Source organism: Pseudomonas sp. CFBP 13602, assembly GCF_014842725.1.
Taxonomy (GTDB): Bacteria; Pseudomonadota; Gammaproteobacteria; order Pseudomonadales; family Pseudomonadaceae; genus Aquipseudomonas; species Aquipseudomonas baltica.
Map to the genome: position 1 here is coordinate 173,015 of NZ_JACYVT010000009.1, position 43,167 is coordinate 216,181.

Below are 43,167 nucleotides of genomic sequence, written 5' to 3' on the forward strand. Positions count from 1 at the left end.
TTCGACAGGGTCCGTTCGGTGTGCAGGATATAACCCAACTGGCGGCTCAGCTGCACACCGGGTAGCTGGAAGCGCGCCACTTGCTCGTCGAGCATGGTGCGCGGCAGCACACTCCACGCCAGGCCGATCGACACCATCATCTTGATGGTTTCCAGGTAGTTGGTGCTCATGGCGATGTTCGGGCTCAGGCCTTGCGCCTCGAACAGGCGGCTGACGATGTGGTGAGTGAAGGTATTGCCGCCCGGAAACACCGCCGGATGTTCGGCGATATCGCTCAGCTTTACCACCGCCTGCAGGGCCAGTGGATGTTCCGGGGCGGCGACGAAATCCAGCGGGTCATGCCACACCGGGACCGAGCGCACCAGGTGATGGGGCTCTGGCGCCAGGGTGATCACCGCCAGCTCCGCACGTCCGTGCAGGATCTCCTCATAGGCCACTTCCGAATCGAGAAACTGGATGTCCAGGGCGACCTTGGGGTACATCCGCGTGTAGGTGCGCAGCAGCGAGGGCAATCGGTGCAGACCGATGTGGTGGCTGGTGGCGAGGGTCAGGCGGCCCGTCACGTCGCCGCTCAGGTTGGTCAGGGCGCGGCGGGTGTCTTCCAGCACATCGAGAATCTGGTAGGCGCGGGGCAGCAGGGCCCGGCCGGCCTCGGTCAGATTGACTTCGCGGCCCAGGCGATCGAACAAACGCACGCCCAGCTGCGATTCCAGCCCGGCGATGCGTTTGCTGATCGCCGGCTGAGTCAGGTGCAGCCGATCCCCGGCCCTGGAAAAACTGCCCACTTCGGCGATGGCTATAAAGGCATTGAGACTGGCCAGGTCCATGCGCGAATTCCTTTTGGTTATCCAAAGTATGAAAATTATGAATTTGAGTTATTCAAGATAACCTCATAGCATCACCCCTACAAGCCAAGCGGTTATAGGCATAGAAAAGACAGCAAGACTGATGAGGAAACGTCTGATGGCCGGCAAAACGCTCTACGACAAGCTCTGGGATTCGCATTTGGTCAAGCAGCGCGACGATGGCTCGGCGCTGATCTACATCGACCGTCACATCATCCACGAAGTGACTTCGCCCCAGGCGTTCGAAGGCTTGCGCCTGGCCGGCCGCAAACCGTGGCGCATCGACGCCAACATTGCCACGCCCGACCACAACGTGCCGACTACCCCGGAACGCAAGGGCGGCATCGGCGCGATCGCCGACCAGGTGTCGCGTCTGCAGGTGCAGACCCTGGACGACAACTGCGACGAGTACGGCATCACCGAATTCAAGATGAACGACGTACGCCAGGGCATCGTCCATGTCATCGGCCCGGAGCAGGGCGCGACCTTGCCCGGCATGACCGTGGTCTGCGGCGATTCGCACACCTCGACCCACGGTGCCTTCGGTGCCCTGGCCCATGGCATCGGTACCTCGGAGGTCGAGCACGTGCTCGCCACGCAGTGCCTGGTGGCCAAGAAAATGAAGAACATGCAGGTGTTGGTCGAAGGTACCTTGCCGTTTGGCGTGACCGCCAAGGACATCGTGCTGGCCGTGATCGGCAAGATCGGCACCGCCGGCGGCAATGGCCATGCCATCGAGTTTGCCGGCAGCGCCATTCGCGACCTGTCGGTGGAAGGCCGCATGACCATCTGCAACATGTCGATCGAGGCCGGCGCCCGCGTGGGCCTGGTGGCTGCCGATGAAAAGACCGTCGCCTACGTCAAGGGTCGGCCGTTCGCGCCCAGCGGCGCCGATTGGGACAAGGCGGTGGAGTCGTGGAAAGGGCTGGTGTCCGACGCCGATGCCCACTTCGACACCGTGGTGCGCCTGGATGCCGCGCAGATCAGGCCGCAGGTCAGCTGGGGGACCTCGCCGGAAATGGTCCTGGCCGTTGACCAGAACGTGCCGGACCCGGCGCGCGAGTCGGATCTGGTCAAGCGCGGTTCCATCGAGCGCGCGCTGAAATACATGGGCCTGACCGCCAACCAGGCGATCACCGACATTCAGCTCGACCGCGTGTTCATCGGCTCGTGCACCAATTCACGCATCGAAGACTTGCGCGCCGCCGCAGTGATCGCCAAGGGCCGCAAGGTGGCCTCGACCATCAAGCAGGCCATCGTCGTGCCAGGCTCGGGCCTGGTCAAGGCGCAGGCAGAGCGCGAAGGCCTGGACAAGATTTTCCTCGAGGCGGGCTTCGAGTGGCGTGAGCCGGGCTGCTCCATGTGCCTGGCGATGAACCCGGACCGGCTGGAGTCGGGCGAGCACTGCGCATCGACCTCCAACCGCAACTTCGAAGGCCGCCAGGGCGCCGGTGGGCGTACCCATCTGGTCAGCCCGGCCATGGCCGCCGCCGCCGCCGTCGTCGGTCGTTTCGTCGACGTTCGTGAATTGATCCAGGGGGACGCAGCATGAAAGCCTTCACTCGACACACCGGCCTGGTCGCTCCGTTGGATCGTGCCAACGTCGACACCGACCAGATCATTCCCAAGCAGTTCTTGAAGTCGATCAAGCGCACCGGCTTTGGCCCGAACCTGTTCGACGAATGGCGCTACCTGGATGTCGGTCAGCCTTACCAGGACAATTCCAAGCGCCCGTTGAACAAGGATTTCGTCCTCAATCACGAGCGCTACCAAGGTGCCAGCGTGCTGCTGGCGCGGGAGAACTTCGGTTGCGGTTCCAGCCGCGAGCATGCGCCGTGGGCATTGGATGAGTATGGCTTTCGCGCCGTGATTGCGCCGAGCTATGCAGATATCTTCTTCAACAACAGCTTCAAGAACGGCTTGCTGCCGATCATCCTCAGTGATGAGCAAGTCGATGAGTTGTTCCAGGAAGTCGAGGCCGCGCCGGGTTACCAGTTGACCGTGGACCTGGCGACCCAGAGCGTGACCAGCCCGAGCGGCAAGGTCTACAGCTTCGAGATCGACGAGTTTCGCAAGCACTGCCTGTTGAATGGGTTGGACGATATCGGCTTGACCTTGCAGGACGGTGAGGCGATTGCGACGTTCGAGGCCAAGCATCGGGCCAGCCAGCCTTGGTTGTTTCGTGATTGATTGATGTAGGCAGGTTTGGCCTCTTCGCGGGCAGAGCCCGCTCCCACATGGGCGGCGAGTCCTCTACGCGCGAAGAGGCCCGCAAGGCCACCGAAAACCCAGGCACAAGGAAGCCCAGCCCATGACCCAGCACACCCAAGTCGTGCAGAAACAGTTCGGTGAACAGGCTTCGGCCTATCTGAGCAGCACCGTTCACGCCCAGGGCGCGGAATTTGCGCTGCTTCAGGCGGAGCTGGCGGGCCAGTCCCAGGCTCGGCTGTTGGACCTGGGGTGTGGCGCCGGCCACGTCAGTTTTCATTGCGCGCCACTGGTCAAGCAGGTGGTGGCCTATGATCTGTCGCAACGGATGCTCGACGTGGTCGCCAGCGCTGCCAGCGAGCGGGGGCTGGGCAATGTCAGCACCCAACTCGGCCCGGCCGAGCGGCTGCCGTTCGCCGACGCCGCCTTCGACTATGTGTTCAGCCGCTACTCGGCGCATCACTGGAGCGACCTCGGCCTGGCCCTGCGCGAAGTGCGCCGTGTGCTCAAACCCGGTGGCATGGCCTGCTTCATCGACGTGATGTCGCCGGGCAGCCCGCTGCTCGATACCCATCTGCAAAGTGTCGAAGTGCTGCGCGACACCAGCCATGTGCGCGACTACAGTGCCGGCGAATGGCTGAGCCAGGTCAATGAAGCGGGTCTGCAGGTACGCGGGCACACTCGCCAGCGCCTGCGCCTTGAATACGCCTCGTGGGTCGAGCGCATGCGCACGCCCGAGGTCATGCGCGCAGCCATCCGCGCCTTGCAGCAAGCCGTGGGCGCCGAGGTGCGCGAGTATTACCAGATCGACGACAATGGCTCGTTCAGTACCGACGTGCTGGTGTTGTGGGCCCAGCGTTGAGCATTCATTCACGGCCCGCCCGAGGGCATGCCGTATTACCGGAATTAACGAGGAACGCATGAGCAAGCAGATTCTGATTCTCCCAGGCGACGGCATCGGCCCGGAAATCATGGCCGAAGCGGTCAAGGTGCTGGAACTGGCCAACGCCAAGTTCCAGCTGGGCTTCGAACTGGCCCACGACGTGATCGGCGGCGCTGCCATCGACAAGCATGGCGTGCCGCTGGCCGACGAGACCCTGGCACGTGCCCGTGCCGCCGACGCGGTGCTGCTGGGCGCGGTGGGCGGGCCGAAATGGGACAAGATCGAGCGCGATATTCGCCCGGAACGCGGTCTGCTGAAGATTCGCTCGCAGTTGGGCCTGTTCGCCAACCTGCGTCCTGCCATTCTCTACCCGCAACTGGCCGATGCTTCCAGCCTGAAGCCGGAAATCGTTGCCGGGTTGGACATCCTCATCGTCCGTGAGCTGACCGGCGGCATCTACTTCGGCGCGCCGCGTGGTGTGCGCGAGCTGGAAGGCGGCGAGCGCCAGGCCTACGACACCCTGCCGTACAGCGAGAGCGAAATCCGCCGCATCGTGCGCGTCGGCTTTGACATGGCCCAGGTGCGCGGCAAGAAGCTGTGCTCGGTGGACAAGGCCAACGTATTGGCTTCCAGCCAGCTGTGGCGCGAAGTTGCCGAGGAGATCGGCAAGGATTATCCCGATGTCGAGCTGAGCCACATGTACGTCGACAACGCCGCGATGCAGTTGGTGCGCGCGCCGAAACAGTTCGACGTGATGGTCACCGACAACCTGTTCGGCGACATTCTTTCCGATGAGGCGTCGATGCTTACCGGCTCCATCGGCATGTTGCCTTCGGCCTCGCTGGACGCCCACAACAAGGGCATGTACGAGCCTTGCCACGGTTCGGCGCCGGACATCGCCGGGCAAGGCATCGCCAACCCGCTGGCGACCATTCTGTCGGTGTCGATGATGCTGCGTTACAGCTTCAACCAACACGATGCAGCCGCTGCCATCGAGCAGGCGGTCAGCCTGGTGCTGGACCAGGGCTTGCGCACCGGCGATATCTGGTCTGAGGGCACCACACGGGTCGGTACGCAGGAAATGGGCGATGCAGTAGTCGCCGCGCTGCGGAATCTGTAATCTCTTGGGCCCGCTGCGACTTTCCATCGACAGCAGCGGCCCACTTTTCAAGAAGGTGTAGTTGCGATGAAACGTGTAGGTCTGATCGGTTGGCGCGGTATGGTCGGTTCCGTGCTTATGCAGCGGATGCTGGAAGAGCAGGACTTCGATCTGATCGAGCCGGTGTTTTTCACCACTTCCAATGTCGGCGGCCAGGGCCCGGCGGTCGGCAAGGACATTGCCCCGCTCAAGGATGCCTACAGCATTGAAGAGCTGAAGACACTCGACGTGATTCTGACCTGCCAGGGTGGCGACTACACCAGCGAGGTATTCCCCAAGCTGCGCGAGGCCGGCTGGCAGGGTTACTGGATCGACGCGGCTTCCAGCCTGCGCATGCAGGATGACGCGGTGATCGTGCTCGACCCGGTCAACCGCCGGGTGATCGACCAGCAACTGGATGCCGGCACCAAGAACTACATCGGTGGCAACTGCACCGTGAGTCTGATGCTGATGGGCCTGGGCGGGCTGTTCGAGGCCGGGCTGGTGGAGTGGATGAGTGCCATGACCTACCAGGCGGCTTCGGGCGCCGGCGCACAGAACATGCGCGAGCTGATCAGGCAGATGGGCAGCACCCATGCCTCGGTTGCCGATGACCTGGCCAACCCGGCCAGCGCCATTCTGGACATCGATCGCAAGGTCGCCGAAGCCATGCGTGGCGAGGGTTACCCGACCGAGAACTTCGGTGTGCCACTGGCTGGCAGCCTGATCCCCTACATCGACAAGGAACTGCCGAATGGGCAGAGCCGTGAAGAGTGGAAAGCCCAGGCCGAGACGAACAAGATTCTGGGACGGTTCAAGAGCCCGATCCCGGTGGATGGTATCTGTGTGCGTATCGGTGCGATGCGCTGCCACAGCCAGGCGCTGACCATCAAGCTGAACAAGGACGTGCCGATGGCGGACATCGAAGGGCTGATCAGCCAGCACAACCCATGGGTCAAGCTGGTGCAGAACAGCCGCGAAGCGAGCATGCAGGAACTCACGCCTACACAGGTTACCGGCACGCTGAACATCCCGGTCGGGCGCCTGCGCAAGTTGAACATGGGCTCGCAGTACCTGGGCGCGTTTACCGTCGGCGACCAACTGCTGTGGGGCGCCGCCGAACCGCTGCGTCGCATGCTGCGGATCCTGCTGGAGCGTTGATTCCTCAAGCGTGACCGCATCCACCGCCGACGCGGCGTGCGCCGCTTCTACGGGGGGTTAGATCTCTGTAGCAGCGGCGCGAGCCGCGTCCGGGTCCAACGCGTTCGTCCAGGATTACCGCATCCACCGCCGACGCGGCTTGCGCCGCTGCTACGGGGGGTTGGATCTCTGTAGCAGCGGCGCGAGCCGCGTCCGGGTCCAACGCGTTCGTCCAGGATCACCGCATCCACCGCTGACGCGGCTTGCGCCGCTGCTACGGGGGGTTGGATCTCTGTCGCAGCGGCGCGAGCCGCGTCCGGGTCCAACGCGTTCGTCCAGGATTACCGCATCCACCGCCGACGCGGCTTGCGCCGCTGCTACAGGGGGTTGGATCTCTGTAGCAGCGGCGCGAGCCGCGTCCGGATCCAACGCGTTCTTTCAGGAATGCCGCACCCACCGCCGACGCGGCTTGCGCCGCTGCTACGGGGGTTGTGGTGGGGTGGTGTGCTTATTGGGTTGGGAAGGTTTCCAGCGCATGCTGCAGGCTGGCTTTCGACAATTCGCCGAGATGGCTGCCGAGCAGCTTTCCTTCGCTGCTGTAGAACAGCGTGGTCGGCAGCGCGACCGAACCCAGCGCGCGGCCCAGTTCGCCTTGGCTGTCGAATAGCACCTGAGTCAAATCCAGCCCCGTCGTCCCGGCGAAGCTCGCCACGATCTGCGCGGTTTCGCCATGGTTCACGAACAGAAAACGCACCTCAGGGTGAAGTTTCTGCATTTCCAGCAGCACCGGCATTTCTCGTCTGCAGGGCGGGCACCAGCTTGCCCAGAGGTTGACTACCATAGGCTTGCCGCCGTAGCTGCGCAGCGCTACGAGTTGGCCTGTGGCAGTGTGCAAGGTGACCTCGGGTAACTGAGAGTGTCGCGCCTGCTGATACCAGTGGCTGCCGACACTGGCGAGCGTCCAGAACAGCAGACCGCTGGCCAGGCTCCAGCCCAGCGTTCGGCGCATTGACGGGCGCCGCCAGGCACACACCAACGCCACCAGAGCACTCACCAGCAAGCCCGGCCACAGCAGGAAACCGCCATCGCGGATGTCGGGGATCTGCCAGAGATCCTGTTGATACTGCGCCCAGTAACGCAGCACGAAAGCCCCGCGCGCGACCACCAGGCACAGCAGGAACAGGCGAAATATCAGCGCTTCTGGATTGCTGCCAAACCCCTTGCGCGCCAGCTGCCAGCCCACGAGGCTGGCCAAGCCCAGCGCCAGCAATATCAGCAGGTGATGCAGGGAAAGGGCGAAAGGCCCTACGGCAAGGCTCAGCATGACAACAGATCCTGATGTAGTGATCCGACAAGTATGGCTGCCTCAAGGTTAACCGATGGTTAACCAGCTCCAGACCATTGTCACTGTGTGCACTCGATATCTCCCTGTAGGAGCGGTCCGTGGCCGCGAAAGGGCGGCGCGGTATATCAGACAGACCGCAGCGCCAGCTTCGCGGCCGATGACCGCTCCTACAGGGGGGCGCTGTTCAGCGCATTGTAGGAGCGGTCCGTGGCCGCGAAGGGCCAGTGCAGTTCGCACAGATGCACCGCAGTGCGTTTTTCGCGGCCAATGACCGCTCCTACCCTGTATCAGGGGCATAATGTTGTGTTAATCACGGCCCGTCACTGTGCGGCCTTTATTCTTCGAGCGCTGTCATGCACGTATTGCTTTGCGAAGACGACGACCTGATCGCCAGCGGCATCGTCGCCGGGCTCAATGCCCAGGGGCTGAACGTCGACCGGGTGGCCACCGCCTCGGCCGCGCAGGCCATGCTGCAGGCAGCCAGCTTCGATGTGCTGGTGCTGGATCTGGGCCTGCCCGACGAAGACGGCATCAAACTGCTCCACCGCCTGCGCCAGCGTGGGGTGGCTCTGCCGGTGCTGGTATTGACCGCCCGCGACAGCGTCAGCGACCGGGTCGCCGGGTTGCAGGCAGGCGCCGACGACTACCTGCTCAAACCCTTCGACCTGCGCGAACTGTGCGCGCGGCTGCACACCCTGCAGCGCCGCGTGGCTGGCCGCACCTTGAACATGATCGAACATGGCCCGCTGCAGCATGATCCCAGCACCCGGCAGACCTGGCTGGCCGGCCAGGCCATCGACCTGTCCCGCCGCGAACAGGCGCTGCTGTACGCCCTGCTGCAGAACCGCGGCCGCGTTCTCTCCGGCGAACAGCTCAAGGACAGCGTCTACGGCTTCAGTGACGAAGTGGAAAGCAATGCATTGAACGTGCACATTCACCACCTGCGCCGAAAGCTGGGTAACGGCATCGTCGAAACCGTCCGCGGGCTGGGCTACCGCCTGGGCCCGGCCCACACCGAACCAAAAGAGGCCCCATGAGCCTGCGTCTGCGTTTGAGCCTGATCCTCGGCGCGGCCTTCGTGGTCATCTGGGCACTCGCCGCCACCTGGATGTTCCGCGATCTGCGCAGCCAGATGATGTTCTCTCTGGACCAGCGTCTGGTGGCCTCGGCACGCATGGTCGCCGGCATGGTCGACCGTTTGCCGCAACCGCTTGCGACACAGGGCGAAGGCACCCGTTTCAGTGCCGACCAATGGAGCATTCCTGATGGCATCGCCTGCCAGATCAGCTCGTTGCGCGGCGAAATCCTTGCCCGCAGCCACAGCAATGCCGACCAGGTGCTGGACGATCAGCGCACCGGTTTTCACGATCAGGCCATCGATGGCGAGCACTGGCGCAGTTTCACCCTGGCCCGTGACGATGTGCGAATCACCACCGCCGACCGCGAACTGGAACGCGAAGCCTTGAACCGTTCGGTCATGCTGGCTGCCTCCGCGCCGGTGCTCATGGCCCTGCTCGGCAGCATCGCGATGCTCTGGCTGGGTATCGGCAAGGGCCTGGCGCCTCTCAACCGGATGTGCGAGGCGCTGCGCAAGCGCGATGTCGATGCCCTCGACCCGCTGGTGCTGAAGTCGCTGCCCAGCGAACTGCAGCCGTTGCTGGACACCCAGAACCAGCTGTTTCTGCGCATCGGTCGCACCCTCGAGCGCGAACGACAACTGACAGGCGATGCGGCGCATGAGTTGCGCAGCCCGCTGACCGCGATCAAGACCCACTTGCAGGTGGCCCGCATGACCACCGGCCTTGCCCATGAGCAGGCTCTGGCGCACGCCGAGGAAGGCGCCGACCGGCTGCAACGCACGCTCGAGCAGTTGCTGCTGCTGGCGCGAGTCGAGGGCAGTCTGTCGTTCGACGATGGCGCACCGTGCAGTGCCGAACACGTGGCGCGCCTGGCCATCGGCGATGCCAGTCAGACGGATCGTTGGCGGGTCGAGTTGCACATGCCGCCGCAGTTGCCGTCGATTGCGTTGGGCATGCCGTCGACCCTCGCGGTACAGGCGCTGCGCAACTTGATCGACAATGCCCTGCGGCACAGCCCCGACCGGGCGCCGGTCTGGCTGACACTGGCCACCGAGCCTGGCTGGGTCTGCTTCACGGTGCGCGACTTCGGCCCTGGCATCGGTGCCGAAGATTTGCAACACCTTACCCAGCGTTTCTGGCGCAGCCGCGCCAGTGCCGGTTGCGGGCTGGGCCTGGCGATCGTTCAGGCCATCGCCCAGCGTTGCGGGTGTAGCCTGGACTTCGACAGTGGCGAAGACGGCCTGCGCGCCATCTTCAGGATTCCGGTCCGGCCGGTGTGAGCGGCAGTGGCTCAGCGCGCCGAGAGCGCGCTGGCCAGTTGCTGCGGGTCATTGAAGGTCTTGATGTCCACCACTACGCCATCCTTGAGTTCCAACCACTGCACGGTTTCCCGATCACCGTTGTAGCGCGGCGCCACCCGGCCTTCTTCGTCCAGCAGGATGCGGTAGTTGAGTTTCTTCATGCCCGGGATGGCGATCCACTTGGCCACCGAAGGCATGTGCTCGATATCCGCGATGTAGGCCGCATGCCGTGATTCGAGAAAGTCCTTGGGCCGCTTCTCCATGGCAGTCCCCATCAACTGGGCGGCGTCCATGCTGCGTGCGACGATGATCAACTGGGTCTGGTCGCTGAGCGAGTAGGGTTGTTCGAATTGGTCGAGCAGGGTCCACGGACCCAGGCGTTCACCGATCTCCGTGGCCTGGGCAGTAAGAGACAGCAAGCTGAGAAGTAATGCGCAGCAGTATTTCATTGCGGCAAGGTCCTGGGACAGTGGGGTTTACATTAGAGCGGATCGGCCACGTGGGTACAAAGGTTTAGCGGCACCATGGGTGACTTTTTCCGTGCTGGTCGATCGAGCAAGGTGTTGCCTGCTCGCCGCGCCGTGGCACAATTGCGCATGTCCAGACCCCAATGCTCTCGCTGCCATCGCCCCCTTGCACAGTGCCTGTGCGCCCTGATCCCGAACCTGCCCAGCCATACGCGGGTGCTGATCCTGCAGCACCCCAGCGAGGTCGATCACGCCCTCAACACCGCGCGCCTGGCTGCGTTGGGCCTGCAGCAGTGCGAAATCAAAGTCGGCGAAATCTTCGAAGACCTGCCCCAGTGGCTGGCCCAGCCGGGATATCAGCCCTGCCTGCTGTTTCCCGGGGAACACAGCGAAGCATTGAGCGCCTACGAGCCCGCCGCCCAGCGCAGGCTGCTGGTGGTACCGGATGGTACCTGGCGCAAGGCACGCAAACTGCTGCACCTCAATCCGTTACTGGCCGCCTTGCCCAGGGTTCAGTTGGCAACCGCCGAGCCTTCGCGCTATCGCTTGCGCAAGGCACCCGGCCCCGGCGCATTATCGACCCTCGAAGCCATCACCCAGGCGCTGGAAGTGCTCGAATCACCGGCATCCTTTCAGGCTTTGCTCAAGCCCTTCGACGCGCTCATCGAAGGTCAGATCGCTGCCATGGGCGAAGAGGTCTATCGGCGCAACCATCAGCGCCATTGATGGATCGGCCAGCCGGCCTGTTCGGCATGCTCGCGCAGCACCGGGTCGGGGTTGACCGCATGAGGCGACGGTACTTCCAGCAGCATCGGCAGGTCGTTGCGTGAATCCGAATAGAAGCTTGCGCCTTGCAGGGTTTCACCCTCGTCGTGCATCCATTCGCGCAGGCGCTTGATCTTGCCCTCGCGGTAGGTCAGTACGCCCACCGTATTGCCACTGTAGGTGCCGTGCTTGAGCTCGAGCTCGATGGCCAGCACATCGTCGACGCCCAGCCGCGCCGCAATGGGCCCGACCAGGTGAATGCCCGAGGCGGAAATGATCAGGATGCGGTCACCGGCCGCGCGGTGGGCGGCGATGGTGCGGGTGGCGTCGCTGAAAATGATCGGCTCGATGAAATCTTCCACCCACGGCTCGACCAGGTGTTCGACCTCTTCCGGCGTGCGCCCGAGCATGGGCTCCAGGCTGAACGCCATGTAGTCTTCCATGGCCAGCCGACCCTCGTTGTAGGCCTGCATCAGCTCGTGGTCGCGGCGCATGAAGGACTCGGGATCGACCCAGCCGAGGCGACCCATCTGTTCGCTCCAGAGCGAAGCACAGTCGCCGTGGATCAGGGTTTCGTCGAGATCGAAAATCGCTAGAGCCATGTGGAACCTCCCGTGGAAAGACGCTCAGGCTACCTCACAAAGTGCGTCTGGCCCAATCGTCAGGGACACCCTTTGGCCGTCGGGCAGCAGGTCGGCGGCGGTACGGTTGAGCACGTCCACCAGCAACTGCACGCCGTGGGCCTGCACCCGGTAGCGGATTACGTTGCCCAGCAGGCTATGGCTGCGGATCTCGCCGTCCAGGGCACCGTCAATCCCCAGTTCGATGGCTTCCGGGCGAATCGCCACGCGGGTGTGGATCGGCCGCTGCAGCAGGGCGCTGGCTTGGGCGGCATCGAGCAGGTTGTAATTGCCGATGAAACCGGCAGCGAACGCATCGACCGGCGCCGTGTACAGGCTCTGCGCATCCCCGCTCTGGACGATGCGGCCCTTGTTCATCAGGAAGATGCGGTCGCTCATGGTCAACGCCTCTTCCTGGTCGTGGGTGACGAAAATCGTGGTCAGACCCAGTTCCCGCTGGATCTGCCGGATCTGCTCGCGCAGGTGCTTGCGGATACGTGCATCCAGGGCCGACAGGGGCTCGTCGAGCAGCAACAGGCGCGGGCGGGTGACCAGCGAGCGGGCCAGGGCGACCCGTTGGCACTGGCCGCCGGACAACTGATGGGGATAGCGCCCGGCAAACTCACCCAGCTCCACCAGCGCCAGGACCTCGGCCACGCGGCGTGAGCTTTCGGCGCCCTTGACCTTTTGCATGCGCAAACCGAAGGCGACGTTCTGTTCCACGTTCATGTTGGGAAACAGGGCATAGCTCTGGAAGACCATGCCGATATCGCGCTTCTGCGGGCCAAGCGGAGCAAGGTTTTGGCCATCGAGCAGGATCGTGCCGGCATTGATCGGGGTCAGCCCGGCAATGGCGCGCAACAGGGTCGACTTGCCGCAGCCGGAGGGCCCGAGCAGGGTGATGAATTCGCCTCGCTCGACGGTGAAGCTGATATCGCTGAATACCTCGGTAGTGCCGTAGCGCTTATCCAGTCTTTCGACGCTGACGAAGCTCATATCAGTCTTTGTCCTTGTTCAAGCGATTGGCACCCCAGGTGAGCAGCAACACGAAAAGAAAATAGGAGATCACCAGCGCACTGTTGAAGTGGCCGCTGCTGTTGCGCATGTTGTTCAGGTAGACCTGCAGGGTTTCGTAGCGCGTGCCCACCAGCAGGTTGGCGAACACGAACTCGCCGAACAGGAACGAGAACGAGAGCAGCAGGGCGATCATCAGGCCCTTGCGCAGGTTGGGCAGCACCACCAGAACAGCCGCCTGGAACGTGCTGGCGCCCAACAGCTGCGCTGCGTCCATCAGGTCGCGCAGGTTGATCGCCTGCAGGTTGTTGGTGATGGCGCGGTACATGAACGGCAGGGCCACGGTGAAATAGCAGCCGATCAGGATCCAGGGTGTGCCGACCATGGCCAGCGGTCCCGAGCCGTACAGGTTCAACAGGCCTACCGAAGACACCACCGGGGGCACGGCGAAGGGCAGCAGGATGAGAATGTTCATCAGCGCATCCAGCCGCGGAAAGTGGTAGTGCACCACGAACAGCAGCGGCAGGATCACCAGCACCGACAGCACCAGCGCACCGACGCAGACCACCAGCGACTGGCCAAAGGCCTGGAGGAATCGCGGGTCGCCCCACAGCTGCAGGTACCACTTGAAGGTCAGCCCGCTGGGCAGGATCGATGCCGACCAGCTGGTGGCGACCGAGTACAGCAGGGTACCGGCCAACGGCAGCAGCAGAATCAGGAACAGCAGCCAGACCACGGCCCGGTGGTAGAGGCCGGGTGCGTCGAGTTCAGCGCGCGACATGGTAGCTCCTGCGCAACAGCCATTGATGGACAAGGGTGACCAGGGTCATCAGCCCCACCAGGATCATGGCCAGGGCGCTGGCCAGGTTGGGGTCCAGACTGATGTCGCCGGCCACCATGGCGGCGATGCGGATCGGCAGCACGTTGAAATTGCCGGTGGTCAGCGCGTACACCGTGGCGTAGGCACCCAGCGCATTGGCCAGCAGGATGACGAAGGTGCCCAGCAGCGCCGGGGTCAGCACCGGCAGGCCGATGTGGCGCCAGTAGGCCCAGCCGTTGGCCCCGAGCAGGGCGGCGGACTCGCGCCAGTCTTCGCGCAACGCGTCGAAAGCGGGGTAGAGCAGCAGTACGCCCAGCGGGATCTGGAAATAGGTGTAGGTGATGATCAGGCCGGTCTTGGAGTACAGGTTGAAATCGTCGATCAGGCCGCTTTGCTTGAGCATCATGGTAATCGCGCCATTGAAACCCAGCAGGATGATGAAGGCGAACGCCAGCGGTACGCCGGAAAAGTTGCTGGTCATGTTGGCGAAGGCGCTGACGAAATCCCGTAGCCGCGAGTCGACCCGGCGCAGTGAACTGGCGCCGATGACGGCGATGACGATGCCGAACAGGCTCGACCAGAAGCTGATTTCCAGGCTGAACTGGATGGCCTGGCGATAGAACCGCGAGCCGAAGGCCTTGCTGAAGTTGTCCAGGCTCCAACCGGCGTCGGTCTGCACGCTGTGGATCGCCACCCAGGCCAGGGGGGCGATCTGGAAGACGAAAAAGAACAGGGCGAAGGGCACCAGCAGTAGCAGGGCCAGGGTTCTGCCGCGGGTGGTGGTGGTCACTGTTGCATGGCTCCGGGGTGTCAGGGATGTCGGCGTTGGCGGCTTCGCGGCCGCTGACCGCTCCTACAGATGTTGCGGGGTATCGGAGGTGATCGGTGTTGGCCTCTTCGCGGGCAGAGCCCCGCTCCCACAGGGATCGACGCTCCTGCTCATGTGGGAGCGGGCTCTGCCCGCGAAGAGGCCCTACCTGATGCACCGCGATCACTGCATCTCGAAGATCACCTGCTCCTGCCACTGCTGTGGCAGGGCCTTGGAGCTTGCCTCCCAGACGTCCGGATTCTTGATCGGTGTGACATGGCGATACTGCTCGGCCGGCAGCAGCTTGGCCGCGACATCATCCGGCAGCTTGATGTGGTCGGCACGGATCGGCCGGGCGTAGCCGCGCGCCAGGTTGATCTGCCCGGCATCGCTGAGGATGTACTCGCGGGCCAGCTTCGCGGCATTCGGGTGCTTGGCGTACTTGTTGATGATGGTGGTGTAGCCGGAAATCACCGACCCGTCGGAAGGGATCAGCACATCGAAGCGTTTCGGATCGATCTGGTCGCGATAGCTCAGGCCATTGAAGTCCCAGACCACACCCACTTCGATCTCGCCTTTTTCCAGGGTCTGGATGGTCGGGTTGGCCAGGGACAAGCGTTTCTGCTTGGCCAGTTCGGTGAACAGTTGCAGGCCCGGCGCCAGGTTGCTTTCATCGCCCTTGAAGGCGATTGCCGCCGCCAGCACGCCATTGGCTGCCTGGGCCGCGGTGCTTACATCACCGATGGCCACCTTGTACTTGCCGTTCTTCAGGTCTGCCCAGCTTTTCGGGGCATCTTCGGGTTTGACCAGTTGCTTGTTGACGATGAACGCGATGGTGCCGGTGTACGCCAGCATCCAGTGGCCATCGGCATCCTTGGCCCAATCGGGGATCTGCGCCCAGGTGGAAGGCTTGTAGGCCTGGGTCACGCCCTGTTTCGTGGCGATGGGGCCAAATGCTGCACCGACATCGCCGATATCGGCACTGGCGTTGTCTTTCTCGGCAGCGAACTTAGCCACCTCTTGCGCCGAGCTCATGTCGGTGTCCATGTGCTTGAGGCCGTACTTGCTGGCCAGGTCGTCCCAGGTGCCCTTCCAGTTGGCCCAGGCGTCGGGCATGCCGACGCTGTTGACCATGCCTTCGGTCTTGGCCGCGGCTTCAAGGGTTTGCAGATCGGTATCTGCGGCCGAAGCCAGGTTGCACAACGCGATGCTCGAACCTAACAGTGTGGCCAGGAAAAGCTTTTTCATCCGGTGCTCCTATGGGCGCCTATCGAAACGAGGGGACTGTCGACGACTGGATTGATCTGGATTCAGCAATACCCGAGCCAACGTAGGTGACGCTCATGACATTTTGACGTCGAGCACGTCGGCCACAGGCATGCCCAGGGCAGTCGTGCCCTTGGAGGCTAAGCGTAGACGAGATTTGCCGCTTCGATCGGTGCTAAGGAAAGGCAGTTGCAAGCGGACATGTACACAAGGGTATGCACGGACAGGCGGCCGCAGGAAAGCAGGAGAGCAGGGTAGCGGGACCGCGAGCCGGGCCCTGCAACCAAACGGATGCATCAGTGCATCAGTGGTTCACGGTAAAGGCGAGCATCGCCGAGAGTTGGCACATCGGTCGACCGCTTTCGGCATGCCACTGATTGAATGCCGCCTGGACCGCCGCCTGATCGCGTTTGGAACTGGGCACTTTGTCGACGATCTCCTGGGCGCTCAGTGCCGCTACCACGTCCCAACTGGGAATGAAGGTGTCCTTGCCCACCATGCGCAGGAAGCGTGGCGCCGACAACCCGCCCATCTGGTTGCCATGCTTGGCGATGTACTGCCATAGCCCGGTGATGTCCTCTACCGGCCAATCGGCGATGAAGTCACCGAAACTGCCGTGTTCCATGGCCACGTCGAGAATCATCTGGGCGTTGCGCGGCACGCTCTTGAGCTTGCCGAAATGGCGGATGATGCGCGTGTCCTGCATCAGCCGTTCCAGGCGCTCGGCGCCCATCAGCACGATTTTCTCCGGATCGAAGCCGAAGAACACCTCTTCGAAGGCAGGCCATTTCGAGTCGACCAGGCTGTGCTTCAAGCCTGCGCGGAAGACCCTCAGGGCCATGGTGGACAGGTAGCGGTCGGCGCTGATCTTGCGCAGCTGCGCCGCAGACTTGGCCGTCGGCAAACGCGCTTCCAGCGCCTTCTGCGAGCCGAAGCGATTCAGGCAGTACTCGTTCAGCCACTTGTAGTCATGCATGGAACCGGTGTCCTCAACTGCTGGATGAATGCACGGGCAGCTCGCCTTCGCGCAGCCAGACCTCGTCGATGCGGTGGTCCGGTGCCTTGTGCAGAATCATCTGCGCCCGATCGCGGGTCACCAGGATGTTTTCCGTGAGGTTCTTCAGGTTGACCTCTTCCCACAAATAGTCGGCGCGCGCCTGTGCAGCGTCGCCCGATAGAGTGGTCAGGCTCATGAAGCGTTCCATGTACCAGTGACGAATGTCCGCAGTAGGCGCATCCAGGTAGATGGAAAAGTCGTGGGCGTGGTCCAGCTGCAGGATGTTCAGGCCTTCCAGAATGAGAATGTCGGGCTGGTCGATCAGGTGGAAGTGGGTGTCGATGTCCTTGAGCGCCTGTGAATAGACCGGCACCTGCAAACCGCGCACACCTTGCCTGAGGTCATGCAGAAACGCCTTCAAGTCGTCGGTGCGATAGCTTTCCGGGAAGCCCTTGCGGGGCATCAGCTGGCGCTGTTCCAAAATCCGGTTGGGATACAGAAAACCATCGGTGCTGACCACCTCGACCCGCGGTGCTTGCGGCCAGCGCTCGAACCGCTCCTTGAGCAGCGTGGACAGGGTGCTCTTGCCCACGGCGACGCTGCCGGCGATGGCCACCACGAAGGTGTGCCGATGGCCCAGATAGTGCTGGTGGATGTGTTCGCTGATCCAGGCCAGCGGCGACTCGTCGCCGAGGGCCGTGGCGGGGTACTTGGTGTAGGTGTGGATACTCAAGCGTGACCCGCCATCGTGCGATTCAACCTGCGATTCAACCCGAGATTCAACTTAGCCACGCGGTGTGCTCAACAGTTGTGCGGTCTGGCCCAGACGCTTGCCCAGCGCCCGGCAAAGGGTCTTTTCGTGCTCGTCGAGCAGGCGCTTGCCGTCGGCACCGGCGTGGTGGCTGGCGCCATACGGGGTGCCGCCGCCCTGGGTTTCCACCAGTGCCGACTCGCTATAGGGCAGCCCGGTGACGAGCATGCCGTGGTGCAGCAAGGGCAGCAGCATGGACAACAGGGTGGTTTCCTGGCCTCCGTGCAGGCTCGCGGTGGAAGTGAATACCCCGGCCGGCTTGCCGACCAGGTCGCCACTGAGCCACAGGCTGCTGGTACCGTCGAGGAAGTACTTGAGCGGCGCGGCCATGTTGCCGAAGCGCGTCGGGCTGCCCAAGGCCAGGCCGGCGCAGTTCTTCAGGTCGTCGAGGCTGGCGTATACCGCGCCTTGCTCGGGAATTGACGGTGCGACGGCCTCGCACTCGGTGGAGATCGCCGGCACGCAGCGCAGACGTGCCTCCAGCCCGCTGGATTCGACACCGCGGGCGATCTGTCGGGCCATCTCGGCGGTGGCGCCGTTGCGGCTGTAATAGAGCACCAGGATGTAAGGTGTGTTCACGACAGAATCTCCAGTACGTTTTCCGGTGGACGGCCGATCACCGCGCGCTCACCGTTGACCAGAATCGGACGCTCGATGAGTTTCGGGTGGCTGGCCATGGCTTGCACCAGTTGTTCTTCGCCCAGCGTCGCGTCGGCCAGGTCCAGGGTCTTGTATTCCTCTTCGCCGGTGCGCAGCAAGGCCCGGGCGCTGACGCCCAGCTTGCCCAGCAGGGCGTGCAAGGTGGCCGCATCGGGAGGCGTTTCCAGATAGAGCACCACGACGGGCGCAAGCCCGCGGGCGTGCAGCAGCTCCAGCGCCGCGCGTGATTTGGAGCAGCGCGGATTGTGGTAAAGGGTCAGTTGGGTCATGGGAAAAGTCGCCTCCGGCATCCAGTGGCGGGTATTCTAACCACGTGGCGGTATTCGGTCGCCTTTTTCGCATGGCCTCGGGAATAAGGAAGGATAGACCCATGAACTGGCGTATCAAGACCCACCTCGCGCCGCTGGCTGGCCTGTTGCTGGGCGCCCTGCTGCTGGGCGGTTGCGGCGGCGACTACGGGCCCGATCAGCATGGCACGCAGGTCGGCGCCAAGACGCTGGACAAGCAGTGGCTGGTGATCAACTACTGGGCCGTATGGTGCGGGCCGTGCCGCCGTGAGATCCCCGAACTCAATGCGCTGTCGCAGAGCCTGGAAGGGCAGGGCGTGCGCGTGATCGGGGTGAACTTCGACAACCTGCAGGGCGACGAATTAAGCGCCGCCGCGAAGACCCTGGGAATCGACTTCACGGTGCTGGCCCAGGATCCAGCACCGCGCTTCGAGCTGCCCCGCAGCCAGGCCTTGCCCGTCACCTACCTCATCGATGCCCAAGGCAAGGTGCGCGACCAGTTGCTCGGTGAGCAAACCGCCGCCGGCATCAAGGCGCGCCTGACAGCCCTGCAGCGCGGCGAAGGCTGAGAAGCCGCAGGTAGGGGGTTTGCCTGATGTTGCACTCCGGCTGTAAGGGGCTGGCTGACTCATACGCGGCTTCGCACAGCTGATGGATGCTGCCTGCGTGCGTTGAGCCCAGGCATGCGGGTGCTAGTATTCACAGATGCCGCCGCGAGGGGGAAATCAATCACGAAGATCGAGTCCGTCCATGGATGTAATGACCGGATTAAGGATGATTATTTTGAAGGATCGAAGCATAGAAGTTACTTATGAGAAAATGTATGCCTATGAAGAGGAGATAAAGAACAGTATTTCCATCAAGACCCAATTGATATTCACTGCCATCTTCGCGCTCTTGTCCGTATCTGCGTATTTGGCTAGATTTCTGGACTTCACTGAACGTCATGGTATTGCTTATGTGATCGCTTCTTTGATTCTATTGGTGATTGTCATTATTTCGGTTTCTGTTTATTTCAACTGCAGGGCATTCAGTGGGTCTGAGTTCAATCGAATGCCATATGCCGCTGAGGTAAAAAAATACCATGACGACCAACTAAACTATAACAGTGAGGTCAAGAAATATAATTTCCAGGTCAGCCATGCCGAACAACTTGATCTCGTAGACCCCATACATGAAACCGAGTCTTATATTTCCCAAACCTACGTGCGGTGCGCAACTCATAACGCATTGGTCAACGAGCAACGTTCAAGATGGGTCTTCAAATCGGTTGCAGCCTTCCTGATCGCGTGCATACCTCTCGTGTTGGCAAGCGTCCTGTTCGTTGTCTTTGATATGGATACATCGTCTCCGAGAAAAAACCTGTCTATCAGGGACAGCTATGTAGGAGATGAGATCTCGTCGTTAAAGAATCAGCTCCTTGCTGGTCCTGGACGTAATCAGATAGCAGATTTGGAAAAAAGGACTATAATTCTGGAAAATGCTTTGCTTGCAATGAGGTCGAGAACATTGAGTGACTCTGAAAAAGCCACTGCTGAACAGCAGTCAAAGCCTCCAGCTCCAGTCAAACCTGCAGCCCCCCCTCGTCGAATGACATTGGATGAGGCGCCACCAGGAGAAAGAAAATGAAACCCGACAACGAGAAATCCAAGCCGAATGGCTATATCAAGCCGATTCCGCCGAAGAAACCTTCTGTCCCGGTAGTAAGGCGCGTGGTCAATGAAAAGGTGATCAACAGGAGCGAAATTGCTTTAGGTGGCTGAAGCGCTGATCAATGATCATTGATTGGCCTCAGGCTCACTGCACCAGATAGATGATGCCTGGGTGCGCTCATGATCAACTGTAAGGCTTGGCGCCTTTTTTTACGTTGTCCATCTTGCTGAGTCGCTGAGCACCCACGGTGCATAGCGCGCCTCAACGGTGCGCCGCACCTGAAAATTCCTGACCCACTCAACCGCGCTGACCCTCGTTTAACGTGATCCGCTCGATCCGATGGGGTTGGCGCATGTATTGCAAGCACCCTCGCACACAATGCAATCGATGCCGATTGCCCCCACACGACAACGGTGCCGTGCTGCCCGCTCTGATGAGCGAAGGCAGCCGGCGCCGTTTTTGTTTTGTAGCCAGCAGCGAGGAACGCCGATGACCCGCACTTCTGTCCGTAGCGTGTGCCCGTACTGCGGGGTGGGCTGCGGTATCGTAATGACCGTCGAGAACGATCGGGTGGTCAAGGTCAGCGGTGACAAGCAGCATCCGGCCAACGCCGGGCGCCTGTGCACCAAGGGCAGCAGCTGTGCCCAGCCGCTGACTGATCCGGGCCGGATGCAGCATGCCTATGTGCGCCAGGGCCGCAGCCACGAGCCGGTGCAGTCGAGCATGGACATGGCCATCGCAGACGCCGGTAGCCGTTTGCGGCAGATCCTCGATGAACATGGCCCGGATGCACTTGCTTTCTACGTCTCCGGGCAGATGTCACTGGAAGCCCAGTACCTGGTCAACAAACTGGCCAAGGGCTACGTTCGCACCCGGCACATCGAGTCCAACTCGCGGTTGTGCATGGCCAGTGCGGGGAGCGGCTACAAGCTGTCGTTGGGTGCCGATGGCCCGCCCGGCTCCTATGATGATTTCGACCACGCCGACGTGTTCCTGGTGATCGGCGCGAACATGGCCGACTGTCATCCAATTCTGTTCCTGCGCCTGCTGGACCGGCTCAAGGCGGGCGCCAGGCTGATCGTCGTCGACCCGCGACGTACTGCCACTGCCGACAAGGCCGACCTCTTTCTGCAGATCGAGCCGGGCACCGATCTGGCCTTGCTCAACGGCTTGTTGCACCTACTGCATACGAACGACGCTACCGACTCGTCTTTCATCGCAGCGCACACCGAGGGTTGGGACGAAATGCCGGCTTTTCTGGCCGACTACACCCCGGCCCGGGTAGCCGAGATCACCGGCCTCGACGAACAGGCGATCCGGCAGGCCGCGCAGTGGATCGGTGGCGCCGCGAACTGGATGAGTTGCTGGACCATGGGGCTGAACCAGAGTATCCAGGGCACCTGGAACACCAATGCGCTGTGCAACCTGCACTTGGCCACGGGCGCCATCTGCCGTCCGGGCAGTGGGCCGTTTTCCCTGACCGGCCAGCCCAATGCCATGGGCGGACGCGAAATGGGCTACATGGGGCCTGGTCTGCCCGGCCAGCGCTCATTGCTGGTGGACGCGGACCGGGCCCATGTCGAGCAGCTGTGGAACATCCCTTCCGGCAGCCTGCGCAAGGAAGGCAACGCCGGTACCATCGACCTGTTCCGGCAGATGGGCGAGGGCGCGATCAAGGCCTGCTGGATCATCTGCACCAACCCGGTGGCCAGTGTCGCCAACCGCCGGCAAGTGATCGAGGGCTTGCAGGCCGCCGAACTGGTGATCACCCAGGATGCGTTTCTCGATACCGAAACCAACCGCTACGCCGACGTTCTGCTGCCGGCTGCGCTGTGGGCCGAAGCGCAAGGGGTGATGATCAACTCCGAGCGCAACATGACCTTGATGCCCAAGGCCGTGAACGCACCGGGACAGGCCTTGGCCGACTGGCAGATCATCGCCCGGGTGGCCTGCGCCATGGGCTTCGCCGAAGGCTTCGACTACGCCAGCGCCGAGCAGGTCTATGAAGAGCTGCAACGGTTCGACAATCCGCAGAGCGGCTATGACATCCGCGGCGCAAGCTATGCGCAACTGCGCAAGCAGCCAAGGCAATGGCCCTCTGCGCCAGGCCAGGACGCTCCGCGCAGCCCGATTCGCTACCTGACCGACGCCGGGCCGCGCTTTCCCACCGCCAGCGGGCGCGGACGTTTCTTCGCCCGTCCGCATCTGCCGCCCGCCGACCTGCCCGACGGCCAGTTCGCGATGGTGCTCAATACCGGCCGTCTGCAGCACCAGTGGCATACCCTGACCAAGACCGGCAAGGTCCCTACGCTGAACAAGCTCGACCCTGGCCCGTTCATTGAAATCCACCCCGACGATGCCGAGCGCCTGAGCATCGGCGAGGCCGATCAAGTGCAGGTCCGCTCGCGGCGCGGCCAGGCGGTATTGCCGGCACGCATCAGCGACCGAGTACGGCCAGGCAATTGCTTCGCGCCGTTTCACTGGAGCGATGTCTACGGCAGCGACCTGGCCATCAATGCGTTGACCAGCGACGCCAGCGATCCGCTGTCGCAACAGCCCGCGTTCAAATTCGCGGCCGTGGCCCTGCAACGCGTCGGCTCGCCGAAGATCACCCTGCACGACCTCGATCCAGCGCTGGCCGAGGCCGTTGCGCCGCTTGCCGGGCAAGCGGGGACCCTGGTGCTCTGGGCCTCGCAGACCGGCAACGCGCAAGCCATCGCCGAGCGCTGCGTGCAGACCCTGCGCGAGCGCGGCGCGCCGGTGCTGCTGCGCGGCATGGACGAGATCACTACCGCCGACCTGCTGGCGGCGCGCGACGTATTGCTGGTGACCAGCACTTTCGGCGACGGCGACGCACCCGACAACGCGGTGCGCCTGTGGGCGCAGCTGCAGGCCGAGGGCATCGAGCCCTGCTCGGACCTGCGCTACGCGGTGCTGGCGCTGGGCGATTCGAGTTACGGACAGTTCTGTGGCTTCGCCCGCAAGCTGGACGCACGCCTGCAGCAGTTGGGTGGGCAGCGCCTGCTGGCCCGCGTCGAGTGCGAACCTGACGATCAGGAGCTTGCCGAGCAGTGGACCCAGGCCGTTGGCCTGCTGCTGGCGGGCGCCCCGCTTGGCGAAACGACCCCGTTGGCGACCCAGGCCCCACTGCTGTACACCCGCAAGCGGCCATGGCTGGCGCGGGTCCTGCACAATCAGGTGCTCAATGCGCCGGGCACCGAGAAGGAAGTTCGCCATGTGGTGTTCGACCTCAAGGACAGCGGGCTGGTGTACGAGGCGGGCGATGCGCTTGGGGTGTGGCCGAGCAACTGCATGAGCCTGGTCGAGGAACTGCTGGCGTGCCTGGGTCTGGACAGCAGCGAGCGGGTGATGCTCAAGGGGCAGGGCGAACAGCCGCTGGCGGTGGCGCTGCACAAGCATCTGGACATTACCCGCATCACCCCGCAGTGGCTGGCGTTCATTGGCCAGCGCTGCGCCGATCCGCTGCTGGCCACGCTGCTCACGCCCGACCGCGCCGGTGAGCTCCAGCAATGGCTGTGGGGTCGGCAACTGATCGACCTGCTCGACGCCTTTCCCGTCACACTCACCACGCAGGAACTGCTTGGCCTGCTCAAGCCGCTGCAGCCGCGGCTGTATTCCATCAGCTCGAGCGCCCGCACCGACCCGCAGCAGGTGCACATCACCCTCTCGACGGTGCGCTATCACTGCAACGAGCGTGTGCGCAGCGGGGTGTGTTCGGGCTTTCTGGCGGATCGCTCGGCGGCGGCGCTGGTACCGATCTTCGTGCAAAAGGCCACCCAGTTTCGCGTGCCCAGCCAACCCGAGACACCGATGATCATGGTCGGACCGGGTACCGGCATAGCGCCGTTTCGCGCCTTCCTCCACGAGCGGCAGGCGCTCGGCCACAGCGGACGCAATTGGCTGCTGTTCGGCGAGCAGCGCGAGCTCAGCGACTTCTACTACCGCGACGAGCTGCACGCCTGGTTGCGCAGCGGCCATCTGCATCGGCTCGATACAGCGTTCTCCAGGGATCAGGCGGAAAAGATCTACGTCCAGGACCGCTTGCGCCAGCAGGGTGCCCAGGTCTGGCAATGGTTGCAGCAAGGTGGCCATTTCTATGTCTGCGGGGATGCCAGCCGGATGGCCAAGGATGTCGATGCGGTGCTGCGGCAGGTAGTGGCCGAGCACGGCGGCATGAGCGAGGTACAGACCGAGGCTTATATGGCGCAGCTCAGTCGCGACAAGCGCTACGTGCGGGATGTGTACTGAAACGGTGCGTGGTGCACTGGGATGGGTCTTGTTGTCAGTGAGGGCTTCTTCGCGGCGAGCCCTCTGCCCGCGGAAAGGCCCTACCTGACACACACCAAACCACCCTGGCACGCAATCTGCTTTCACCTTGGCCAAGTCCCGGTGATCAACGACGATCACCCCACCGGACAACCTCAATTCGACCATCAGGCAAAGGCGCCTGGAGCATTCGCTCCAGGCGTTTTTTTTTGCCCGATGGTCAAGGCACCGTGACCCGCTTGGAGATACCTATGAATGCGCTCGTGAACCTCAGGCCCCGGCAGAAGCTCATCGTTATCGGCAACGGCATGGTGGGTCATCATTGTGTCGAGCAGCTGATCGAGCGCAGCGCGGTCGATCGCTACGAGATCCATGTCTTCGGCGAAGAACGCCAGCGCGCCTACGATCGAGTGCACTTGTCCGAATACTTCGGCGGCTCGTGTGCCGAAACCCTGGCCTTGGGCGATGCTCAGCTGTATGGCCTGCACGGCGTCACCCTGCACCTGAGCCAGCCGGTGCTCGAGATCGACCGCCAGGCGCGCGAAGTGGTCACCGCCACTGGGCGGCACGGCTACGATGTGCTGGTACTGGCCACCGGCTCGTTCCCCTTCGTGCCACCGATTCCAGGTTGCGAAGGCAACGCACGGCTGGTCTATCGCACCCTGGACGATCTGGACGCCATTCGTGCAGCCGCGTGCGGTGCGCGCCGTGGTGTGGTGGTCGGCGGCGGTCTGCTCGGCCTCGAAGCGGCGAATGCCTTGAAGTCGCTCGGGCTGGAAGCTCACGTGGTCGAATTCGCCTCGCGTCTGATGCCCGTGCAGTTGGACGTCGACGGCGGCGCTGCCTTGCGTGCGCGCATCGAGGCATTGGGGGTGGGCGTGCACACCTCCCGTGCCACGCAGAACGTCGAGGCCGGCGAGACCCATCGCTACCGGATGAACTTCGACGGCGGCGAGTTCCTGGAAACCGACCTGATCGTATTCTCCGCCGGCATTCGTCCCCAGGATGCGCTGGGCCGCGCCTGCGGGCTGGAGATCGCCGCCCGCGGCGGCATCGTCATCGACCCGCACTGCCGCAGCAGCGACCCGGCGGTGTATGCGATCGGCGAATGCGCATCATGGAACGGCAGCGTCTTCGGCCTGGTGGCGCCGGGCTACAGCATGGCCCGCAACGTGGCTTGCGAGCTGGCCGGGGAGGCGCCGGTGGCGTTCAGCGGCGCCGACATGTCGACCAAGCTCAAGCTGTTGGGCGTCGACGTCGGCTCCATCGGCGATGCCCATGCCACCACGCCGGGCGCCAAGAGCTACCGTTTCATCGACGAAGCCAACGCCAGCTACCGGCGCCTGGTGGTGGACGCCAGTGGCAAACACGTTCTGGGCGCTGTGCTGGTCGGTGACAACAGTTACTACGACACCCTGCTGCAATATGCCCAGAACGGCATCGCCTTGCCGGCCGACCCTTCGACGCTGATCCTGCCATTGTCAGACGGTGCGCCCCTGCTGGGCGCCGATGCGTTGCCGGACACCGCCATGATCTGCTCTTGCCACAACGTCAGCAAAGGGGCGATCTGTTCTGCCATCGATGGAGGCTGTGGCGACCTGTCGGCGCTCAAGTCCCAGACCAAGGCCTGCACCGGTTGCGGCGGCTGCGCCGCGCTGCTCAAGCAGGTGTTCGAACATGAGCTGATTGCTTGCGGCGTCAGCGTCGACAAGAGCCTGTGCGAGCATTTCGCCTACACCCGCGCCGAGCTCTATGCCCTGGCCCGTGTCGAGGGCATCGCCAGCTTCGAGGACATGCTTGCCCGCCACGGCCGCGGCGCAGTGGGGTGCGACGTGTGCAAGCCCACCGTCGGCAACATCCTCGCCTCCTGCTGGAACCAGCCGATCATGGACCCCTCGCTGGTGCCGCTGCAGGACACCAACGATACGTTCATGGCCAACATGCAGAAGAATGGTACCTACTCGGTAGTGCCACGCATTCCGGGTGGTGAGATAACCCCGGACAAGCTGATCGCCATCGGTGTGGTGGCGAAGAAATACGACCTCTACACCAAGATCACCGGCGGCCAGCGCATCGACCTGTTCGGTGCCCAGTTGCACGAGTTGCCGGAGATCTGGAGCGAGCTGATCGAAGCCGGCTTCGAGACCGGTCATGCCTACGGCAAGTCGACCCGTACCGTGAAATCCTGTGTGGGCAGCACGTGGTGCCGCTATGGCGTGCAGGACAGCGTGGCCATGGCCTTGCGCATCGAGGATCGCTACAAGGGCCTGCGCTCGCCGCACAAGCTCAAGTTCGCCGTGTCCGGCTGCACCCGCGAATGTGCCGAGGCGCAGAGCAAGGATATCGGCGTGATTGCCACCGAGAAGGGCTGGAACCTCTACGTGTGCGGCAACGGCGGCATGCGTCCGCGGCACGCCGAACTGTTCGCCACCGATCTTGACGATGAACAGCTGATTCGCTACATCGACCGTGTGCTCATGTTCTACATCCGTACCGCCGACAAGCTGCAGCGCACCTCGGTGTGGCGCGAAAGCCTGGAGGGCGGGCTGGAATTCCTCAAGCAGGTCGTGCTGGAGGACAGCCTGGCCCTGGGCGCCGAACTCGAAGCGCAGATGCAGCGGGTGGTCGATCACTATGAATGCGAATGGGCCAATGCCCTGAAGGATCCGGAAAAGCTCAAGCGCTTCCGCACCTTCGTCAACGACAAGCGTGCGGACCCGGGTGTGCAGTTCGTCAAGGAACGTGGCCAGCGTCGCCCGGCGCAGGTGGGCGATGTGGTCACGTTGATCCCGGTGATGGAGGAGGTGTTGTGATGCAGGCGGCCAAGGCGGTGCAAGCGATGGACTGGCAAGCAGTGTGCGATCGAGCGGACTTGATCGCCAATTCCGGTGTAGTGGTATGGCTGCACGGCGACCAGGTGGCAGTGTTCTACCTCCCCGACGCGGGCGAGGGCCGGGTGCTGCACGCCATCGACAACCACGACCCGCGCTCGGGCGCCAATGTGCTGGGGCGTGGCATCGTCGGGTATCTGCAGGGCGAGCTGGTGGTGGCTGCGCCGCTGTACAAGCAGCATTACTGTTTCAGCGACGGGCGCTGCCTGGAGGCGCCGGAGCAGGGCATCAGGGTGTGGCCGGTGCGCTTCAATGGTGATCGGGTGGAGATTGGCAGGGTCTAGGGTGGTCTTGCCGGCCTCTGCCTGCGAATGGGCCCTCACTGCCAAAGCAAACCCCATGGCCCAATGCTACGATTGGCGCCATGAACCTCGACAGCCGCATCAAATTCCGCCACCTGCTGTGCTTTCTCGAAATTGCCCGCCAGGGCAGCTTCGCCAAGGCTGCCGATGGCCTGTCCATCAGCCAGCCGGCGATTTCCAAGACGCTCAAGGAACTCGAAGACCTGCTGCAGACCCGCCTGTTCGACCGCGACAAGAGCGGCGTCGAGCTGACCGCCGCCGGCGTGCGCTTTATGCGTTATGCCGGGCCCTGCGTGCAGGCCTTGCGCGACGGCGTCAGCAGCCTGCGCGGCGAGCCCCATGAAGCCCCTCAGGTGCGCATCGGCGTGCTGTCGACCGTGGAAAGCCAGCTGTTGCCCGAAGTACTCTGCCGCCTGCACGAACGCCACGCCGCCCTGGTGGTCAGCGTGGCGACCGGGCCGGGTGCCTATCTGCTGGCGCAACTGCACGTCGGCGAACTGGACCTGGTGATCGGCCGCATGACCGACAGCCCGCAGATCCAGGGTCTGTCGTTCGAACACCTGTACAGCGAATCCATGACGCTGGTCGTGCGTCCGGCGCATCCGCTGCTGCAGATGCGCCCGCTGAGCGCCGAACAGGTCGGCAGCTACCCCTGGGTGCTGCCGCTGGCCGGTACGACTATTCGCAAGCATGCCGACAGTTTGTTCGTGCAATGCGCCATCACGCCCTCGGCGCAACGTCTGGAAACGCTTTCACCGACCCTCAGTCGACGCTACGTCGCAAGCAGTGACGCCATCTGGGTGGCCCCGCGCGATGCGGTGCAGCGCGATATCGCCACCGGCCAGCTGTGCGAACTGGATCTGGGCGTGCACGAGCCGGGTGGTTCGGTGGGTATCTGCCGCAACGCCGCGCTGCCGCTGGCCTTGCCGGCTCAGTGGCTGTGCGAGGTGGTGCGTGAAGTGGCTGCGCACTACGGCCAGGCACCCAGCCCTGCGTGACACATGTTTCATCCAGCCGCTGCCGCACCACTTTCCTTTTGCTGGCCTGAACTTATCGTCTTTTTGCCTCTCTCATGCCGGTAGCCATTGGTCGTGGCCGCCTGATAAGCTCGCGGCCTCATTCGATTGCCCTTATGGCGCATGAACAAGGAAATAGCATGAAACAGCATCGGTTGGCGGCGGCAGTTGCCTTGGTCACCCTGGTCCTCGCAGGTTGCGATTCCCAGACCAGCGTCGAGCTCAAAACCCCGGCGCAGAAAGCTTCCTACGGTATCGGCCTGAACATGGGCAAGAGCCTGGCTCAGGAAGGCATGGACGATCTCGACTCCAAGGCCGTTGCCCTGGGTATCGAAGACGCCGTCGGCAAGAAAGAGCAGAAGATCAAGGACGACGACCTGGTCGCAGCCTTTGCCGATCTGCAGAAACGCGCCGAAGAACGCATGACCAAGATGAACGCCGAGGCGCAGACCGCCGGCAAGAAGTTCCTCGAGGACAATGCCAAGAAAGACGGCGTGGTCACTACCGCCTCCGGCCTGCAGTACCAGGTCATCAAGAAGGCCGAAGGCGCCCAGCCCAAGCCGACCGATGTGGTTACCGTTCATTACGAAGGCAAGTTGATCGACGGCAAGGTCTTCGACAGCTCCATCGAGCGCGGCGCGCCCATCGATCTGCCGGTCAGCGGCGTGATCCCGGGCTGGGTCGAAGGCCTGCAACTGATGCACGTGGGCGAGAAGGTCAAGTTGTTCATTCCGGCTGATCTGGCCTACGGCGCGCAGAGCCCGAGCCCGACCATTCCAGCCAACTCGGTGCTGGTGTTCGACCTCGAGCTGATCGCCATCAAGGACGCAGCCAAGGCTGCCGCTGACGCTGAAGCTGCAACCGACGACGCCGAAGTCGAAGAAGCAGCACCCGCCAAGTAAGCTGCTTCGTTTCCCGGAACGCCCCGTCTCGACGGGGCGTTTTCGTTTGAACCGGGTCTGTGCCAATGGGTCTTAAAGGAAGCGGCAGTAACTGTTTTCAGAACGCTGCGTCAAGGATTTTCGCGGGTTTTTTGTGTGAGTAAAAAACGCCCGATTTGACCTCAGCCCTTGAAAACCGGGCAGGTCAGGCGCGAAAAGCGGCTCTGTTCACAAGGTTATCCACAAATACTGTGGATAACCTCAAACCATCATTCGGCACCGGAGGGCTCATGAAAGCACCTTGGAATTTCACTCGTTTCCTGCCCATTGCCGAACGTGTCCTGAGTCGAGGCCGCCTGCCGGCCCTGATCTTCGCCGTGGCACGCAAGGGCAAGGGCTACCGGCTGGGCGCTTTGAAAGAGGACGTGCAACTGCTGCAGGCCCTGTGCCTGGCGTACTGGCGCGGCGAGTACCGCAGCATCAGCCCCAAGGCACTGGTGTCCATCGTTGCCGGACTGGTCTATTTCGTCAGCCCCATCGATGCAATCCCCGACTTTTTGATCGGTGTCGGCATGCTCGACGACATTGCCGTATTGGCCTGGGTGATGAAGACCCTGTCCGGGGAACTCGATGCGTTCCGTGCCTGGCGTCAGCGTCAGTCGCCGGAGAAACTGCGAGTGCTCGAACGCCTGCCAGCCTCGGAGAAGGATCTGGAACTGGAAAAGTCCCACCGCTGAAGCCGCCCCGCTGGCTTTGGCGCGCAGTTAACGCCCCGGAGTCGGCAATCCCCTGTTAACATTCCGCCATTACGCTCGCATCGTCCGATGTGCGCGCTCATCGGGCGGGAGGATGCAATGGGGGTTCAAGTGATCAGCCGCGACGGCCAGCCGGAGTATGCGGTCGTGCCATGGGACGAGTATCAGCGGTTGATTGCTGCAGCTGCGGTCAACCCGGTTGGCGCCTCTGCCGACGTCGCAGCCTCGCAGCCTGCTGCCGACCCTGTCAGCGCTGCGCCGCTCGCGCCCCCGCCAGGCTTCGAGCGTCTGCGCGAACTGCGCGAGGCGCAGGGCCTGCCGCTTGAAAGCCTGGCGCGCGCCGTGGGCATCAGTCCCTCCTACCTGTCGATGATCGAAACCGGCGAGCGGGAACCGGATGCCGCCATTCGCCGCAGCCTCGCCTGGGAGTTGGGGGTGCCGGGCTGGAGCACCCGCTCGTGAGCGTGCGCATCAGTCGGCAGCAATGGGACGGCCTGCTCGGCGAGCTGGACCACGCTCGCCGCCAGCGTCACCTGCTCACCTACCGCGCGCTGCTCGAACGCCTGGAATTGCCCACGCCCGCTATGCAGACACTGACGGCGGCACTCGAATACCTGGCCATGATCGACGCCCGCGCCGATCAGCCACTGCGCAGCTCGCTGGTGATCAGCCAGGGCGCCAGCCGCCTGCCGCGTACCGGGTTTTTCGAGTGTGCGGAAAAACTCGGACGTTTCTGTGGACCGTCGGATGGCGTTGCCGCCGCCTCGTGGCATGCCTCGGAAGTGGCGCGGGTGTTCGAATACATCTACCCGCCCACTACGACGGCCTGAGTCGTCAGGCCGACTCGGCGAGCTGCGTGTCGATCACGTGCACACTGGACCCCTGGACCTCTTTGGCCAGGTGCTTGGCCTGCGAAGCCATTTCCGCCAGTTGACTGCCATCCATGAGGCTACAGGCCTCGGCCCGCAAATGAACCACGCCGATGGACAGCGACAGCAGGGCAAATCGTTGCTGCTCGCCGCGACGATCCGTGGCTAGAAAACAGCCTGCTTGCAGATGCTCGGGGCGATAGAAGCGCCGGCACTGGTGCTGGAAGTCTTCCTGTAACTGACTCAGGCGCCGGCACCAGTCGGCCGGACTGATGACCAGGATGAAATCGTCGCCACCGATGTGGCCGACGAAGTCTCGGCTCGGATCCACGCGCTCGCTCAGGCACTGGGCCAGGCACAGCAGCACCTCATCGCCACGTGCGTAGCCATAGATGTCGTTGAAGGGCTTGAAGTTGTCGATGTCCACATAGCAGATGATCGCCTCGCGGCCCTGTTCCAGCACACGGGTCAGGCACTGCTGGATCGGCACGTTGCCAGGCAACAGGGTCAAGGGGTTGGCATGCCTGGCCTGCTGGATTTTCAGCTCGGTGATCAGCTTGAGCACGTCGATGACCCGGCCCAGCCCCAGGTAGCACCCACCCTGGATGACGATGAAGTCTTCCTCGATCCGCTGCCGCGCACGCCCGGTGAGCAAACGGCTGACCTGTTGCAGCGATTGTTTGCAGTCCACTGCCAGAAAATCATTGCTCATCAGCCGGCTGATCGGCTTGCGCGCGAACAGCTCGGTGGCGAATGGCTTGAGCAATGCATCGGACAGCGAGTGCCGATGAACGATGCCGCACGGGCGCCGCTCGCCGTCGACGACGGCGAGGGTGTTCAGGTTGGCCTGCAGCCGGAAGGCTTCCAGGACCTGCTGAGTCGGCGTATCGCGATGCACCGCAGCCTGCTCGATGATCAACGGTGCGAGGTCGCTGCCGTTGTCGCCAAGCGGCGGATTGCCGTCCTCGAGCCGCGGGACCAGCCCACGTGCGTCCCGTGGCGGCTGTTCCTGAGGGCGGCAGAGCAGATAACCCTGGACCAGGTCGACACCCATTTCGATCAATACCAGCAACTCCTCGACCAGCTCGATGCCTTCGGCGATCACCTGGGCCCGGGAAGCCTTGGCGATCTGCAGAATGGAACCGACGAATTCGCGCTTGAGTGCATCCTGGTGGATGCCGTCGATGAAGTGTCGGTCGATCTTCACATAGTCCGGACGCAACTCGGACCACAGGCGCAGGCTTGAATAGCCTGCACCCAGATCGTCCAGGGCAATCGAAAAGCCCATGGCGCGGTAGTGATGCAGGGCGTTGAACAGCAGTTGGAAATCGTCGGTAGGAGTCTGCTCGGTGAGTTCGATGACCACCTGGCTCGGGCTGATGCCGTAGCGCTGCAACAGCTGCAACGTGCGGCCGTCCTCGTGCAGCGGTTCGAGCAGCGACTCGGGCGAGACGTTGAGAAACAGCTTGCCGTCCAGGCGCTGTTCGCTGAAACGGCGGCAGGCGGTTTCCCGACACATCACTTCCAGCTCGTTGAGCCGACCGGCCTGGCGTGCCACCGCGAACAGATTGATGGGCGAATGCAATGGGCTGTTCGAAGGCCCCCGGCTCAATGCCTCGAAGCCCAGTATCTGCCGTTGCGACAGTGACACGATCGGCTGGAACAAGCAGTGCACACCGCCTTGGGCAAGAATGGTGTCCAGGGCGCTGAGCTGTTCTATGACGGTCATCGGTTCCTACCTTGCTGAATGTCGTGCTGGCCGGTCGCGCGAACGGGTCGAAAGCCGCGGGCCAGACGCAAAAAAAGACCCGCTGCAGGCGCAGCGGGTCCCTATTTCACGACAGCTTCATGTCGGTTTGATGACCGTCCTGTCACCTATCCGTCAATGCAGGGCCATGCTCCGGTCAATGCTTGGCCACCGACGTGTTGAGCTTTAGGTAGTCGAGCAGAATGCGCCCGGTTTCCGCGAGGTAGGCGTCATCTTCCGGCTTGGTCTTGTCCGGATCGGCACCCAGGGCATCCTCGTCTTCCTTCTTCAGCTCTTTCAGCGGTTCTTCGCCTTTGGCCTTGCGTCGGGTGTTCTCCAGGGCTAGTTGCTTGGCTTCGATATCGCTGTGCTGCGCGCGGCGGTCGGCTTCGTTCAGGCTGACGGTCTTCTCTTTCATCAACTGCTCGGCCAGGGCCAGGCGATCGCGGATATAGATGAATTCCGGGTCCTTGACGGTGCGGGCGTCGTGGTCGGCGGTCAGCTTGGCCAGGTAGGGCTTGAACGGATCGCTGGCCGGCTTGATGGCCGGGCGGATGGTGTCCCAGGGCATGGCTTCGGGCAGTGCGCTTTCACCGATTTCCTTGGTGTCGATGATCGACGGGTAGGCGATGTCCGGCAGTACACCCTGGTGCTGGGTACTCTGCCCGGAGACGCGGTAGAACTTGGCCAGGGTCAGCTTGAGCTCGCCATGGTTGAGCGGCTGGATGGTCTGCACTGTGCCCTTGCCGAAGGTCTGGCCGCCGACGATCAACGCGCGGTGGTAGTCCTGCATGGCGCCGGCGAAAATCTCCGAGGCCGAAGCCGACAGGCGATTCACCAGCAGCGCCAGCGGGCCCTTGTAGAACGCACCGGGGTTTTCATCTTCAAGTACGTCGACGCGGCCATCGGCGTTGCGCACCAGCACGGTCGGACCTTTCTCGATGAACAGGCTGGTCAGTTCGGTAGCTTCCTGCAGGGAGCCGCCGCCGTTGTTGCGCAGGTCGATGACCACGCCGTCGACTTTCTCTTTCTGCAATTCGGTGAGCAGCTTGCGTACATCGCGGGTGGTCGACTTGTAGTCCGGGTCACCGGCGCGGAACGCCTTGAAGTCCAGGTAGAACGCAGGAATCTCGATCACGCCGAGCTTGTAGTCGCGGCCGTTTTCCTTGAGGTTGAGGATCGACTTTTTCGCCGCCTGTTCTTCAAGCTTGACCGCTTCGCGGGTGATCGAGACGATCTTGCTGGTCTGGTCGTTGGGCGCATTGGTGTGCGGAATCACTTCCAGGCGCACGGTGGAGCCTTTCGGCCCGCGAATCAGCTTGACCACTTCATCCAGGCGCCAGCCGACCACGTCGACCATTTCCTTGTCGCCCTGGGCAACACCGATGATCTTGTCGGCAGGGGCGACCTGCTTGGTCTTGTCGGCCGGGCCCGCGGGGACCAGGCGGACGATCTTGACCTGGTCGTTGTCGCTCTGCAGGACCGCACCGATACCTTCGAGCGACAGGCTCATGTTGATGTCGAAGTTTTCCGCGTTGTCCGGAGACAGGTAGTTGGTGTGCGGATCGTAGGACTGGGCGAAGGTATTGATGTAGGCCTGGAAGATGTCCTCGGCGCGGGTCTGGTCCAAACGCGCGAGCTGGTTCTTGTAGCGCTTGGACAAGGTGTCCTGGATCTGCGCTGCGTCCTTGCCGGCGATCTTCTGGCGCAGCACTTCATCTTTCACGCGCTTGCGCCACAAGTCGTCGAGTTCGGCCTCGTTTTTCAGCCAAGGGGCATCCTTGCGGTCTACCAGCAGGGTTTCCTTGGTGGTGAAGTCGAACTTGTCGACGCCCTTGTTCAGTTCGGCCAGGGCGAAGTCCAGGCGTGCCTTGACCCGGTCCAGATAGCGCTTGTAGATGACGAAACCGGGATCCAGGTTGCCGTTCTTCAGGAAGTCGTCGAACTGGGTCTTCCACTTGTCGAATTCGGCGATGTCGGCCGCAGTGAAATAACTGCGCGAGGGATCGAGCAGCTTGATGTAGCTGTCGTAGATGATGACCGAGCGCGCATCGTTGAGCGGCGGCTTGCTGTAATGATGACGCTTGAGCAGCTCGACGACATTGAGGCTGGCCACCACTTCGTCGCGATCCGGCTGAAGTTTGTCCCAGCTGTTGGCAGCGAAGGTATTGGCGGACATCGACAGGGTGCCGAGGCCGATACACAGCGCCAGGGCACTGCCGGGAATGAAATGCTTCATGCTGATTCGACGTGGGGGCAATTGATCACGCATATTAGGCCGTCTTTGAATTCGCCGGTTCCGTTGAAGCCGGACGCATAATGCGAAAAGCCCGACGCCAAGGCGTCGGGCTCAGTCATGACTCAACTATGGAGGCACCGTGAAGGCATTGCAAGGCGTGGAAGGACATGTGGAGTGGCTCGAACAACCGAGCCCGACGTGTGACGTGGGTCAAGTGAAGATTCGGGTAGCCGCGGCCGGCCTCAATCGGGCCGACCTGATGCAGCGCGCAGGCTTGTACCCGCCGCCGCCGGGTGCCAGCGATATCCTCGGCCTGGAATGTGCGGGCGTCATCAGCGAAGTCGGCGTGGGATCGTCCTGGCAGGTCGGCGACCGTGTCTGCACCTTGCTGGCTGGTGGCGGCATGGCCGAAGAAGTGGTGGTCGATGGCCGCCATGTGCTGCCTGTGCCCGAGGGGCTGAGCCTGCACGAAGCCGCGGGCATCGTCGAGGTCTACGCGACGGTGTGGCTGAACCTGTTCCAGCTGGCCGACCTGCAGCCGGGCGAGAAGGTCCTGCTGCATGCCGGTGCCAGTGGCATTGGCTCGGCGGCGATCCAGCTGTGCAAGGCGTTCGGCAACCCAACCTGGGTCAGCGTTGGTTCCGCCGAGCGCCTGGCCTATTGCGAAGCGCTGGGCGCCCAGGGCGGTGTGGTACGCGGCGACGGGCTTGAAGCGCTGAAGGACCTGGGGCCCTTCAATGTGATCCTCGACCCGGTCGGCGCCAACTACAGCGAGCTGAACCTGGACGTAGTGGCACTGGACGGGCGCTGGGTGATGATCGGCCTGATGGGCGGTCGCGAGGCGCAGTTCGACCTGGCCAAGGTGCTGGCCAAACGGGTGCGCCTGCAGGGTTCCACCTTGCGCAGTCGTGACGATCAGTTCAAGGCCGACCTGCTCAGTGACCTGGGCCAGCAGGTATGGCCATTGTTCACCGAAGGGCGTTTGAAGTCGCAGTTGGCCAAGACGTTTCCGATTGCCGACGCCGAAGCGGCGTTCGAAGCGCTGGCGAGCAATCAGATTTCCGGGAAGGTGGTGCTGGTGATCGACGAAACCCTGAGCTGAGCCCAGGGCTTTCGTCATGCGAACCCCGTGACCGGCTGCGAACGAGCGGTCACGGGGTTCGGCGTAGCGGCAATCAGCGCATGTCTGGCAGGCGCGCTTCGCTCTTCACTTCGCTCAGGGCAACGGCTTCGGCTGGCAGCACGACGCGGGTCTTGGCCAGCAGCTCACCCATGCTCGAGAGCACGCGGTACATCGAGTATTCCTCGGTGTAGCGCACTTCGGCGTAGCGGGTGTTGGCGGTGTACAGCTCGTTCTCGCTGTCGAGTACGTCGAGCAGGGTACGCTGGCCCAGGCCGAACTGGTCCTGGTAGGCCGCTCGCACGCGGGTGGTGGTCTCGGCGTATTCACGGGCGTACGGAATCTGCGTGCTGGCGTTTTTCATCGCGTTCCACGACAGCGCCATGTTCTCGTTCAACTGACGCAGGGCATTGTTGCGGATGTCCATGGCCTGGTTGATGCGATGTGCATCGCCCTGCAGACGAGCCTTGTCGCTGCCGCCACGGTACAGGTTGTAGCTCATGCTCACGCCGGCACGCCAATCGGTGTTGTTGTGGCCGCGCTCGCCCGAGAGGTTGTTGTTGGCACCGGTGGCCAGTTCAGCGTCGATCCGTGGGTAGAACGCCGACTTGGCGCCTGCGTACTGGCTTTCGGCAGCCTGTACGTCGGCCTGGGCCGATTTGAGGTACGGATTGTTTTCCATCATCGACTGCCGGGCGGCGTTCAGGTCGGCCGGCAGTTCGCCACGCATCGAAGGCAGCGGTTCCAGTTCGTCGGGCATGCGGCCCACGGCGCTGAAGAAGGCCGCTTCGGCATCGGCCAGGTTGACCTGAGCGGTGTTGTAGTTGTTCTCGGCGAGGGCGCGACGAGCACGCGACTGGTCGACGTCGGCGGTGCTGCCCACGCCGCGCTCGCTGCGCAGGCCGATCTGGTCGTTGACGCGCAGGTGCGCCTGCAGGTTGTTCTTGGCCAGGGTTACCAGTTCACGGTTGCGCAGTACGTCAAGGTAGACCTGCACGGCACGCAGGGCCAGATCCTGGGCGGTGGCCTGGACATAGTAGGCACGCGACGTGGCGGTCGAGCGGGTCCGGCTGACTTCGCTGGAGGCGCTGGAGCCGTCGAACAGCATCTGGCGCAGGCGCAACTCGGACTGGGTGTAGTTCAGCGTTTCCTTGTTGTGATTGCCGCGTGCGCGGGTGTTCAGGTTGTCCGAACGCTCGCGACCGTAGCCTGCAACGAAATCGACGCTGGGGCGGTAGGCACCCTGGGCAATCTTCGTGTCCTCATCCGCGGCAAGGCGACTGTTGATGTTGGATGCCAACTCAGGGTGGTTATCCACGGTGCTCTGGATCGCCTCGGTGAGCGACATGGCTTGCGCGTGCGAGCACGCCATGGCCAACAAAATCGCGCTGCAGATGGGGGTGAAAACGCGCATTCGGGTGCTTCTCCGTGATGTGTGAAGTCGTGCAGACGCCAGAATGTTGGCGAATAACTCGTTTAAAAGTCCGTTTCGGGTTTGTAACAAGCGCAACCGAGGCGCCGAAAGCAGCGCGTTCAACGGAATTTTCACATGATATAGAGCAAAAAACACTTATGCCATCATTCGTTTCGATGATGGCAAATAGATTTCACTGCTCCTGAGGCGCGCGGTGTGAGCGGGGTTCGGCGATAAAGAAGGCGCAACGCCAGCGTTTTCGGGGGTGGCGGGGCATAGGCGAGAGGAGACGGAAAATTGCAGTCGGTTAGTGACGGAAAATTGTCACAATGAATCCGGGGTGTATCACCGTTGATTCATTCCGGGAGACGAGATTAGTCAGTTGATTTCATTCAGGTTTTGTCGAGTGTCGACCGTTCGTCGACATCATGGCCCAACGGATGCTGACCCTTTACGGCACTTGTCTTCAGACGAGCAATATAGACAGTCACTGCCATCGCGATGCCCACGAGCAGCACACGCAGCCACGGCCAGGGCACCAGCCAGCAGGACACCGCGATGCTGACCCACGTGGAACCAATGGCCAGCACCTTGGCTTTGCGCGGAATGCCTTCGCCGCCCAGGTAGGTCTTGAGCAAAGGGCCGAGTTGCGGATGGCCGAGCAGCCACGCATGGAAGCGCGGCGAGCTTCGCGCGAAGCACGCTGCAGCGAGGAGCAGAAAGGGGGTAGTGGGCATCACCGGCAGGAAAATCCCAATGACACCGAGTGCAACGCTGATGCAGCCGATGCCCAGCAGCAGGTAACGCAGCCAGGCAGGCCGAGCCGGCCGCATGGCGCGAGACTTAGTGATGACGGGGCTTGAGGATGGCCGGTTTCTCGTCCGGAGCGTTGCACAGCAGGTAGAGGGCGGTGAGCGCTTCGGGGATCTGCACGATCATGTCGTCCATGAGATTGGCATCGGCGGCAATGTCGGAAAACTCCGGCTGCTCGTCGAACAGGCCGGAACCGACCATGATCGGCAGAAGCATCTCGCTGACTTCGTCTTCGGCGGTTTCGAACCAGGCGGCCTCGCGCAGGAATACCCCTTCCATGAAGCCGATGCACCAGCCGCGCAGGTCGGAATCATCCGGCTCGTCGCCCAGGTCGAGCTCGCAGGGCAGCTCGAATTCCTCGTCGCTGGCCAGCTGGCGCGCGATATGCGCCTTGAGCTGGATGAGGGTGCCTTCGATCTCTTCGCGCTGGGCATCGTCGCTGTAGTGCGGCGGCTCGGCGAACAAGGCGTCGATCCACTCGCGCTCGGGCACCTCTTCGGAGCAGATGGAGAGGGCGGTCAGGTAGCCATGGGCGGCGACGTAGTCCAGCGCCTCGTCATGCAGCTCATCGGCGTCGAGGAAGGCTTGCAGGCGGGTCAGTTGCTCGGCGAAGGACATTAACAGGTTACCTTGGAAGACTATGCGGATACTGAATTCTAGGCCTTGTTAGGCCCTGTGCGCCACCCAAGGGGTGAAATGGCAGGATGGGCGGGTGCTGCGCCGCGGTGCTGGCACTGGGGTATACTGCCGCGGTCTTTCGCTCAGGCCCCGAGTTCACGGGGCGGTAACCCCCGCTTACGCAAAGGCGGATGCGGCAAAAGCGCTTTTCATCCAGCCTGTGCGGCCCGGGTGGTTTTACGATTTCTGGAGTGACCCATGCTCGAACAGGCTCAACGCGTTCTTAAGGACATCTTCGGCTATGACAGCTTCCGCGGTCGCCAGGGTGCCATTATCGAGCGTGTGGCCCGCGGTGGCGATGCCTTGGTATTGATGCCCACCGGCGGTGGCAAATCGCTGTGTTTTCAAGTCCCGGCCTTGCTGCGCGACGGCCTGGCGGTGGTGGTTTCGCCGCTGATCGCCTTGATGGACGACCAGGTCGCCACCCTCGAGGAACTGGGCGTGGCGGCAGCGGCCCTGAACTCCACGCTCAGTTCCGATGAGCAGCGCGAGTTGGCCGCGCGCATCCGCCGGGGCGAAATCAAGATGCTGTACCTGGCGCCGGAGCGCCTGGTGCAGCCGCGCATGCTGGATTTCCTCCGCGGCCTGGACATCGCCTTGTTCGCCATCGACGAGGCCCACTGCGTTTCCCAATGGGGGCACGACTTCCGTCCCGAATACCTGCAGCTGGGCCAGTTGGCCGAACAGTTTCCCCAGGTGCCGCGAATCGCCCTGACCGCCACTGCCGACAAGCGCACGCGCGAGGAAATCGTCACCCGTCTGCACCTGCAGGACGCCGAGCGATTCCTGTCCAGCTTCGACCGGCCCAACATTTTCTACCGCATCGTGCCCAAGGAAAGCCCGCGCAAACAGCTGCTGGCGTTCCTCACCGAGCGGCGCAGCGATGCCGGAATCGTTTACTGCCTGTCGCGCAAGAAAGTCGACGAAGTCGCCGCGTTCCTGTGCGAAAACAACTTTCCGGCGTTGCCGTACCACGCCGGTCTGCCTGCTGCGACGCGGGCCGCCAACCAGAAGCGCTTCCTCAACGAGGAAGGCCTGATCATGGTGGCCACCATCGCCTTCGGCATGGGCATCGACAAGCCCAACGTGCGTTTCGTCGCGCACCTGGACCTGCCCAAGTCGCTGGAAGCCTACTACCAGGAAACCGGCCGCGCTGGCCGCGATGGTCTGCCGGCAGACGCCTGGATGGCCTACGGGCTGCAGGATGTGCTGATGCTCAAGCAGATGCTGCAGAATTCCGAAGGTGACGAGCGCCACAAGCGCCTTGAACAGCACAAGCTCGACGCCATGCTGGCGCTGTGCGAAGAAACCCGCTGCCGCCGTCAATCGCTGCTGGCCTATTTCGATGAAGAGATGCCCAACCCCTGCGGGCACTGCGACAACTGCGTCGACGGCGTGCAGACCTGGGATGCCACCGAGCCGGCGCGCCAGGCGCTGTCGGCCATCTACCGCACCGGGCAACGCTACGGCGTCGGCCATCTGGTGGACGTGCTGCTGGGCAAGGACACCGAAAAGGTGCGCAGTTTCGGCCACGACAAACTGGCAGTGTTCGGTGTCGGCAAGGGCCGCTCGGAAGGCGAGTGGCGGTCGCTGTATCGCCAGGTGGTCGCGCGCGGTCTGGCCGATATCGACCTGGAGGGCTACGGCGGCCTGCGTTTGAGCGACAGCTGCCGACCGCTGCTGCGCGGCGAGGTGACGCTTGCGCTGCGCAAGGAAATCAAGCCGCAGACCTCTGCCCGCGGCAGCGGCTCGGCAAGCCCCGCCAGCCAGTTGGTGCGCGACGAGGAGCGTGAACAGTGGGAAGCACTGCGCACTCTGCGGCGCAACCTGGCGCAGGAACATGCGGTACCGCCCTACGTCATCTTCCCGGACTCGACCCTGCTCGAAATGCTCCGCAGCCAGCCGACCAGCATGGCCGATATGGGGCGGGTCAGTGGCGTCGGCGCTCGCAAGCTCGAGCGTTACGGTGAAGCGTTCCTGCAGGTACTGGCTGGGTCGGGCGGGGCAGAGGCGCCACGCGAGGTGGCCGATATCCGCCACGAGCTCATCAGCCTCGCCCGCGCAGGCATGACGCCGCTGCAGATCGCTGGCCAGTTACAGTGCAGTGAGAAGAATGTCTACAGCCTGCTGGCCGAAGCCATCGGCCAGCAGCAGCTGTCGCTGGAGCAGGCGCTGGATCTTCCCGAGGAACTGCTCAGTGAAATCCAGGACGCCTTTCTCGACGGCGAAGGGGAATTGCCCGGCGTCGCCGAGATTGCGGGGCAGTTCACCGGCCGTGTGCCCGAAGGCGTCCTGTATTGCATACGTGCGGCGTTGCAGTCCGAATTCGAGGTGTGAACGAGGCTGCCACTCGGCATGAGTCTTGCCTGTGGGCTAAGGTCATGATTAGCTGACTAATCATCAGCTCCGACCTTCACGCATGCGCTGCTTGTGCAAGGCTGTTTTTTCAAGAGAGATCTATGCCGTTAACTGATCAACATCGCTTCGGAATGCAGCTGGCGCACATGTCCCGTGGCTGGCGGGCCGAACTGGACCGTCGGCTGGCGGGCCTGGGATTGTCGCAGGCGCGCTGGCTGGTCCTGCTGCACCTGGCGCGGTTCGGCGAAGCGCCGACCCAGCGCGAGCTGGCGCAGAGCGTGGGCGTCGAGGGGCCGACCCTGGCACGCTTGCTGGACAGTCTCGAAGCCCAGGGCCTGGTCGAGCGCCAGGCCGTGGTCGAAGACCGTCGAGCCAAGAAAATCACGCTGTGCGCGCCCGCCCGGCCGCTCATCGAGCAGATCGAAACCATCGCCAACGCCTTGCGTGCCGAGCTGTTCATGGGGGTCGACGAAGAAGAACTGAGCACCGCCATGCGGGTACACAGCCGCATCCTGGCGAATCTGGAAAAGAAATCCTGAAGTCAACGGGCCGTCACCCGCTTGGAGCAAGTGGGCCGTACGGGCTATAAAGTTATTGGATGTCGGTCTTCAAGGGATTCCCATGCAAGTGCGTATACCGTCGCGTACCAGGTTTGCTTCACGTCGTCTGCTGGCATCGGTGTGGGCCATGGCGCTGTGCTATTCCACGGCCGCCTCCGCGCTGGGTCTTGGCGAGCTGACCCTGCGCTCATCGCTCAACCAGCCGTTTCGCGCCGATATCGCCTTGCTCGACACCGCAGGGCTGGAGCAGGACGACATCCGTGCCAGCCTGGCGACGGCCGAAGAGTTCGCCAGGGCGGGGGTGGAGCGCAGTTTCTTCCTCAACGACCTCAAGTTCTCGCCCGATTTCAGCGGCGGGCGCAAAGTCATTCATGTCAGCTCCAGCAAAGTGGTCACCGAGCCCTTCATGAGTTTCGTGATTCAGGTCGGCCGGCCGAATGGGCAGCTGCTGCGTGCCTTCACGGTATTGCTCGACCCGCCGGGGATGGGGCCGGGCCTCGCCGACCGCGCGCCGCAGCGCATACAGCCGGCGCAGGCCAGCGCGCAGCCTGCAGCAGCGCCCACTAGGCCCAAAGCCGCGAGTGCACCCACGCCGAGCGCCAGTGAGCCTGCGAAACAGGCGCCGGCCAAGGCCGCTGCGCAGGACGCTGCGCAACTGGCTGCCGCCGCCCTGGAAAACCAGCAACTGCAGAAGAGCTTCGACGAGGTGCAGGCGCGCCTGCAGAGCCTGGAGGCCCAGGTAGCCGACAAGGACAAGCAGGTTGCCCAGCTGCAGGCACGCATGGCCGAAACCCCTGCGGCCGAGGCCGATTCGTCCGGCGCTCCCGCAACGGCACCCGCTGCGGCAACGCCTGCGCCTTCGCCTGTATCTGCCCCACCCGCAGCGGTTGCCACGCCAGCACCGGCTCCGGCCCTGGCTCCGGCTCCGGCTCCGGTGGAGGATGGCAGTGGCTGGTTGAACATCCTGGCCCTGGTTGCGGCACTGCTGCTGATCATCGCCTTGTTGCTGCTGTTGCGCCGCCAGCGACAGCGCAAGTCGGCCGAGCTGCAGGACGCCTTCGAGCCGGTCGCTACCCAGCCGGTCCGCGCGGCGCCGGTCGCCACTGTGCCGGCCGCCGCAGTGGCGGCCG

At 63.1% G+C, this 43,167-nt stretch carries 40 protein-coding genes (1 of these 40 running past the window's edge); 23 read left to right on the top strand and 17 right to left on the bottom strand.

Annotated features, from left to right (window positions below; translation table 11 throughout):
- Window positions 1-827 carry the 5' portion of a LysR family transcriptional regulator gene (locus tag IFU31_RS19075; protein ID WP_122479214.1) on the bottom strand. 85 nt of this gene lie to the left of the window's left edge, so 827 of the gene's 912 nt are visible here — the first part of the coding sequence; it begins with the start codon at window positions 825-827; its stop codon lies beyond the left edge, outside the window.
- A 136-nt stretch (window positions 828-963) separates the two neighbouring features.
- On the opposite strand from IFU31_RS19075, the gene leuC reads away from it, so the two are divergent.
- From leuC to asd, 5 genes are all read left to right on the top strand, one after another.
- Window positions 964-2,397, top strand: a complete 1,434-nt coding sequence (leuC, locus tag IFU31_RS19080; RefSeq protein ID WP_122479213.1) for a 3-isopropylmalate dehydratase large subunit — start codon at window positions 964-966, stop codon at window positions 2,395-2,397.
- Complete coding sequence (gene leuD / locus IFU31_RS19085; RefSeq protein ID WP_122479212.1) at window positions 2,394-3,035, top strand: 3-isopropylmalate dehydratase small subunit; 642 nt, start codon at window positions 2,394-2,396, stop codon at window positions 3,033-3,035. The genes leuC and leuD overlap by 4 nt, the downstream gene beginning before the upstream one ends.
- Before the next feature lie 121 nt (window positions 3,036-3,156).
- Window positions 3,157-3,915, top strand: coding sequence for a class I SAM-dependent methyltransferase (locus IFU31_RS19090; RefSeq protein WP_192104197.1), 759 nt, complete (start codon window positions 3,157-3,159; stop codon window positions 3,913-3,915).
- Window positions 3,916-3,973: 58 nt separating this feature from the next.
- The gene (gene leuB / locus IFU31_RS19095; protein ID WP_122479210.1) at window positions 3,974-5,056 is read left to right on the top strand and encodes a 3-isopropylmalate dehydrogenase; all 1,083 of its coding nucleotides are present in this window, start codon (window positions 3,974-3,976) and stop codon (window positions 5,054-5,056) included.
- A 66-nt stretch (window positions 5,057-5,122) separates the two neighbouring features.
- Window positions 5,123-6,235, top strand: coding sequence for an aspartate-semialdehyde dehydrogenase (asd, locus tag IFU31_RS19100; RefSeq protein ID WP_122479209.1), 1,113 nt, complete (start codon window positions 5,123-5,125; stop codon window positions 6,233-6,235).
- A gap of 487 nt (window positions 6,236-6,722) precedes the next feature.
- Here asd and IFU31_RS19105 read toward each other — a convergent pair whose 3' ends face one another.
- On the bottom strand, window positions 6,723-7,538 hold the full coding sequence (locus IFU31_RS19105; protein ID WP_192104199.1) for a TlpA disulfide reductase family protein: 816 nt from the start codon (window positions 7,536-7,538) through the stop codon (window positions 6,723-6,725).
- 374 nt (window positions 7,539-7,912) lie between these two features.
- On the opposite strand from IFU31_RS19105, the gene IFU31_RS19110 reads away from it, so the two are divergent.
- Window positions 7,913-8,596, top strand: a complete 684-nt coding sequence (locus IFU31_RS19110) for a response regulator (protein ID WP_122479207.1) — start codon at window positions 7,913-7,915, stop codon at window positions 8,594-8,596.
- Window positions 8,593-9,918, top strand: a complete 1,326-nt coding sequence (locus IFU31_RS19115) for an ATP-binding protein (RefSeq protein ID WP_192104201.1) — start codon at window positions 8,593-8,595, stop codon at window positions 9,916-9,918. Before IFU31_RS19110 ends, IFU31_RS19115 begins: the two co-directional genes overlap by 4 nt.
- An 11-nt stretch (window positions 9,919-9,929) precedes the next feature.
- Here IFU31_RS19115 and IFU31_RS19120 read toward each other — a convergent pair whose 3' ends face one another.
- Entirely contained in the window at window positions 9,930-10,388 is a 459-nt protein-coding gene (locus IFU31_RS19120; protein ID WP_122479205.1) for an FAD/FMN-containing dehydrogenase, read from the bottom strand.
- Between the two features lie 147 nt (window positions 10,389-10,535).
- On the opposite strand from IFU31_RS19120, the gene IFU31_RS19125 reads away from it, so the two are divergent.
- The gene (locus IFU31_RS19125; protein WP_192104203.1) at window positions 10,536-11,132 is read left to right on the top strand and encodes a tRNA-uridine aminocarboxypropyltransferase; all 597 of its coding nucleotides are present in this window, start codon (window positions 10,536-10,538) and stop codon (window positions 11,130-11,132) included.
- On the opposite strand, the gene IFU31_RS19130 is transcribed toward IFU31_RS19125, so the two are convergent.
- The 9 genes from IFU31_RS19130 to arsC all read right to left on the bottom strand — a co-directional run bounded on the left by IFU31_RS19130 (window position 11,120) and on the right by arsC (window position 18,436).
- Window positions 11,120-11,773, bottom strand: coding sequence for an HAD family hydrolase (locus IFU31_RS19130; RefSeq protein ID WP_192104205.1), 654 nt, complete (start codon window positions 11,771-11,773; stop codon window positions 11,120-11,122). The two genes, IFU31_RS19125 and IFU31_RS19130, sit on opposite strands and share 13 nt — an antisense overlap.
- Before the next feature lie 24 nt (window positions 11,774-11,797).
- Complete coding sequence (locus tag IFU31_RS19135; RefSeq protein ID WP_192104207.1) at window positions 11,798-12,787, bottom strand: ABC transporter ATP-binding protein; 990 nt, start codon at window positions 12,785-12,787, stop codon at window positions 11,798-11,800.
- A gap of 1 nt (window position 12,788) precedes the next feature.
- A complete protein-coding gene (locus tag IFU31_RS19140; protein WP_122479202.1) occupies window positions 12,789-13,586 on the bottom strand; it encodes an ABC transporter permease in 798 nt (265 codons plus the stop codon).
- The gene (locus IFU31_RS19145; RefSeq protein WP_192104209.1) at window positions 13,573-14,415 is read right to left on the bottom strand and encodes an ABC transporter permease subunit; all 843 of its coding nucleotides are present in this window, start codon (window positions 14,413-14,415) and stop codon (window positions 13,573-13,575) included. Before IFU31_RS19145 ends, IFU31_RS19140 begins: the two co-directional genes overlap by 14 nt.
- 201 nt (window positions 14,416-14,616) lie before the next feature.
- Entirely contained in the window at window positions 14,617-15,681 is a 1,065-nt protein-coding gene (locus tag IFU31_RS19150) for an ABC transporter substrate-binding protein (protein ID WP_122479200.1), read from the bottom strand.
- 322 nt (window positions 15,682-16,003) lie between these two features.
- Window positions 16,004-16,675, bottom strand: a complete 672-nt coding sequence (locus tag IFU31_RS19155) for a DNA-3-methyladenine glycosylase I (protein WP_122479199.1) — start codon at window positions 16,673-16,675, stop codon at window positions 16,004-16,006.
- A gap of 13 nt (window positions 16,676-16,688) precedes the next feature.
- Entirely contained in the window at window positions 16,689-17,429 is a 741-nt protein-coding gene (locus tag IFU31_RS19160) for a type I pantothenate kinase (RefSeq protein WP_192104211.1), read from the bottom strand.
- 51 nt (window positions 17,430-17,480) lie between these two features.
- Window positions 17,481-18,086 carry an NAD(P)H:quinone oxidoreductase gene (gene wrbA, locus IFU31_RS19165; RefSeq protein ID WP_192104213.1) on the bottom strand — a complete coding sequence of 202 codons (606 nt, stop codon included), beginning with the start codon at window positions 18,084-18,086 and terminating at the stop codon, window positions 17,481-17,483.
- The gene (gene arsC, locus IFU31_RS19170) at window positions 18,083-18,436 is read right to left on the bottom strand and encodes an arsenate reductase (glutaredoxin) (protein ID WP_185793873.1); all 354 of its coding nucleotides are present in this window, start codon (window positions 18,434-18,436) and stop codon (window positions 18,083-18,085) included. Before arsC ends, wrbA begins: the two co-directional genes overlap by 4 nt.
- Before the next feature lie 101 nt (window positions 18,437-18,537).
- On the opposite strand from arsC, the gene IFU31_RS19175 reads away from it, so the two are divergent.
- From IFU31_RS19175 to IFU31_RS19225, 11 genes are all read left to right on the top strand, one after another.
- Window positions 18,538-19,023 (top strand): TlpA disulfide reductase family protein, encoded by a 486-nt coding sequence (locus IFU31_RS19175; protein ID WP_192104215.1) that lies wholly within the window; start codon window positions 18,538-18,540, stop codon window positions 19,021-19,023.
- Window positions 19,024-19,204: 181 nt separating this feature from the next.
- Window positions 19,205-20,083, top strand: a complete 879-nt coding sequence (locus IFU31_RS19180; RefSeq protein WP_122479194.1) for a hypothetical protein — start codon at window positions 19,205-19,207, stop codon at window positions 20,081-20,083.
- Window positions 20,080-20,217, top strand: coding sequence for a hypothetical protein (locus IFU31_RS19185; RefSeq protein ID WP_163007603.1), 138 nt, complete (start codon window positions 20,080-20,082; stop codon window positions 20,215-20,217). Before IFU31_RS19180 ends, IFU31_RS19185 begins: the two co-directional genes overlap by 4 nt.
- 379 nt (window positions 20,218-20,596) lie before the next feature.
- Window positions 20,597-24,376 carry a bifunctional nitrate reductase/sulfite reductase flavoprotein subunit alpha gene (locus IFU31_RS19190; protein ID WP_192104217.1) on the top strand — a complete coding sequence of 1,260 codons (3,780 nt, stop codon included), beginning with the start codon at window positions 20,597-20,599 and terminating at the stop codon, window positions 24,374-24,376.
- Between the two features lie 269 nt (window positions 24,377-24,645).
- Window positions 24,646-27,207 carry a nitrite reductase large subunit NirB gene (gene nirB, locus IFU31_RS19195; protein ID WP_192104218.1) on the top strand — a complete coding sequence of 854 codons (2,562 nt, stop codon included), beginning with the start codon at window positions 24,646-24,648 and terminating at the stop codon, window positions 27,205-27,207.
- Window positions 27,207-27,569, top strand: coding sequence for a nitrite reductase small subunit NirD (gene nirD / locus IFU31_RS19200; protein WP_192104220.1), 363 nt, complete (start codon window positions 27,207-27,209; stop codon window positions 27,567-27,569). The genes nirB and nirD overlap by 1 nt, the downstream gene beginning before the upstream one ends.
- An 80-nt stretch (window positions 27,570-27,649) precedes the next feature.
- On the top strand, window positions 27,650-28,585 hold the full coding sequence (gene pcaQ, locus IFU31_RS19205; protein WP_122479190.1) for a pca operon transcription factor PcaQ: 936 nt from the start codon (window positions 27,650-27,652) through the stop codon (window positions 28,583-28,585).
- A gap of 158 nt (window positions 28,586-28,743) precedes the next feature.
- Window positions 28,744-29,505 carry an FKBP-type peptidyl-prolyl cis-trans isomerase gene (locus IFU31_RS19210; RefSeq protein ID WP_122479189.1) on the top strand — a complete coding sequence of 254 codons (762 nt, stop codon included), beginning with the start codon at window positions 28,744-28,746 and terminating at the stop codon, window positions 29,503-29,505.
- 269 nt (window positions 29,506-29,774) lie between these two features.
- Window positions 29,775-30,221, top strand: coding sequence for a YkvA family protein (locus tag IFU31_RS19215; RefSeq protein ID WP_122479188.1), 447 nt, complete (start codon window positions 29,775-29,777; stop codon window positions 30,219-30,221).
- A 117-nt stretch (window positions 30,222-30,338) separates the two neighbouring features.
- A complete protein-coding gene (locus IFU31_RS19220; RefSeq protein WP_192104222.1) occupies window positions 30,339-30,701 on the top strand; it encodes a helix-turn-helix domain-containing protein in 363 nt (120 codons plus the stop codon).
- Window positions 30,698-31,069 carry a hypothetical protein gene (locus IFU31_RS19225; protein ID WP_192053898.1) on the top strand — a complete coding sequence of 124 codons (372 nt, stop codon included), beginning with the start codon at window positions 30,698-30,700 and terminating at the stop codon, window positions 31,067-31,069. The genes IFU31_RS19220 and IFU31_RS19225 overlap by 4 nt, the downstream gene beginning before the upstream one ends.
- A 4-nt stretch (window positions 31,070-31,073) precedes the next feature.
- On the opposite strand, the gene IFU31_RS19230 is transcribed toward IFU31_RS19225, so the two are convergent.
- Entirely contained in the window at window positions 31,074-32,837 is a 1,764-nt protein-coding gene (locus tag IFU31_RS19230) for a bifunctional diguanylate cyclase/phosphodiesterase (protein ID WP_192104224.1), read from the bottom strand.
- A gap of 175 nt (window positions 32,838-33,012) precedes the next feature.
- Window positions 33,013-35,094 (bottom strand): carboxy terminal-processing peptidase, encoded by a 2,082-nt coding sequence (locus IFU31_RS19235; RefSeq protein WP_192053901.1) that lies wholly within the window; start codon window positions 35,092-35,094, stop codon window positions 33,013-33,015.
- A 139-nt stretch (window positions 35,095-35,233) separates the two neighbouring features.
- On the opposite strand from IFU31_RS19235, the gene IFU31_RS19240 reads away from it, so the two are divergent.
- Window positions 35,234-36,196, top strand: coding sequence for a zinc-binding dehydrogenase (locus IFU31_RS19240; protein WP_192057526.1), 963 nt, complete (start codon window positions 35,234-35,236; stop codon window positions 36,194-36,196).
- A gap of 73 nt (window positions 36,197-36,269) precedes the next feature.
- On the opposite strand, the gene IFU31_RS19245 is transcribed toward IFU31_RS19240, so the two are convergent.
- From IFU31_RS19245 to IFU31_RS19255, 3 genes are all read right to left on the bottom strand, one after another.
- Window positions 36,270-37,628 (bottom strand): TolC family outer membrane protein, encoded by a 1,359-nt coding sequence (locus IFU31_RS19245; protein WP_192057525.1) that lies wholly within the window; start codon window positions 37,626-37,628, stop codon window positions 36,270-36,272.
- A 392-nt stretch (window positions 37,629-38,020) separates the two neighbouring features.
- Window positions 38,021-38,461 (bottom strand): YbaN family protein, encoded by a 441-nt coding sequence (locus IFU31_RS19250; RefSeq protein WP_192104226.1) that lies wholly within the window; start codon window positions 38,459-38,461, stop codon window positions 38,021-38,023.
- 10 nt (window positions 38,462-38,471) lie between these two features.
- Complete coding sequence (locus IFU31_RS19255) at window positions 38,472-39,059, bottom strand: UPF0149 family protein (protein ID WP_192057523.1); 588 nt, start codon at window positions 39,057-39,059, stop codon at window positions 38,472-38,474.
- Window positions 39,060-39,317: 258 nt separating this feature from the next.
- On the opposite strand from IFU31_RS19255, the gene recQ reads away from it, so the two are divergent.
- From recQ to IFU31_RS19270, 3 genes are all read left to right on the top strand, one after another.
- Complete coding sequence (recQ, locus tag IFU31_RS19260; protein WP_192057522.1) at window positions 39,318-41,456, top strand: DNA helicase RecQ; 2,139 nt, start codon at window positions 39,318-39,320, stop codon at window positions 41,454-41,456.
- Window positions 41,457-41,578: 122 nt separating this feature from the next.
- Window positions 41,579-42,016 (top strand): MarR family transcriptional regulator, encoded by a 438-nt coding sequence (locus tag IFU31_RS19265; protein ID WP_185793860.1) that lies wholly within the window; start codon window positions 41,579-41,581, stop codon window positions 42,014-42,016.
- Window positions 42,017-42,098: 82 nt separating this feature from the next.
- The coding region (locus IFU31_RS19270; protein ID WP_446731044.1) for a FimV/HubP-related protein at window positions 42,099-43,167 on the top strand (1,069 nt) is incomplete at its 3' end.

Excerpts from the sequence above, each read along its gene's own strand:
- leuC (WP_122479213.1), top strand. The coding sequence starts at position 964 with ATGGCCGGCAAAACGCTCTACGACAAGCTCTGGGATTCGCATTTGGTC.
- leuD (WP_122479212.1), top strand. The coding sequence starts at position 2,394 with ATGAAAGCCTTCACTCGACACACCGGCCTGGTCGCTCCGTTGGATCGT.
- IFU31_RS19090 (WP_192104197.1), top strand. The coding sequence starts at position 3,157 with ATGACCCAGCACACCCAAGTCGTGCAGAAACAGTTCGGTGAACAGGCT.
- leuB (WP_122479210.1), top strand. The coding sequence starts at position 3,974 with ATGAGCAAGCAGATTCTGATTCTCCCAGGCGACGGCATCGGCCCGGAA.
- asd (WP_122479209.1), top strand. The coding sequence starts at position 5,123 with ATGAAACGTGTAGGTCTGATCGGTTGGCGCGGTATGGTCGGTTCCGTG.
- IFU31_RS19105 (WP_192104199.1), bottom strand. The coding sequence starts at position 7,538 with ATGCTGAGCCTTGCCGTAGGGCCTTTCGCCCTTTCCCTGCATCACCTG.
- IFU31_RS19110 (WP_122479207.1), top strand. The coding sequence starts at position 7,913 with ATGCACGTATTGCTTTGCGAAGACGACGACCTGATCGCCAGCGGCATC.
- IFU31_RS19115 (WP_192104201.1), top strand. The coding sequence starts at position 8,593 with ATGAGCCTGCGTCTGCGTTTGAGCCTGATCCTCGGCGCGGCCTTCGTG.
- IFU31_RS19120 (WP_122479205.1), bottom strand. The coding sequence starts at position 10,388 with ATGAAATACTGCTGCGCATTACTTCTCAGCTTGCTGTCTCTTACTGCC.
- IFU31_RS19125 (WP_192104203.1), top strand. The coding sequence starts at position 10,536 with ATGTCCAGACCCCAATGCTCTCGCTGCCATCGCCCCCTTGCACAGTGC.
- IFU31_RS19130 (WP_192104205.1), bottom strand. The coding sequence starts at position 11,773 with ATGGCTCTAGCGATTTTCGATCTCGACGAAACCCTGATCCACGGCGAC.
- IFU31_RS19135 (WP_192104207.1), bottom strand. The coding sequence starts at position 12,787 with ATGAGCTTCGTCAGCGTCGAAAGACTGGATAAGCGCTACGGCACTACC.
- IFU31_RS19140 (WP_122479202.1), bottom strand. The coding sequence starts at position 13,586 with ATGTCGCGCGCTGAACTCGACGCACCCGGCCTCTACCACCGGGCCGTG.
- IFU31_RS19150 (WP_122479200.1), bottom strand. The coding sequence starts at position 15,681 with ATGAAAAAGCTTTTCCTGGCCACACTGTTAGGTTCGAGCATCGCGTTG.
- IFU31_RS19155 (WP_122479199.1), bottom strand. The coding sequence starts at position 16,675 with ATGCATGACTACAAGTGGCTGAACGAGTACTGCCTGAATCGCTTCGGC.
- arsC (WP_185793873.1), bottom strand. The coding sequence starts at position 18,436 with ATGACCCAACTGACCCTTTACCACAATCCGCGCTGCTCCAAATCACGC.
- IFU31_RS19175 (WP_192104215.1), top strand. The coding sequence starts at position 18,538 with ATGAACTGGCGTATCAAGACCCACCTCGCGCCGCTGGCTGGCCTGTTG.
- IFU31_RS19180 (WP_122479194.1), top strand. The coding sequence starts at position 19,205 with ATGGATGTAATGACCGGATTAAGGATGATTATTTTGAAGGATCGAAGC.
- IFU31_RS19185 (WP_163007603.1), top strand. The coding sequence starts at position 20,080 with ATGAAACCCGACAACGAGAAATCCAAGCCGAATGGCTATATCAAGCCG.
- IFU31_RS19190 (WP_192104217.1), top strand. The coding sequence starts at position 20,597 with ATGACCCGCACTTCTGTCCGTAGCGTGTGCCCGTACTGCGGGGTGGGC.
- nirB (WP_192104218.1), top strand. The coding sequence starts at position 24,646 with ATGAATGCGCTCGTGAACCTCAGGCCCCGGCAGAAGCTCATCGTTATC.
- nirD (WP_192104220.1), top strand. The coding sequence starts at position 27,207 with ATGCAGGCGGCCAAGGCGGTGCAAGCGATGGACTGGCAAGCAGTGTGC.
- pcaQ (WP_122479190.1), top strand. The coding sequence starts at position 27,650 with ATGAACCTCGACAGCCGCATCAAATTCCGCCACCTGCTGTGCTTTCTC.
- IFU31_RS19210 (WP_122479189.1), top strand. The coding sequence starts at position 28,744 with ATGAAACAGCATCGGTTGGCGGCGGCAGTTGCCTTGGTCACCCTGGTC.
- IFU31_RS19215 (WP_122479188.1), top strand. The coding sequence starts at position 29,775 with ATGAAAGCACCTTGGAATTTCACTCGTTTCCTGCCCATTGCCGAACGT.
- IFU31_RS19220 (WP_192104222.1), top strand. The coding sequence starts at position 30,339 with ATGGGGGTTCAAGTGATCAGCCGCGACGGCCAGCCGGAGTATGCGGTC.
- IFU31_RS19230 (WP_192104224.1), bottom strand. The coding sequence starts at position 32,837 with ATGACCGTCATAGAACAGCTCAGCGCCCTGGACACCATTCTTGCCCAA.
- IFU31_RS19235 (WP_192053901.1), bottom strand. The coding sequence starts at position 35,094 with ATGAAGCATTTCATTCCCGGCAGTGCCCTGGCGCTGTGTATCGGCCTC.
- IFU31_RS19245 (WP_192057525.1), bottom strand. The coding sequence starts at position 37,628 with ATGCGCGTTTTCACCCCCATCTGCAGCGCGATTTTGTTGGCCATGGCG.
- IFU31_RS19250 (WP_192104226.1), bottom strand. The coding sequence starts at position 38,461 with ATGCGGCCGGCTCGGCCTGCCTGGCTGCGTTACCTGCTGCTGGGCATC.
- IFU31_RS19255 (WP_192057523.1), bottom strand. The coding sequence starts at position 39,059 with ATGTCCTTCGCCGAGCAACTGACCCGCCTGCAAGCCTTCCTCGACGCC.
- recQ (WP_192057522.1), top strand. The coding sequence starts at position 39,318 with ATGCTCGAACAGGCTCAACGCGTTCTTAAGGACATCTTCGGCTATGAC.
- IFU31_RS19265 (WP_185793860.1), top strand. The coding sequence starts at position 41,579 with ATGCCGTTAACTGATCAACATCGCTTCGGAATGCAGCTGGCGCACATG.